This is a genomic window from Lactonifactor longoviformis DSM 17459, assembly GCF_900129135.1.
GTDB classification, from domain to species: domain Bacteria; phylum Bacillota; class Clostridia; order Lachnospirales; family Lachnospiraceae; genus Lactonifactor; species Lactonifactor longoviformis.
In genome coordinates this window covers 1-57671 of the sequence record NZ_FQVI01000021.1, presented here as the reverse complement: position 1 = coordinate 57671, position 57671 = coordinate 1, and the positions used below count along the sequence as shown (strand labels likewise).

Below are 57671 nucleotides of genomic sequence, written 5' to 3'. Positions count from 1 at the left end.
CCGGGATGGAGGAATCTGAATTGGAAGTTCTTGAAGATGTACAGCAGGATAAGGTACTAACCACCTATAGGTGCAGTGAATACCCGGTTGGAAGTGTGACAGTGACCAGAGAATCCTATGATCAGGTGAAAGAACAGGAAGAACAGGAGGCTATTGAGAAAGAACAACAGGAGGAACAGAAGAGAATACAGAAGGAACAAAATAAAAAGAAAGAACATACGCAAAATATAATGAAGCTGATAATACTGGTTCTGTGCGGATTAATAGTATTTACTGTTTTGATGGTGGTTATTCGGCTGATTCTGAACAGAAAGAAATAAAAAAGGCGAAGCAGTGCTTCGTCTTTTTTATCTTGCCGGATACTCCGGCACTCGGTTACGGTACAAAACTTCTTCCCCCGCGGTATTTTTGATCGTCATTTTGTGGAAAATTTCTTTTGTTCGCTTATCAACTGCTTCCCGCGTATCCCCGGTTATATAATACCGGGCCACGTAGGGGCGGGGATTTTCTGGGGATATACGTTCCCCTTCCTTGTAGAAAAGGATAGAATTTTCAATATCTTCCTCTTTGGAAAGACTGACTGCCTCACTTTCATCCATAATGTCAGTTTCCCTACCATGAAAATATAAGACAGCACTGCAGCGGGAGAACCAGGGGGAGTGCGCAGACAAGTCTCTTCTAAGAGAAGGTTCGTCATAGACATAGTCTAAGAGAAGCTTCTCAATGGATAGACCACTGCTGTATTCTACTAATTCATGCTCATAGCCGAAAAATCGTCCGGCGATCTCACAGACCTGAACCGGCTCACCAGGTCTCCAGAAAAACTGCATAGAGAGAGCCCCCTCTTTTTGCTGAGTATAGGACGCAACCTTCTGAAGGATAGTACTCGCTTCAGCATATACATCTTCCATTAAGCGGGAGGGATATACGTTGCGGGTGCTGATTGGGATTCTGCCGGGTTCTATCTCTGTTTTTTCCCGGTCTGCAATGCTGAGTACATGTACTTTTCCATCCAATACCCAGGACATCATATTAAATTCGTAGCCCGGATTGTATTCTTCAATTAGAATTTCTTTGATTTCAGAAGTTTTACATATATCATGGAAATACCGGCGGATTTCCTCCGGCTGATTCAATACGTAGATCCCCCTGGAACCATATTTATCTACAGGTTTTGCAACCACAGGAAATTGTATATCCTCTAAATCATGAAGCTGGAAATCCGGTCTTAGATTTCGATAGCTGGGAGTACTGATTTTCAGCTGTGTTAGCATATCTTTCATAATAATTTTGTTCCGGTAATAATCCAGTTTATCAGGGGTTAGATAACATTTTAGTTCTGCTTTGGCAGCAATTTTTACCATACACTCAAAAAGGCGATCGGAAAATGAAGTGATTATCCCGTCTATCTTTTCCTTTTTGCAGATAACTGCTATCTCATCTGTCTTTTCTACATTAATATGATATGCGCGATCTGCAAATGCCTTAGCGGGCCCATTCTCATTTGCATCGCACACGACGGTAAAGAAACCCCGCTCTTTTGCCATACGGGTAATAAGCACGAATTCAGTCAGGGATCCTAATATTAGCAGCCGATGTCTCATTTTTCTCTCTCCAAATCTTTGATTGCAGCAAATAATCTTTCAGCCACTGCATCCATATCCCGTGGGCTATATCTTTGATCACAGGGAAGGGGAAGGATATTAGATGCATAGTCATATTCAACACTTTCAGCTGCTGCGTGCTGAATTACGTTATTCCAATAGGTTGGAAGGTAAAGCTTACAGGAGGCAGTTAATTTTCTAAGCTCTATGCCCTTAGGATAATAAAAGGGATAAGTAAAAGGTCCTCTGGGCATCTGAAAAGGCAGTGGATTCCTGTCCCCAAGATATTTATCCAGACGACGGTAGTTAATTTCCCGCCGTTCTATGATGCGCTCATAATCAATGCCTTTCAATAAGTTCTGAGTAAGACGGGACATTAACTTCGGAGACTCCTGCTGAAAAGAGGATGCATTGTTTAACATTGTGCTATAGTAGGAGGCGGCATCTTTTTCATATCGTCCCAGAAGATGTTCCATGCGGCTGCCGGACAGATCCTGGGATAGGGGAAGTACTGGGGATGCGTCTGTAGACAGATAAGCTCCGTCAGGAAGCCCAAAGAATTTTCGGCAGGAGTATATAGTATCTACCCCGGGAAGGGGGCGTTGGAAAAATGCATGAGTATGATCAACGATAATATGCTTGTATTTCTTCTTATAATATAGAATAGATTTATCTGTTAGCTGACCATAGTAATTCACCAGATAAAGGTAAGCTCCGGACTCCAGGGCATCCGGTACCTGAGGGATTAAATTTCTGTCTATATGATAATATTCTATGGCTATTCCCTCTTGTCTGCAGGACTCTATTACAGAATCACACAGGAAATAGGGAAGTATAAGCTTTTTGCATCCCCTAAGCCGGCATAGGTACAGCAGGGCTGTCCTGCCCAAATTCAGGCGATACATGTCTTTATAATATTCTTCCCCGGCCAGCTCTTCTAATTCAAGGTATCCACCAATTTCCTTCATAGTACCATTATAATTCCTTCCTTCGCTCAATATAGTTAGGCATTTTTCTTGATTCATTAAGGATATTCATGAGATATTGCCCAATAACACCGATGCCAAGCAAAGATAGTCCGGAATAAGCTACCAGTAAAAGCACGAGAGTCGTAAAGCCTTCTACGGATACGCCGTACACGAAGTATCGGACGAGATAGAAAATACCGAGAAGTATACTTGCAAAGAAACTGATGATTCCAATATCACGTACTATGATCAGGGGCAGTGCGGAATGAGTGGTAATATCGTAAATCAAATCCCGCATGAGCCTTCGGAAGGTATAACCGCTCTTTCCGTACTTTCTCTCGTCGTGATGAACTGTAACATTGATAATCCGATTGGATGTCTGCACTAAAAGATTACCTATCTGAGGCAGTCTTACATTCATCTGCAGGATGGCATCTACAATAAATTTCCGCATCAGCCGAAAGCTGGTGATTTCCAGGTTCGGATCCTTGTTAAGCATTTTAGAGGTTGCGTACACAGACACGCGGGTACCGAGACGGCGGATAACGTTATGCTTTCTTCCCTCATATTTAGCAATAATGACATCAACGTCAGAGCGTTCCTTAATCACGGCTGCCAGTTTCGGTATCTCTTCCGGCGGGTGCTGAAGATCATCGTCCATAGTGATAACATAATCTCCTGTTGCGTAGTGAAAGCCACATAGCAATGCGGGATGCTGACCAAAATTCTTAGCCATCTGTATAATTTTAACCCGGTGATCTTTCTGGTGAAGCATCTGCATTTTGTCATAAGAATTATCTCTGGAGCTGTCGTCTACCAGAATTAATTCAAAGGGTTCTTTCATTGTTTCATCGAAAACTTTGCGGAGACGCCCGTAAAGCTCGTCCAGTGTATGCTCAGAATTATATACTGGTACAACGACCGAATATAAACTCATAATAGCCTCCTTTTTATATAGCTTGATAAAGACATTTTAAAACATTATACGACTTTTTGGAGATGGGGTCAATGCTAAAAGATCAGAGCAAGGTTGCTGAAAGTATAAAAGAATGTTATAATCACAGGTATGCCCATGCTTTTAGGCGACATCTTTCGATACCTAAAAGTATCAATGGAGGAACATATGGAAAGAATTAAAAAATATATATTGCTGCATTTAAATATCTTGTTATTTTCTTTTACCAGTATTTTTTCAAAGCTGGCATCAATAGAATATAATAATAACGGTATCTATGGTTGGAAATTATATTTATTTTTGTTTTTAATGGTGTTAAATTGTTTTATCTATGCAATTGCGTGGCAGAAGGTAATTAAAAGATTTGATTTGTCTACTGCATATGCCAATAGAAGTGTATATCTGATCTGGTCTCAGCTCTGGGCGGTGTTCATTTTTCATGAAAGTCTTTCGGTACATAATATAGTTGGAATATGTGTAGTATTCATTGGAGTATTGGTGGTGCAGAGATATGAATAGATTATTTATGCTTTTAATGTTTGGGTGCACTTTTTTTTCGGCAATCTCTCAGGTACTGTTGAAACAGAGTGCGAACAGAACTTACAAACATCCTATATTTGAATATTTAAATTGGCGGGTAGTGGTTGCATACGGTATATTTTTTGCGGTTTTGCTTACAAATACATATGCATATACACAGGTTGAAATGAAATATGGACCTGTGATAGATGCATTTACCTATGTATTTGTTTTATTGCTGTCGGTCGGGGTGCTGAAAGAAAAGATAAACAGAGGAAAATTAGTTGGAAATCTAATAATAATTGCAGGTATTGTGATTTACACATTACCTTAGTGATAGTGAACGGGATTCTTTGATAAAGTAAATCACGATAAGTTAATTCAAATTCTTAGAGAGCAAGTGAATGACAGCACCACATTAAACCTGATTAGGAAATATCTGAAAGCAGGAGTAATGGAGAAAGGGCTGGAAGAAGCAACAAGGACTGGCGTGCCACAGGGAGGACCGCTTTCAGTTATACTTTCTAATGTGTATCTTGATAAATTAGACAAGGAACTGGAGCAAAGAGGACTTCGATTTACAAGGTACGCAGATGATACAATGATATTCACAAAAAGTGAAATGGCAGCCAACAGAGTAATGAAATCCATCACAGACTGGATAGAGAGAAAACTGTTCCTAAAAGTAAATGCCACAAAAACCAAAGTAGTCAGACCTACAAGGAGTAAATATCTCGGAATCACATTTCTGAAAAATGGTGGCGAATCGAAAGTAAAACCTACCGCGGAAAAGAAAAAGAAGTTAAAACAGAAATTAAGTGAATGCCTCAAAAGAAATAAAGCTGTTGCACGACCGCTTGCAGAAACAATAAAGCGAGTGAATGAAATAGTCAGAGGCTGGATTAATTACTTTAGAATAGGAATGATGAAACAGTTTATGGAAGAGTTTGGGGCATGGCTTAGGCACAAGATAAGAGTGATTGTGATAAAACAATGGAAAACGCCCAAGACAATATATAGAAACCTAAGCTATCTCAATCAAAAGAATAAGAATGGATTTGACCACGAAGCTATATATAAAGTAGCAAATACAAGGCTTGGTTGGTACAGACAAAGCGGAATGAATGTAGTGAATTTCATTATAAGTCCGGATATGCTTGAAAATAAAATAAAGGACGGAGCTGGTTTGCTCAATCCTTTAAATTATTATCTAAGAAATGTTGGAATATAAGTTGTAGAGCCGTATACGAGACCCGTATGTACGGTTCAATGAGAGGGAGATAACTTTTGCGGATTTCTCTACTCTATTGGCTAATCGGGATTTAGGAGTGTAACTTGGACATCGGCTCAGGGGCATTTAAGACGGCAGGTGTGGGTGGCAGAGGGACGGTGAAAGGAATCCTGCGGCAACGGGCTGTCTGGTTCGGACAGGAGGAAGGACTGGGTTCCGGGGACACCTCCGTCGCGAAGAGAGTCTAAGACAAAACCGGAATCCCCGCAGGAGCACCGTCCGTCAGCGACGCTCTGCTCGCCGACTCTATACCTCTGAAATCAAGGCATATAAACTATCATTTATCTAAAATAATTTAAAATAGTCTCTACTATATATTCTATCGTGTCCGGTGTCAATCCATAATACATAGGAAGACGCATCAACCGTTCACTTTCTTTTGTCGTATAGTTATCTGTCCCATGGAATCGGCCAAATCTCTTGCCAGCCGGAGAAGAATGCAGCGGTACATAGTGAAACACGCTTAAGATACCTTTTTCCCGGAGGTATGAAATTAGTTGACTTCTGGAGTCTAAATCAGGGAGTTTTATATAATACATATGTGCATTATGCTCTGCGTTTTCTGGAATATATGGCAATTCTATATAACCTTTCTGCATAAGTGGGCGAAGTCCTTCATGGTAGAAATTAAAGGATGCCATACGATCCTTTTGTATAATATCCACTGCCTCCAGTTGTGCCCATAGGTATGCGGCATTCATATCGCTTGGCAGATAAGAAGAACCGTAGTCCATCCAGGTATATTTATCAATCTGTCCCCTAAAAAATTTACTTCGATTGGTTCCCTTTTCTCTTAAAATTTCTGCTTTTTCCTGATAAGAGTTATCTTGAAAAACAATAGCTCCGCCTTCTCCCATACTCAGATTTTTGGTCTCATGAAAACTATAACATCCAAAATCGCCTATTGTCCCAAGAGAGACCCCTTTATAGGTAGAGCCAAACCCCTGGGCTGCATCTTCAATTACTATGAGCTTATAGCGGGAGGCAATACTCATAATAGTGTCCATCTCGCAAGAGACGCCAGCATAATGGACAGGAACAATAGCCTTTGTTTTAGGTGTTATAGCATCCTCTATTAAAGTTTCGTCTATGTTTAAAGTGTCTGGGCGGATATCAACAAATACTATTTTGGCTCCTCTTTGAACAAAGGCATCTGCGGTAGATACAAAAGTATAAGAAGGCATTATAACTTCGTCCCCCTCTTTAACATCTGCCAACACCGCCGCCATTTCCAATGCATGTGTACATGAGGTTGTCAAAAACGCTTGATTTACATGAAAATTTTTTTTGATCCAATTGCTGCATTTACCTGTGAATGGCCCGTCGCCGCAAAGTTTCTTATTTTTTATAGCCATCTTTATATATTCGATTTCAGTTCCCACATAAGGTGGGATGTTAAAGTCGATCATAATGTTCCTCCTTAAACTTATTGAAACATAGTTAAAAATACATTTGTATATGTACGTATTACAGTTATAAATAAAATAATTGCATAGACATTAGTGATAATCCAAACCCGTTCTGCCTTGACAAAATAGTCCAATATTTTTTTTAAGCCTACCATGGTAAAATACATCAGGGGAATTATCATCGGCATGACATATCGTCCCTGAGCCTGATAATCCGAAGCATAGGCATAGTATATAGTTAACAGCACTGGTATTACCATAGCTATAGCTAAAATAATATTGAGTACATTTCTTTTTATCCACTGCTTATTTTTATAAGGCTGAAATAATTTTACAAAACTTAATAATACGCCTAATCCTCCTGCAGCTATTAAATAGATATATCGATCATAAGTTCGTACGCCAAGATAGCGTTCCATATATCCGAAACAACCGATAAAACTAAACTTGGTTGTTTCAATCCAACCACCTTTATTAAACAGCATGCCGATAATTGAATATCCGCCAGATTTATATGTAACCCTATTAGAAGGCTTAAAGGCGTCAGCGGCATATAATTCTGAATATTTTTTGCTGGTAGACATGCCCAAGATATCTCCATCATAAATAATATAACTTCTCACAAACCACCATCCGGCTAAAAGAAGTGCAATTCCGGCAATCAACAGCCCCCTTTTTAGCATAAAGGAGTAATTTAACTTTTTTTCACCCATACATAATGTGGAGATGAGAAAAAGGAAAATACTGCACAAAATATATCCATAAGCATTATAATAGGAAAGGGAACATAGTGCAAGTCCAACGGCCAAGCCGATACAGCTCTTTTTATTCCAATTTGTTTCCAGCCCCAGGATCCACATATAAATAATAATAGCTGAGGAAGTTACAGCCATTGCATCAGTATTTACATAAGAAGATAAGTATGCCATCTGAGGAAGCAGTGTAATAAGAACAATAAATAATCCCCGGTAAGCAATAGGGAGCAGCTTTTTAGATATTTTTATTACAAAGTAAGCAGTTATCACTCCCCAAAAGACACTCACCGTACGTGCAGCCATTAGTAATGCGAAAGGTGCGGTAGTAAAAAAACTGGTTATCTTCATAAATAGTGCCGAGAAGATATAGGATAGTATTGGATTAAAAGCATAGGAAATCCCCCAATTTTCATCCCGTATCTCAGGATCGCCACCGTGAGGAAGTGCACCGTGCTCGTATATGTACTGTGGTATGTCGTATCGCATCTTTTCATCTGGTGCAGAGTTAAAAGGCTGATGATAGGCCCACATAAAATAAAAAACAAAAAGAAATGCCAAGAAAGCAATTTCCAATAACCGGCATATTCTTTTCTTCTGTTCATCATTAAAATTTTGTAACATAAACTTCTCCTTTAAAAAAATGTCTTTTAGTAGTATAACACTTCTGGCTTTAAAAAGTATTAAGAAAAATTAAATTTCTCTCAAAAATAAAGACATTGATTGTAATTGCTTGTATGCTAGGTTATAATGTGTAATAATTATGAAATAAAGTTGAAAAGAAATGGTTAAATATGGATTATGAAAGTAAGGGTGTTAGGTAATAAAGTGATTAGTAGAAAAAGCAGAATGATAAGTTTTATATTAGGCTTGGTTGTTATCTTGACTGGATATTCTCAAGAGATCCGTGCAGAGGAAACGTCTGATATTGACAATTCCAAAATACATTTTATAGCAATTCCTGCATGGAATGATGCAATATTATTAGAAAGCAACGGGCGATTTGGTATGATAGACTCCGGGGAGGACACTGCCTATCCTGATGGCTCAGATCCCCGATATCCTATTCGATCCGGAACAATAATGTATAACCAGGGATATGAGGAACAAGTTATTGAGTATTTGCGCTCAGTGGGAGTGAACGAAAACAATTTTGAGTTTTATTTAGGGACGCACCCTCACAGCGACCATATTGGTTCAGCTTCTTATATTATTAAAGAATTTAAGCCGGAACGTGTATATATGATGGAGTATAAAGATGAGTATATTTCCAGTCCAAGCAATTTGTGGGATAATCTGTATGTTTATGACCGGCTGATCGAAGCAGCGAAAGAAGCTGGATCTGTTTTGATCCAGAATTTTGATAAAAATGCTCCGATCACGCCTGCTCAAGAGGCAGAGTCTAGTACAATAGGGGATGAAGGGCAGAACTTACAAAACGAGGTTTCTTATCAATACATGTCTCCGGAGGAGATTCATGAAGAATTTGGTGTTGATCCCTTAGCAGATTCAGATCCACAGGCACCTGATACAATTGAGGATAGAGGGGTACCTGTGTCTAAGAGTGCAGATCCGAATCAGACGACATTGGAAAAGGATCCCAAAACCACAGGAAATCCCAATTTTACACTTGGTGATATGCAGCTGGAGGTTGTAAATTATTCCGATGATTATAAAATCACACCGAAACCTGATGCAAACTATTTTTCTTTGGGAGTGAAGGTTAGTGTAAATGCCCATACTGCATTTTTAGGCGGCGACATCGGAAATTATGATGGGGATGAACTGAAATTGATTCCCTATATTGGTGAGGTTGATATTTTAAAATTGGGGCATCATGGCTACTCTAGTTCTAATACACCCGAATATTTGTATGCGCTAAATCCAGACTATTTAGTACAGACAGGGTATTATTCAACATTGACGGTTTCAGCTGAGAGGATGGAGTCTATCCGTCATCTTGCAGAAAACAATGGAACCAGGTTATATAGTGTAGCAAACATGGTAAGCAGTTATGATGCTGTAATATTTGACTTGAGTGGTCAAGAAATAACAACTAATGTTTCGGAGGACGAGGTTTACTTCTGGGAGTGTAACGGCAGCCCTTACTATACTTGCTATAGGGATGGTTACCAATTTCCGTACCAAGGTTTTGTATCCTTGAATGGTAACGAGTATTATTTTGATAATTCACCTAATGCAGTGATTTCAGCTTGGGTTAGGGATAGCGAAAGCGGCTTTTGGTATTTAATGGATGACAAAGGGCATAAAAGGACAGGGTGGATAATTGAAAAGAATAATAAGTATTATTTAGATAAAGATGGAATAATGCAGACAGGCTGGACGTTAATTGACAATAATTGGTATTATTTTAATGCGAGTGGGCAAATGCAGACAGGCTGGGTAGCTGGAAATTACTTTGACACAGATGGAACATGGGTTCCTAATCCTGTTCAAGAGAAGTGGATAGAGGAACCAGGCGGATGGAAGTATCAATTGGTAAACGGTAAATACGTTACAAATGGTTGGAAAAAGATAAATAATAAAACTTATTATTTTAATGAATCAGGATACATGGCCAGTGGGTGGAAGTATATTGACAATAGTTGGTATTATTTTGGGGCATATCATGACGGAGCGATGAAGATAGGCTGGATTGATGTAAATGGCATATGGTATTATATGAACAACGATGGAAAAATGGCAACTGGTTGGAAAAAGCTTTTTAATAAATGGTATTATCTAAGAGCAAATGGTTCCATGAGTACTAAATGGGAATTTATCAAAGGGAATTGGTACTATTTTCAGGAAGATGGATCAATGATAACTGGATGGTTCCAGGAGAATAATATATGGTATTATTTGCGGAGCAATGGCGACATGGCAACCGGATGGGAGCGTATAAACGGAGAATGGTATTTCTTACGAAATAGTGGTGCTATGGCAACAGGATGGATTTATGACAAAGATAGATGGTATTATCTGAAGAATAGTGGTGCTATGACTGTAGGATGGATGCAGTCAGGCGGTGGCTGGTATTATATGTGGAACAGCGGTGCTATGGCAACGGGATGGAGCAGTATAAATGGAGAATGGTATTTCTTTCAGGATAGCGGCTTAATGAAAACTGGATGGCTCAATAAAAATGGACAATGGTACTATCTGAAAAATTATGGCGCTATGGCAATCGGTTGGCTGCAAATTGATAGGGACTGGTATTACTTTAGGCGGCAGGGAGATATGGCTACAGGCTGGGTCGGTGATTATTATCTAGACAGCAGCGGTAAATGGATCCCGGGTAAGCGGCGTTAGAAAGGAGTAATTGGTGAATAGTAAGACCAAAAAAAGTTTTCTATATCTTATATTGACTATAGTTTTGCTGTTTGGCAGTACAGAAAACGTATCAGCGGAAAAGCTAAAAACTTGGGTAAAAACTACAGATGGATGGATGTTAAAGCAGAAGAATGGAGAATTCGTAAAAGATAACTGGGGGGATATATATGGGAGATGGTACCATTTTGATTCCGATGGAATTATGCAGTTGGGATGGTTCCAGGACAAAGATGGTAAGGTGTATTTATTGACAGAGGCCGGAATGGGAATGAACTGGACCTACTATGAAGATAATTGGTATTTTATGGACGAAAAGGGATTAATAAAAACAGGCTGGATATATGATGATAATGCTTGGTTCTATTTGGACAAAACCGGAAAGATGGTCAATGGGTGGGTATACTACAAGAAAAATTGGTACTATCTTAAAAAGTATGGAAATATGGCTTGTGATGAAACTATTTTTCTTTTGGGAAAAGAATATTTATTTGATGAAGATGGTGCATGGATTAGATAATGTTGTTTTTTAAAACATAATGTATTATAATAGCAAAAGATTATGAAAGGCTGTGGAATAAATATGCAGGAGATATATGAAGTATCAGAGATACAGCAAATAGCACTGGATATACTGCTGTATGTTGATGCTGTTTGTGAGAGGAATCATCTGTACTATTTTATGTCGGATGGCACACTTCTGGGTGCAGTAAGGCATAAAGGTTTTATCCCGTGGGACGATGATATTGATATCTGGATGCCCAGAGATGATTACAATAAGATAGTTGATATTATAAATAATGACCAGCATTCTCCCTATCAGGTAATCAATAGAAAGAATAAAGACAATTATATCTACTCATTTGCAAAAGTTGTAGATACTAGGACTTGTCTGCTGGAAACCGATTTGGACGTGCAATGTATGATGGGGATATATATTGATATATTTCCTTACGACGGATTGCCCGGCAAAGGGCCTGGGGATAAAAAATATCAGCGCCATCTGAAAAAGTGTCTATTTTTAGACAGACAAAGAGCTCCTTCTTTCCGAAAGTTTTCTACGTTTCATAGGAGATTTGCAGAAGGAAAACCGAGAAGATATATTACTTTTTTCGTTAGAAAGATGGTTGGAAGTAAAAATATTCTGAGACTGCAGGATTATTACAGCAGCAAATATGCGGTAGATGGTGCGTTATATGTTGGGTGCCTGGAAGGAACCTATCGCGAAGAGGTGATGATGCCTGCATGGGTAGTCTCAAAAAGGGTTAAATTAGAATTTGAGGGGCATATGTTACAGGCCCCTGTAGGTTATGATGAATTCCTTAGAAGGGAATATGGGGATTACATGACGCTGCCTCCCATGGCTGAACGGACATCTCACCATAATTTTAAAGCTTGGTGGCGTAATAAAATTGAAGGTCTAAACGAATGAAAGAGCTAATTAGATTTCTAAAAGCATCTGGTATTTACTTTATTGGTACTGTTTTAATAAAATTGGTTTCATTTTTAATGCTGCCAATATATACAAAATATATCTCCCCGGAAGACATGGGAACTTATGATCTTGCCTCTGCGTATATTACGTTTCTCTGCTCTGTACTCTATCTGGATATTTGGGCAGGGATTATGCGTTTTATGTTTGAACATGATACGAGAGAAAAGAAAAAGAAGCCTATAAATAGTGGGTTTGCTATTTTCTTGTTATCAACTGCTGTGTACACGGCTATTATAATTGGTGTAGGGTGTGTCGCTCATATTCCATATTTGTTTTACATTTATTTATTTGGCTTATTAATGAACACACAAATTTTATTTGGATACTTAGCAAGAGGCTTTGGTAAGAATGTACTCTATGCATCCTCAGGTCTTATCGGCACCTTAGTCACAACAGTTAGCAATATTATACTGATTGTTGTGTTTAAAATGAATTATAGTGCCATGTTTATATCAGGATGTATTGGCTATATGGTGAATATTGCTATCGTAGGCTATGGCATACGTGCTCATGAATTAATATCAGTTAAGAAGTTTGACTATGGCATATTTAAGCAAATGTTCAGATTTTCTATTCCTTTATGTATGAACTCAGTAGCTTATTGGTTTTTAACAAGTTATAATCGAGTTGCTATTTCAAATATTTTGGGAAAGGAAGCTAACGGGCTTTACGCTGTAGCAACAAGATTTGGATCGGTTATTAATCTCTTTACATCGTGTTTTAATATGGCGTGGCAGGAAATTTCCTATTCCAAGGAGGCGACTTCGGATAGCGATAACAGTAATTTTTATTCTGTTGCAATTAACTCTTTTATACAGTTTTTAGGGATGGGATTGATTTTGCTGGTTCCGGTTGTGTTTTTTGTTTTCCCTATCATGATCGATGACTCCTACAATGAAGCAAAAAATATGGTGCCCATATATTTATTGGCTACCATAGCCTCATCTACTAGTTCGTTTTTGGGCAATATATTTAGTGCCATCAAAAAGAATGATATATTATTTTTTACAACTGTAGTGGGAAGCATTGTTAATGTAATATGTGTGCACTTGTTGCTGCCTGTTTTAGGTGTTCAGGGAGCAAGTATAGCCTTATTTTTAGGATTTTTAATAAATGTAATTATTCGTATTCGGATCTTATCAAAAGAGATTCGGGTCAAAATGGACATGAGGTTTATAGGTATGTTTACCATTTTGACCGCAGGTGTTACTTTTGTTTATATAAAACTATCGTATATAGGAAATCTGGTAGCGTTTGCAGTTGGTGTTTTTGCCACAATTTATGTTTTTAGAGATGTTATTGGGAAAGTGTATCTGCAGATTAAAGTAAAACTAAGGAAAAAGTAGGAAGTTAGAATGAAAAGGACAGACTTTGAACAATACAAAAGAATATTAAGAACCGCAGCTATTGCAATCATTATTCTACTGGAGGCGTTGATTTTTAAATATGTGTGGAGCCATTACTATAGTAAGGGTTTATGGATTGAACCCTTTTATGCGAAAGGCAATACATATATTGTTTTAGTATATGTAATCTTTTTATTAATGTTCATGTATGTGTATGGGGGGCTGAAAGTAGGGATATTAAAAAAGACTAATTTAGTGTATTCCCAGGCCCTTTCTGGACTCTGTGCAAATGTGGTGATGTATTTCCAGATTGTTCTTCTTTCCAGAGCACTGGTTACCTTTGTGCCCATTTTGGTCATGACTTTAATTGAGATATTGGTAATTGCGGTATTTGCGCCTGTTTTTGAGTTTGTCTATGCCAGAATTTTCCCTCCAAGACAGCTGCTGCTGATTTACGATACTTATGCAGCTGATGATCTATTTATGAAAATGAATACCAGAAGAGATAAATATAGGATAGCTAAAAAGATTAATATAAAAGTCGGAAATGAGAAGATTTTTGAAGAGATTTTGAAATATGATGGTGTGGTAGTCTACGATGTCCATGCTGCCCTGAGAAATAAAATTTTGAAGTTTTGTTATGCTAATTCTAAAAGAATTTATATGACACCTAAAATTTCAGATATTATAATCCGCAGTTCAGAGACTCTCCATATTTTTGATACGCCTTTATTATTAGCCAGAAATTATGGTCTTACTTTTGAGCAGCGTTTGGCCAAAAGATTTGTGGATATTGCAGTGTCGGCTGTTATGCTCCTAATCACATCACCTATTATGCTTGTGGCTGCCATAGCAATTAAAGGTTATGACAGAGGACCTGCATTATTTAAACAAAATAGACTTACCATTGACGGTAAGGTTTTTTCTATTTATAAATTTAGAAGTATGATAGTCAACGCTGAAAAGGATGGGGTTGCTCGTTTGGCTAGTGAAAATGACAGCAGAATCACACCCATTGGTAAGCTAATAAGAAAAACAAGAGTAGATGAACTGCCTCAGCTTATCAATGTTTTAAAAGGTGAAATGAGTTTGGTTGGGCCTCGTCCTGAACGTCCGGAAATAGCGGAGGAATATGAAAAAATAATTCCTGAGTTCAGTTATCGGCTAAAGGTAAAAGCAGGTCTCACTGGTTATGCCCAGTTATATGGAAAATATAATACCACTGCCTATGATAAATTGAAATTAGATTTGATGTATATTCAGAGCTACTCCATTATATTAGACTTTAAGCTACTGATTATGACATTCAAAATTTTATTTATGAAAGAAAGTACAGAAGGGGTAGAGGCGGATCAGATTACAGCTATTAAAAAAGAAGGGGATAAAACCGATTTCACGGAATAGGGGAGATGAAAAGTTTATGATTGAGAATTACTCTGTTCTAATGTCTGTATATAAAAAAGAAAAACCGGAGTTTTTGAAGGAAAGTATAGATAGCATATTAAATCAGACTCGTAAAACCGATGATTTTTGTTTGGTGTGCGATGGGCCTTTAACGGAAGGATTGTATAAGATCGTTGATGATTATACAACTAGGTATCCCGATATTTTTCATGTTATTTACCTGGAGAAGAATCTTGGGCTTGGAAAAGCATTGAATATTGGAATTGGTGAGTGCCGCAATAGTGTCATAGCTCGGATGGATTCAGATGATATCGCCTTTGCGGAACGGTGTGAAAGGCAGTTGAACCTAATCCAGAAGGGCTATGATGTGATCAGCGGCACAGTAATCGAATTTGAGGGGGATACTGCAAATCAGATAAGTCAGCGGAAACTTCCTGAAAACGATGCGCAGATTAGAAAATTTGCCAAAAAAAGGAACCCATTTAACCATCCGTGTGTGATGTATAAAAAAGAAGCAGTAGAAGCAGCCGGAGGGTATCTTCACTGCTTATGGTTTGAGGATTATTATCTTTGGGTGAGGATGATTATGAATGGTGCAAAGTGTTATAACATACAATCCCCAATATTATATATGCGTGCCGGTGAGGATTTGTATCAACGGAGAGGCGGTACTGATTATTTGAAAGCGATGGTAAGTTTTAAGTGGAAATTAAGAGAAATGGGGTTTTATTCTTGGATAGATTTCCTGTATTCAATGGGGGGCCATTTTATTGTTTGCATTATGCCCAATTCATTGCGAAGTAAAGTTTATAAACGATTTCTAAGAAAGTAAGGGATATTACATGATAAGTATTATTGTACCTGCCTACAATGCAGAGAAAACGGTGAAAAAGGCGGTAGAAAGTGCTATTCACCAGACGTATAAAGAGCTTGAGATTATTATTGTTGATGATGGAAGCAAAGATAATACGCGCAAAATTTTAGAACAGATGGCAGGCAGCGATACTCGAATCAAGCTGATTAAAAAAGATCAGAATGAGGGACTTAGTGCAGCCAGAAATTCTGGGATGTCTTGTGCTTCTGGTGATTATCTGACCTTTCTCGATGCAGATGATTGGATTGATGTTGAACACATCGAGAAGTTATTAGAAGCCGATAAAGAAAGACATAGTGATTTAATTATCGGTGGCTATACACATGAGACGATGAATGAAACACGCACAGAGGCAATTGTAAAAAGAGAAGTAAAGGTTGACGCTAAATATATTGACCGGCGCAAAGAAATTTTAAAAAGTGCGGTCTATTTTGACAGTAAGAAGGTATTTGCCTATACATGTATTAAGTTATATAAAACTAATATAATTAATGATAACAATCTGCAGTTCGAGAAGTGTCCTTTGATCGAGGACTTTTTATTTAATGTTAAATACTGGAACTATATAACAAGTTTGTCCAGCAGCGACAATACCGGTTATCATTATGTGAAAGCAACTTCAGAGGCATTAACCCAAAGGTTTTTGCCGAACTATTTTGAATTAATTAATGTCCGTTTGGATGCGATGCGTTCCCTCTTGCAGCAGAATAATTTATACGTGGGGAATGTGCGTACTATGGTGGCAAATGTGCATATAAAACATTGTATAGCAGCTATGGTGAGAAATAATGCTGAGGCGGCAGGATTTTCTATAAAAGAAATTTATAGGGAGAATAAACGTATCCTCAAGCATGAAAATTCAGTAGAAGCTGCCAAATATGCAAAAGGGTCCACAATTCAAGAGAGGGTGTGTAACTTGATTTTTAAAACGAAGTGCGCCAGCTTGAATTCATTTTTTGCTTATATTGTATGTAAGATGCAAAATAGTAAAGGAGCTGTTTTTGATAAGTTGAAATAATAAGAGATGTCTGGAGAACGAAGCAATATGAACAATTTTAAATATTTTTTAATCTGCTGTATACGGCAGATACTTAAACTTTTTTGGCTGCGGAAGGTCAATGATCGTGAAGTGGTTTTTTGCTCATATGCGGGCAGGAATATTTCATGTAATCCAATGTATATCTGCCGTTATATGCTCCAGAACTTAGATGGTGCATATAAATATATTTGGATAGTAAATGATAGAGCAGATGTGTATATTCCGGAGGCAATGAAAGGAAAAATAGAATTGATAACGTCTAAAAGCTTTGCTTATTTTAAATATATCCTTTCTGCCAAACTTGTAATTTATAATATGGGGCTTCCGTGCGGAAGTTTATTGCCTAAAAGAGCTTCCCAAACTTATGTTAACACATGGCATGGAGGCGGAGCCTATAAACGTGCAGGAAAGGATGCTTCTATAAATGAATTGCAGGACAAGATAGACAGATATGGCGGCAGTATTATTGATTTTTTCTTGTCTTCAAACAAAAAGTTTTCAGATATTATGTCCTCTGCGCAACAAGTAAAAAGGGAAAAGTTTTTAGAAGTTGGAATGCCCAGAAATGATAAACTGGTGAATGGGAATTTAACAGAGTTGAATAAGAAAATTAGAGAATATTATAATTTAGGCTGCCGTGATAAAATCGTACTGTTTGCTCCGACATATCGGGGGGATTTTAATACAGCTTCTTTTAATATGGAGTTGGATTATGTAAGACTAAAGGCAGCCCTCCAAAAAAGGTTTGGCGGAAATTGGATAGTGATGGAAAGAATGCACCATGCAGTACAGGGTAGGGAGCACACAGGTGTTATTAATGCAGGTGACTATCCGGATATGCAGGAACTTTTAGCTGCTATAGATGTACTTATTACTGATTTTTCTTCTAGTATGTGGGACTATGCCTTGACAAAAAAAGCAGGCTTTCTCTTTACTCCTGACATAGAAGCTTATAAAGAGGAAAGAAACTTTTATACACCGGTGGAGACTTGGCCGTATCCTGCAGCAAAATCAATGGAAGAATTAACAGATTGCATCCAATCATTTGATGAAAGCAGAAATATAGAAAAGATCGAGAAACATTTTCATCAGCTTGGAAATTGTGAAACTGGCGAAGCATCATTTAGATTACTGAGAAAATTAGGTTATATAAAATAGAGAGGGAAATAATGATTAATAAATTAAAGGGGTATGTAAAAGAACCATTTTATGCATTACTATTTATGTTGCTAGTTGTTTATGTCGGTGCCCCTCCATTTTTGAGAGAGTACACCGGGGTGTTTAGAAAGCTGGCTCTTGTATGGGCCTGTATTTTGTTAGCAGTATATTTTTGCAAAAACTATAGGAATTATTTAAACAAATATTCAGGACTTCTATTTTTACTTTGTGTGTCATATGGAATAACGATTTTAGTTAATTATCATAATAAGTTATCCAGTAATATTTTTAGTTATGCGTATTTCCTAGTGACTTTGCTGCTGTTTTTTAACGTTTTTCAGCACAGAGATAAAATAACTTCCAAAAAGTATATTAGTATTTTTATGAAGTTAAATGTCTTCGCTACATTTGTCTTTGCAGTAATAGCATTAGTAATGTTTTGCTTTAATATTGTAGGATTTTATGAGACCGACACAGGGATTCAACATTATGGACTGTATGAGAATAGGTTGTGGGGGTTATTTAATCCCAATATTGGGGGCATGAATGCCTTAATTGCTATAGCGTTTTCCTTATTTTTATATAAGGAGAATAAAAAGAAATTTTATGTGGTAAGTATAGTAATAGAATATATTTATCTTATATTAACACAGTCCAGAAGTGCGTTATTATCTTTTTTTGCATTTATAATTATATTTATAGTTTTTGTACTTATAGGTAAAGAAAAATTTTTTGTGAAGGGTAAAAAGCCGTTTTTATTGAATATCGGTAAGCTGGTTTGTATCGTTGCTATATTGCTGGTGAGTGTACCTATAGTTAAAAACGTTGTAGTAATTATCCCTAACACTTATATTGCATTAAATAGTTCTGATAGCCAAAAGCAAAAAGAGGAAGATGTAAGAGTCAAACTTGCAAGAATTGAAAATTTTGAAGAAGATAATGCAGATAATTTAAGTAACGGGAGAATAGGTATTTGGAAGGCCGGTGTTAAAGTATGGAAGACATCTCCGATATTTGGAGTTGGATTACATAACGTGTATGAAGATGTAAAGGGATATCTCGATAAAGGCACAGCCCAGGCAGTGAGAAATGGGAGTATGCATAATGTGTACATTACGACTCTGGTTTCATCGGGGGTTATGGGTGCAGCAGTGTTTTTGGTATTCCTGGTTATAGTAGTCTGGAGTTTTATAAAATACCTTTTTACTGGACAGAATACTGAAAAGAAAATTCTTATGGGGTTGATATTTGCACTTATGCTGGGAGATTGTTTGGAATCCAGAATTATTTTTTCAACCTCTAATATATGCTTTATTTTTTGGACTATTTGTGGCTACTTGATTTTTTATGAAGGTGAAGAACATGTATCAGTATGATTATTTATTAGTAGGGAGTGGTTTATATTCCGGCGTTTTTGCCTATCTGGCTGCACAAAAAGGGAAAAGATGTCTTGTGTTAGAGAAAAGAACTGAAATAGGCGGAAACTTACGTTGTAGAACTTTGGAACAAATTCCTATACATGAATATGGGGCACATATATTTCATACGAACAATAAAAAAGTGTGGGATTTTATTTGTGATTTAGTTGAGATACGGCCGTTTATTAATTCTCCAGTTGCAAATTATAAAGGAGAAATTTATAATCTGCCTTTTAATATGAATACATTCAGCAAAATGTGGGGAATAACCAAACCAGAGGAAGCAAAAGAAATTATAAGCAAACAGTGTTCCAAATTTCAGGGAATACCTGAAAATCTGGAACAACAGGCATTACAACTGGTGGGAGAGGATATTTACGAAAAATTAATCAAAGGATACACAGAAAAACAATGGGGAAGAGACTGTAAAGAACTTCCTTCATTTATTATTAAAAGAATACCAGTGCGTTATACTTATAATAATAATTATTTTAATGACATTTATCAGGGAATTCCTTATGGCGGATATAACCAATTAATGACTCGGCTTTTTGAAAAAGCCGATGTGTTATGTAATATAGATTTTAATAAGGACAGGAAGAGATGGAAGGGCAAAGCTGAAAATATTATTTATACAGGAATGATTGATGCTTATTTTGATTTCTGCTATGGAGAATTGGAATACAGAAGTTTGAGATTCGAGAGCAGCGAGGAATCTGTTAATAATTACCAAGGGGTGGCGGTTATGAATTTTACTGATAAGGACACTCCTTTTACACGTGTGATTGAGCATAAGCATTTTGAGGGCACCAGACTTTTAGACATTCCGAAGACAATCATTACGAGAGAATATCCTACAAAGTGGAAATCAGGAATGGAACCCTACTATCCGGTGAATGATGAGAAAAATAGTATTTTGTATGAACGGTATCAAGAGCTGGCGAAAGGGGAAAGCAGGCTTTATTTTGGCGGCAGATTGGGAGAGTACAAGTATTTTGATATGGATAAAACGATAGAAACGGCAATGGAATTAGCAGAGAATATATTATAATTATAAGGAGAAAGATGAATGAAAGAGTGTGTAAGTATAATAATACCTGCATACAATGCCGAAGCCGTAATCACTGCGTGCATAAAAAGTGTACAAGCACAGACATACAAAGATTTGGATATTATAATTGTTGATGATGGCTCTAAGGATCATACTGCACAACAGTGTAAAAAAATGGCTGAAGAAGACAAAAGGATCAAGGTAATTACTAAGCCAAATGGCGGTGTGTCGTCAGCTCGTAATTATGGCCTGCGTATGGCTAAAGGAAAATATATTATGTTCGTCGATTCTGATGACGTGGTGAAAGAGACTTTCTGTGAGAGAATGGTTGAGAAAATGGAGGCTACGGAAAGTGAGCTGGTAGTATGTGGGTATGAGAGCAAGGGCAATGGAGAGACTAGTTATCAGTTCCCCTTGGGGACTGAGGAACAAAAGATCAGCACATATGAAGAAAAGCTAAAATCTATATTTGTAAATGGCTGTTTTGCATCCCCGTGGAATAAGTTATATAGGAGATCTAAGATTGCGTATTTTTTTAATGAAGAGAAGGCCCAAGGGGAGGACCTGGAATTCAATATTAGATATATGATGTCAACAAAAAGTGTTGAATGTGTAAATGAATGCCTTTATATATATAAAATAGAATCTTCAGTATCATTAAGTAAGAGTACCTATATGTTAGAAATGGCCTTAGGCAACGATATGAAAAGCATCGAAAAGTTTATGATAGATAAAAAAGTGGATTTTCCAAATGTCACTAATTACTACTATAAAAATTTATCTCATCAAGTTTCGAAATTTATAGAAAGCGATCTTGTTAAAGACTACAAAATGTTCCGCGGTATTTTTAGAACAATGGAAAATGAAGGCGGTTACTATGAGATTGCAAAAAATAAAAAAAGTTTTGGGATATACTTCTGGTTATTGCGGTTAACACTTAGACTGAAAAGTGCTTTTGGGTGCTATACACTTATAAAATTTAAAATATGGTTAATCCATATACTGAGGAGATAAGGATGGATTTAATTACAGTAATTGTACCGGTTTATAATACAGAAAAATACCTTGAAAAATGTCTGGACTCAATTATTAATCAAACCTATCAGGAGCTGGATATTATATTAGTCGATGATGGATCAAGTGATAATAGTGGAAAAATATGTGATGCATATGCTGATAAGGATAACAGAATAAGGGTATTCCACCAGCCTAACAAAGGTGTCAGTGCCGCACGCAACAAAGGTATGGATGAAGCGAGAGGCAAATATATTGCTTCCGTGGACAGCGACGACTACGTTGATTTGGACATGATAGAGTATTTATATACAAATATTCAAAAGTATGATGCGGACGTAGCTACTTGCAGTAAATATCAGATATTTGCTAACCGCTCAGAGGAAAATGACAAAAAAGGGGAAGTATACGTATGTGATGCTGAAGAAACTTTTAGGCGTATGCTTTTGAATGATGGTGTTGGCTTTTCTATGAGTGATAAAATGGTAAAGCGTGATTTGATAGAAGGATTACGCTATGAAGAAGGAAAGATACATGAGGATTGCTTTTTTATCGCTTTGTGGATAGAAAAAGTTAATAAAGTGGTTATTAGTACAGTCGATAAATACCACTATATTCATAGGGCAGGAAGTATTACTACTAAATTTAAGAAAGAAAATATGTATCTGATAGAGGCTAACTATGTATTTAAACATATTGTGGATACATATTTTCCTAGATTAGACAAAGAAATGTTTTTTAGGTTAGCATGGACCCATGCGCAGCTATTAGATCTGCTTTTTTTGGATGGGAATTTCGAGGGAGGGCCGGAGTATCAGGTGTTAGTCCGATTTTTTAGAAGAAATATATTAAAAATAATAAGGAACCCTTATATTTCTTCAAAGAGAAAAATAGCTATGGCCATATTCCAAGTAAGTATTCCATTATATAAAAAATTGTCTTTAAGACAGTGGGAAAAAAGTCAGTGGGTTAATTAGTGCAGGAGACTATAGAGAATGATTGTGTTAAAAAGTGTGTTTTTGGTGGTTTGCATATTTTTTGTTTCTTATATAACGGGGGTGTTTTTGGTTTCTGTGGCACCTGCATACAATAGCAAAAAAAATCTTTTATATAAGGTGATGTTAGGATTTATTGGATGCATGGCAGCTTTTCAAATTATATCCATACCTTTGATTTTTTTACAGATGGATTTTCGTTTTCTGTATTATTTATTTGCAGGATGTTTACTGCTTATTGTGGTGTATTCCGTTTTTAGAAATAAAGAGGCTATATTATCTGATATTAAATATTTAGGAGCAAATCTTAAAGCTAGTAATTGGTACTATATCCCAGCAATTATTGTTATCCTGCTTCAAATATTTGTACTCACGGCCTACATGCACATAGACGATGATGATGCCTTTTATGTTGCTACAGCTACTACAACGCTGGAAACAAATACAATGTATCAATATAACTCCTATACAGGAGAACTCCTGGAGGCATTTCCTTATCGTTATGTATTGTCGCCTTTTCCTGTTCTGCTTGCCGCTGTCAGCAAGTTTTCCCATATTCATCCAACGATAGTAGCACATACAGTTTTCCCTGTTGTATTTATTTTCCTTAGTTACATCGTATATTATTTGTTTTCTAAGATGCTGTTTAAAAACAAAAAACTTGAGCAAGGTATATGTTTATTTTTGCTCACAATGCTCAATATGTATGGCTACTATTCTGTATACACATCCTCCACATTTTTATTGATAAGGATCTGGCAGGGCAAGGCTGTACTTGCGGCGTGTATTTTGCCTGCTATTTTTCTATTTTGTATGGAGTCGTGGAAGGCAGAATTCAAGTTTACTTGGAGACTTTTGATAATCGGGTGTCTGGCTGCAAGTCTATGTTCCTCTATGGGAATTATATTATCAGTTATAATGATAGGGTGTGTAGGAATTGCAGGGGCAATATATTATAGAAACATCCGAATCTTAATTCGATGCGGTCTTTGCTGTATTCCAGGTTTTGTGTTGAGTACTATTTATTTGTTCATTAAATTGAAAGGAATTTAATATGCATGAAATCATTCAACATATAAAAAGTTCATTTTTAATGTATAAGGGAGAGGGTTGCATTTTTTACCTTTTTCTTATCTCTTTGCTTTTGCTTATAATTATGAGAAAAGGCAGGCGAAGGGAGAAAGATTTTTTTCTACTTTATTCTATTGGAATACTTATAATATATGCATGTCCGTTGACCGCAAAAATTATAATGGATTATTGCATTGGCAGAGATGTATATTGGCGTATGTTTTGGCTCTTACCTATAGTTTTGGTGATTGCGTATGTATTTACCCTTATTTTCTCCCAAATCAAACAAAGTTTTCTGAAAGGGATTTGGATAGTAGTGGCTGTTGTTTTAATCGGTATATGTGGAAACTCAATGTATCATAATGAGCTTTTTAAAAATACCACAAATTATTATAAACTCCCACAAGAAGTGATCGAGATTTGTGATATTGTTTTGGATGACGCAGAGGGCGGCTATATAAAAATGGTAGTACCTAACTCATTGACCAGTTATATTAGACAATATAATGGCAGCATTAAATTGGCATATGGAAGGGAAACAGAAAAAGATGGTCAAGTTGATACACCGGAAGCCGGTATACTGTATGACGTAATGAATAATAGTTTTGAGGATCCAGCTGCGTTGGCAGAAAGCAGTAAAATGGTTAAGTGCAACTATATTGTATTGAGAAGAACCAGCACTATTTCAGAGAGTATCTCGGATTATTCGTTTGAATATCTAAATGAAACTGAAAACTATATTATATTCAGAGAAACAGAAATATAAACAGTGAGGTGAAGATAAATGAAAAATGTAGGCATTATATTTGCCGGGGGTATAGGCAGGAGAATGAACAGCAAAGCGCTGCCGAAACAGTTTTTGAAACTTCATGAAAAGGAAATCATTATCTATACGCTGGAGCATTTTGAAAACCATGCAGAAATCGATGGCATTGTGATTGCCTGCGTTGAAGAATGGATACCCTTTCTGGAAAGGTTGATTAAGAGGTATGATATTCACAAAGTTGCAGCCGTTGTTCCTGGGGGTAAAACAGGTCAGGAATCAATATATAATGCTTTGTGTGCTGCAAAAATTAATTATGGTGAAGATGCTGTAGTACTGGTGCATGATGGGGTAAGACCCTTGATAGATAGTAAAACAATAACAGATTCTATTAAGTGTGTGCATGAAAACGGTTCAGCTATTACTATTGCTCCTGCTAATGAGACAATAGTTAGTGTTGATAGGGACTCTAAAATTACTAATATTGTTGATCGTAATAGCTGTGCTGTTGCCAGGGCACCACAAAGCTTTTATTTGGGAGAACTGCTTAATGCCCATAAACGTGCAATCAGTGAAAAGCAGGATGCATTTATAGATTCAGCATCTTTAATGCGCTATTATGGTCATAGCCTTACTAGTATTGTTGGACCTGTAGAAAATATTAAAATTACAACTCCTATGGATTTTTATACGTTTAGGGCGTTATCAGAAGCGAAGGAAAGTGCACAGTTATTTGGTGTATAAAGAGGGCTATAATTTATGAAGCATCTGGAATTAGAGGACAAAGTATTATATGAAGATTTGTGCTGGTGTGTTGAAAAAATATTGCCAATGACCGAACTGTATGGAACTACTGTGTTTGTTACCGGCGGAACAGGTTTGATTGGGTCTCTGTTTATAAAGACACTTTTGTTGGCAAATAATCTGCACAACACGAATATACAGGTGATAGCAGGGGTTAGAAGCAAGGAAAAGGCATGTAGTGTTTTTAAAGATTTTTTACCAAATAATAATTTACTTATAAAGGAAGTCGATTTATGCAGTGAAATAGTTATAGAAGAGGAGCTGGATTATGTATTGCATACAGCCAGTATAACATCCTCAAAGTATTTTATTACTAATCCTGCAGAAACTCTCGATTTGGCATATATAGGAACAAGAAATGTTTTGGAGCTGGCCAGAAAGAAGAAGGTGCGTTCTGCTGTTTATTTATCGTCAATGGAAGTATACGGCAGAAATGATAATGAAAAAGAAAAAGTAGAAGAAGACGATTTAGGATATATTGATATCTTGAGTGTTAGAAGCAGTTACTCAGAGGGAAAAAGGATAGCAGAGTGTCTGTGTGCCTGCTATCATAAAGAGTACCATGTTCCAATAAAAATTGCCCGTTTGGCTCAAACCTTTGGTGCAGGTATCGGGAAGAGTGAAAACCGAGTATTTGCTCAGTTTGCTAGAAGTGTAATTAATGGCAAAGATATAGTATTGCATACCTCAGGAGAATCATGGGGGAATTATTGCTATACTAGGGACTGTCTTTATGGACTTATTATTTTAATGCTTAAGGGCAAGAGCGGTCAGTCATATAATTTGACCAATGAAAAATCTTGTATCTCCATTAAAAACATGGCGGAGTTAGTTGCAGGTAAGTTTGGCAATGGTAAATCAAAGGTTATTTTTGATATACCTAATGATTCTATGACATATGGTTATGCGCCTGAGACACATGTACATTTAAGTGCTGAAAAGATGAATGAATTAGGATGGTGTGCAGAGATAGACCTGGAGGAAGCATATCAGAGAATGATTTCCAGTTTAATCATAGCAGAAAAGCAAAAAGAAATATAATATCTCAGCATCATCATTTATACTAGTTTTAGGTAAGATGTCAGTTCACAATTGTGAATACCGTCAGGCAGCGGAGGGCTTTGCCACAAGGAGACATAGAATCTTTTTTTAGTATGTTTCGGGACAGTTTTTCGTATCTTTAGTAGTGCATATATAAAGTTACTTGGTATTTAGTGGATAATTTCCTATTATAAAGGGAAATATCTTAAGTAAAATGTAATTATGCGTAAAGCTAAAACGAATGACTATCTACAGGAGGAATATCCCATTATGAAACAGAAAACTTCAAAAAAGATTCTGTGGCACAGCCTTGCCTTCATGGCCTTCTCCACAGTCTGGAGCTTCGGCAATGTGATCAACGGCTTCGCGGAGTACGGAGGCCTGAAGGCAATCGTCTCATGGCTGCTGATCTTCATTATTTATTTTATCCCCTATGCACTGATGGTTGGAGAGCTGGGTTCTGCCTTTAAATTCTCCAGCGGAGGGGTAAGCTCCTGGATATGGGAGACTATTGGTCCTAAAATGGCATATTATGCCGGATGGACGTACTGGATTGTCCATATGCCTTATATTTCTCAAAAACCCAGTGCCGCCCTGATTGCAGGAAGCTGGGCACTGTTTCAGGACAACCGGGCAAGTCAAATGAATACATTAGTCCTCCAGGGCATCTGCCTTGGTGTTTTTTTATTTGCCATGTATATTGCCTCAAAAGGGATCCGAATTTTGAAGACACTGGCAACCCTTGCCGGAACTGCCATGTTTGTAATGTCTCTGCTGTATATACTGCTTATGATGGCAGCCCCCCTTATTACAGATGCGTCGCTTGTGAATATACACTGGGATTGGGACACATTTCTTCCTGCATTTGATATGAAATTTTTTACGGGATTGTCCATATTAGTATTTGCGGTTGGGGGATGCGAGAAAATTTCCCCTTATGTAAACAAAATGAAGGATCCCTCCAGAGATTTTTCCAAAGGTATGATAGCTTTGGCTGTTATGGTGGCAGTCTGTGCAATTCTAGGAACCATTGCTATGGGAATGATGTTTGATTCCCGCCATATCCCGGATGATCTGATGACCAACGGCGCGTATTATGCATTTCAGAAGCTTGGAGGTTATTACCATGCAGGGAACTTTTTTGTGATTTTTTATGCGCTTACAAATCTAATCGGTCAATTCTCCGTTATGGTGTTATCCATTGATGCCCCCTTAAGAATGCTTTTAGGAAGTGCGGACGACGAGTTTATTCCTAAAAAAATGTTTGTTCAAAATGCAAATGGGGCATATACAAATGGACATAAATTGGTTATGATTATTGTGGCAGTTTTAATTATTGTGCCTGCACTGGGGATTGGCAGCGTGGATGTACTGATTCGCTGGCTGATAAAGGTTAACTCTGTCTGTATGCCCCTTAGGTACCTTTGGGTATTTGTGGGATACATTGCCCTGAAAAAGTCGCAGGAGGATTTTCCCGCTGAGTACCGCTTTGTAAAAAGTAAGACGTTGGGAATTCTGCTGGGCGGATGGTGCTTTTTATTTACTGCCGCGGCCTGCGTGGGAGGGATCTATTCAGAGGATTCCTTTCAACTGGTATTAAATATTGTTACCCCCTTCCTTTTGGTGGGTCTGGGCTTTGTTATGCCGTATCTGGCGAAAAGGGAGCGGTTATAATTTTTGATGGAAAAGGAGAGGATAGAAATGACAGAAAAAAATTGTGAGTACCGCAGAACTGCGGAGGAACTCCTGGAGTTTATAGGGAAGAGTCCCACATGTTTTCACGTAGTAAAAAATATGAAAGAGGTTTTGCATACAGAAGGGTATGAGGAACTTTTGGAGAGTGAGTCCTGGGAACTGAAGGAGGGGGGGAAGTATTATGTGGCTAGAAATGAATCCTCCCTGATTGCCTTCAGAATTCCCCGCAGAAACTATATAGGGTACCAGATTATGGCAAGCCACAGCGATTCCCCTACTTTTAAAATCAAAGAGAATCCGGAGATGGAGGCGGAAAAACACTATACGAAGCTGAATGTAGAAAAATACGGCGGGATGCTCTGTGCTCCCTGGTTTGACCGTCCTCTGTCCATTGCGGGACGGATTTTGGTGAATGAAGGGGGAGAGATTGCAACCAGATTAGTAAATGTAGAAAGGGATCTGGTGATGATCCCCAATCTTGCAATTCATATGAACAGAGAAGTAAACGACGGATACAAGTATAATCCACAGACAGATATGCTTCCTGTACTGGGGGATGAGACTGCAAATGGGAGTCTGATGAAGATAATTGCAGATGCCGCAGAAGTTAGCGAAGAGGATATACTGGGACACGATCTCTTTTTGTACAACAGAGTGAAGGGCACTTTCTGGGGCGCCGGGGAGGAGTATATCTCAAGCGGGAGGCTGGACGATCTGGAATGTGCATTTTCGTCCTTCCGGGGGTTTCTGACTGCGGAAGATGGGGAGAGTGTTCCGGTACACTGTGTACTGGACAATGAGGAAGTAGGAAGCGGGACAAAGCAGGGTGCGGCGTCTACCTTTTTAAAGGACACACTGATGCGAATTAATAGGAGTCTGGGCAGAAGTGAAGAACAATACTATATGGCTCTAGCGTCAAGTTTTATGCTCTCTGCAGACAATGCTCACGGAGTGCATCCAAATCATGGAGATAAAGCGGATCCTGTTAATCGGCCGTATTTAAACGGAGGAATTGTACTCAAGTATAATGCAAACCAAAAATATACCACAGATGGGGTGGCAACTGCCGTATTCAAGACACTCTGCAAAGAGATAGATGTCCCCTGTCAGGTATTTACTAACCGCTCCGATATCGCAGGAGGCTCAACCCTTGGAAATATAGCAAACAATCAAACTGCTATGAACACTGTAGATATTGGTTTGGCTCAATTGGCAATGCACTCTCCGTATGAGACTGGAGGAGTGAAGGATGCATTCTATTTAGTTAAGGTGGCCAGAGAGTTTTTTGGCCTAAGTATTGTTCAGCAAGGGGCTGGGAGATTTTGCATTAGGAGGTAGAGAATAACACAGAAGATGACAGGGATGCCTGTTGAGTAATCCCTGCCATCTGGCTGTTAAAGCGATCGAGAACGCAGGTACCAGAAAATTATAAATTATCGATAGTTCTAAATGTCTCCATCAGATTTTATTGTTTACTTTAGATATATCGTATTGGGTGCGGTTGCATAATAATAAATTTCAGCTGACATATTTGCCATAAGATCCCGTTTTTCAGGTGTATTATATGTGCCGCCATTGGTATTATTCATAAGCCAGTCTGGGGCATCAAAGAAAGCTGCTTTCGGCTGGGTGAGCTTATAAAACTCTTCGCTTAATCCTCCGTTTCCATGGTGTCCCATCTGTATGTAATCTGTTTTGAGCTGAGAACCATACGCTGCGATAATTTCGTCACTCATAACAGCGCCCACATCGGAACAGAAAAGCATGCTTTCCTCTTTTCCATTGATCTTGAACATGAGTGATCCATCGTTGCACAGATCATTGGTTACCTGATCTACATGGTCATCGTATGCGCTGAATACATTTACAGTTAGACCAAGCAAAGAAAAGCTGTCACCGGTATGAAGATATTTCAGGCTGTCAGTTCCTTTCGTCAAATCCAAGAAGGTTTTATAGGTGTTAATATCATCCCATTCCTGGGCCTTTTTTTCATACGCTTGGTAATCCAGAGCAATCGTATAGATTTCTTTAATAGTAATTCCCTGTGGGTTGGCGTAGACTTGGTTAAAGGCGCCTATATGATCTGGATGAGGGTGGGTAAGAATCCAGGCATCAACGGAATTTCCTTTTTCTGCAATTGCCTCTCTTACATTTTCTTCATTATCAGTCCATCCGCCGTCAACTACTACAAGTCCTCCTGCAGAAGACTCGATGGTATAAAACATTTGGTTTTTTCCGTCATTGTCTCCATATTGTGTGATGGTCCAAGTTGTGTGAGAAGATTGAAATCTTCTGTAACTGGCGAACATAACAGCACATATAAGTATAAGACAGATTATGAATCCAATATACTTTTTCTTCATTTGTAGTACCTTCCTTTCAGTAATATTTTAATACATGTTTTGTAAAATGGCCAGAAAAAGATAATCAAAGGTACTATCTGCATAAAATATAAAATCTTGAAACATAGCACGGTAAATGCTATAATAATAAGCAGTGTGCAATTTTAAACGAGAATTTACGGAGGAAATTAAACCAATGAAAACATATGTAGTTACTGGGGGAGCAGGCTTTATCGGTTCTAACTATATCCATTATATGTTAAAAAAATATGATGATGCGATCCGAATTATAAATGTAGACAAGCTGACATATGCCGGCAACCTGGAGAACTTAAAGGATGTTGAAGACAGGGATAATTATACATTTATAAAAGCAGACATCTGCGACAGTGAGGCGATCAACAGAATTTTTGAGGAGAATGATGTTGACAGGGTGGTTCATTTCGCGGCGGAAAGCCATGTGGACAGAAGTATTAAAAATCCGGATGTCTTTGTAAAAACAAACGTGCTGGGGACATTGGTAATGCTCAATGCTGCCAAGGCCGCCTGGGAACTTCCCGATGGTTCATATAAAGAGGATAAGCGTTTTCTGCATGTATCCACTGACGAGGTATACGGTTCACTGGAGAATGAGGATGAGTTTTTCTATGAGACAACGCCCTACGATCCGCACAGCCCATACTCTGCAAGTAAAGCATCCTCAGACATGCTGGTGAAATCTTATATGGATACCTATAAATTTCCGGCTAATATCACAAACTGCAGCAATAACTACGGGCCCTACCAGTTCCCGGAAAAGCTGATTCCTCTTATCATCAATAATGCTCTTCACGGCAAAAAACTGCCGGTCTACGGGGACGGAAAAAATGTCCGTGACTGGCTTTATGTAGAGGACCATGCGAAAGGAATAGACATGGTGCAGGAAAAGGGGAGGCTTTTTGAGACATATAATATCGGGGGACACAACGAAAAGCAGAACATTGAAATTATTCATATTATTCTGGATACGCTCCAGGATATGCTGCCGGAGGGAGATCCCAGGAAGAAGCTGGTGAGTAAAGAACTGATAACCTATGTGGAAGACCGGAAGGGCCATGACAGAAGGTATGCCATCGCACCGGATAAGATAAAGGAAGAGATTGGCTGGTATCCTGAGACTAAGTTCGAGGACGGAATACGTCTGACGATTCAGTGGTTCTTTGAACATGAAGACTGGATGAAACGTGTTACCAGCGGGGACTACCAGAAGTATTATGAGGAAATGTATCAATAAATAACAGGGCAGTTGGCTCGTCACGGCATCTTCTGACGGGTCAATTGTTGTGTTTAAAAACAAGATTACAGGAGGTATTTATAAAGTGAAAGGTATTATATTAGCCGGAGGTTCCGGTACCAGGCTGTATCCTTTAACAAAAGCAATCTCTAAGCAGATTATGCCTGTTTATGATAAACCCATGATTTACTATCCCCTGTCCACGCTAATGCTGGCCGGTATCCGGGAGATTCTGATAATCTCCACACCAAGAGATCTTCCGGTATTCGAAGAGCTGTTTGGGACGGGAGAACAGCTGGGGCTGCATATGTCATACGCAGTTCAGGAGTCTCCCAGGGGACTTGCAGACGCCTTTCTTGTAGGGGAGAAATTTATCGGATCAGACAATGTGGCACTGGTTCTGGGGGATAACATTTTTTACGGCCAGAGTTTTTCCAAAGTGCTTCAGCAGGCTGCGGGGCGTGAAAAGGGTGCAACCATCTTCGGCTATTATGTCAGAGACCCCCGGGAATATGGGGTTGTAGAATTTGATGAAAGCGGCAGGGCTCTTTCTATTGAGGAAAAGCCGGAGCATCCAAAGTCCAACTATGCAGTTCCAGGACTCTATTTTTATGATAACGATGTAGTTGAGATTGCGAAAAATGTGAAGCCTTCAGCCAGGGGCGAGATCGAAATTACCAGTGTTAACAATGAATATCTGAGGAGAGGTACCCTGCAGGTAGAGACTCTGGGAAGGGGATTTGCATGGCTGGATACAGGGAATCATGACTCTCTTTTGGATGCCGCGGATTTTGTTTCGGCGTTTCAGAAACGTCAGGGGCTCTACATCTCCTGTATAGAGGAAATTGCATATAAACGCGGGTTTATTAACCGGGAGCAGCTGATTCATCTGGCGCAGCCGCTTTTAAAGACTGCATATGGTCAGTATCTGATGGAAGTGGCGGAAGGCCTGTAGCGTTATTTCGGGAAGAAACACCGGGTAGTTTGGTTTGACAATAATTGATAAAACGAGGTTAACGAAAGATGGGAAAAATAAAAGTAACAACCTGTGAAATTGAGGGGCTGAGAGTGATCGAACCTGCGGTTTTCGGGGATGAACGCGGTTATTTTATGGAAACCTATAACTATAATGATTTCAAAGAAGCCGGAATTGATATGCCCTTTGTACAGGATAATCAGTCCTGTTCCAAAAAGGGGGTTCTTAGGGGGCTTCACTTTCAGATTCATTATCCACAGGATAAGATTGTTCGGGTAGTCAGAGGTGAGGTATACGATGTGGCTGTGGATTTGCGGAAAGGCTCTCCCACGTTCGGAAAGTGGCATGGGGAACTCCTCTCGGCAGAGAATAAAAAGCTGTTTTTTATTCCGAAAGACTTTGCCCATGGCTTTCTGGTGCTCTCTGAGGTTGCAGAGTTCGCTTACAAATGTACAGATTTTTATCATCCCAACGACGAAGGGGGGATTATCTGGAACGATCCCCAAATAGGGATTGCGTGGCCGATTCCGGAGGGAATGGAATTAACTATTTCTGAAAAGGACCAAACATGGGGCGGATTACAGGATTTTGAGAAATAGGTAAGGAGAAAATTACATGAACATGTTTAGAGAACTGTTGGCGAACAGGAAACTCATATGGAAACTTGCAAAAAATGATTTCAAAACCAAATACTCCGGTTCATATTTTGGAATCTTCTGGGCTTTTGTTCAGCCAATTGTTACCGTATTAATCTATGTCTTTGTATTCCAGGTAGGGTTTAAGGCGCAGCCGACAGATACAGGATATCCGTATGTACTGCAGCTGGTATCAGGCATTATCCCCTGGTTTTTCTTCTCAGAGGCGCTGTTAAGTGCTACGAACTGTCTGTTGGAATATAGTTATCTTGTGAAAAAAGTAGTGTTTAAAATCAGTATCCTGCCTATTGTTAAAGTGTTATCTGCAATATTTGTGCATATCTTTTTTATTTGCTTTGGCGTGCTGCTGTTTGTCATTATGGGGAAGATACCGCCGATACAGTTTGTCCAGATTGTTTATTATATGTTCTGTACGCTGTGCCTGGCCATCGGTCTGAGCTTTTTTACCTGTGCCATCGTGCCATTTTTCAGAGATTTTTATCAAATGGTAAGCATTGCACTGCAGATTGGGATGTGGCTTTGCCCTATTATGTATGATATATCTTTAATCCCAACTAAGATACAGTTTTTTTTGAAGCTGAACCCTGTGTATTATATTGTGCAGGGATACCGTGACTCCTATATGAATGGAATCTGGTTCTGGCACCATGGGACTATGGGAATTTATTTCTGGGTAGTAACCATTTTGTTCGGGATTCTGGGATTCAAAACCTTTAAAAAGCTGAGGGTTCACTTCTCAGATGTCTTATAGGAGGAAACATGAAAAATATTGCAGTAGAAATAAAGAATGTTAGAAAAGTATATAAGCTCTTTGACAAACCTACGGATCGGTTGAGAGAGTCCCTGTCTTTTACCCACAAAAACTATCACAGGGATCACTTTGCTCTGGAGGATATTTCATTGACGGTTCATGAGGGAGAATGTGTGGGAATCATCGGTACCAATGGTTCTGGTAAATCTACCCTTCTGAAGATTGTCACAGGTGTTCTCAATCCTACGGAGGGGAGTGTGACCGTAAATGGAAAAATCAGTGCCTTGCTGGAGCTGGGAGCCGGATTCAACATGGAATACACCGGAATTGAAAACATCTATCTGAACGGAACGATGATGGGCTTCTCAGAGGCGGATATGGATAAGAAGATAGACGACATCATAGACTTTGCAGAAATTGGAGATTTTATTCAGCAGCCGGTGAAAACTTATTCCAGCGGTATGTTTGCCCGTCTGGCCTTCGCTGTGGCTATTAATGTAGAGCCAGATATTTTGATTGTGGATGAGGCGTTGAGTGTGGGGGATATCTTCTTCCAGGCGAAATGTTACCGAAAATTCAATGAGTTTAAAGAAAAAGGCAAAACAATTGTGTTTGTGTCCCATGATCTAAACAGTGTTCTGAAATACTGTGACAGAAGTCTTCTGATTCACCACGGCAAACAGATTGCTGTGGGCAAATCATCGGAGGTTATCGATATTTATAAAAAAATTTTGGCGAACCAGTACGATGAGAACGGGCCTGTGGAGCCTTCACAGGAAGTAAGCGCCGCTGAGAATAAGCCCGAGGAAATCTGGAAGGAAAAGCTGGTCACCAATCCTCAGGTGATAGACTATGGGGAGAAAAAAGCAGAAATTGTAGACTTTGCCATTGTTGATGAAAAAGGGATGATCACATCCACCATAGACAAAGGAAGCAGATGCAAGATTAAAATGAAAGTGTTTTTCCACGATACTGTTCAAAATCCTATCTTTGCCATTACCATAAAGGACAGGAAGGGGACAGAGATTACCGGGACAAATACTGCATTAGAGGATAATAACCTGTCAACAGGCAAAAAAGGAACTACGGCTACAGCGGTATTTGAACAGAGAATTGACCTTCAGGGAGGACAGTATCTGATCTCCTTCGGGTGCACAGGATATGAGCTGGACAGCCTTGTTGTGTATAATCGTTTGTATGATGCCTGCTTTTTGGAGGTATTCTCTGCCAAAAATACCATTGGCTACTATGACATGAATTCCAGCGTTACCTATGAAAAATAAAACAGGATGGATACAAAATGGGTGAGAAAATAGGAAAAGTAAAGATGAACCTGGATTACTATGGAGGGGAAGACCTCTATAGTGACGGTGAGGTGGAGGAGCAGCTTCTTAAGATTGTTAAGAGCCACAGGGAAGAAGAATTTCCTGAGATCATCATGAAGGAGAAATCATGGCCGATTCTGTACCATTTGTCTAAGCAAAGGCAAAATATTATTGAGTGGTATCCTTTTGAACCTGAGGCTGCGGTATTTGAAGTGGGCGCAGGCTGCGGGGCGATCACCGGGGCGCTTACAAGAGCAGTGAAGAAAGTAGTCGCCAATGATCTGTCTAACAGAAGAAGTATGATCAACGCTTACCGGAACCAAAATGCAGGGAACCTGGAGATTATGGTGGGGAATTTTAATGAGGTCTCCGCACATACAGAGGAGAAATTTGATTATGTAACCCTTATCGGTGTGTTTGAGTATGCAGAAAGCTACATGGGCACCTGCAGTCCCTATGACGATTTCCTTACGAAGATTAGAGGCCTCCTGAAGGCAGAAGGCACAGTCATTATAGCAATTGAGAATAAGCTTGGGCTGAAGTATTTTGCAGGCTGTCCGGAAGATCACGTGGGACGGCCTTTCGAGGGGCTGGAAGGATACCCCAACACTAGCGGAGTGAAAACCTTCAGCAAGAAGGAACTTTCAGAACTCTTAGAGGGCAATGGATTTCATGAGGTTCAATTTTATTACCCGTATCCCGACTACAAACTTCCTACCACCATCTACTCAGATTCGTATCTTCCCAAGGATGGAGAGCTGGTGAATAACCAGAGAAATTTTGATACGGATCGTATTGTGCTGTTTGATGAGACAAGAGCGTTTGATTCAATCATAAAGGCTGGTCTGTTTCCGGAATTTTCCAATTCCTTTTTGGTGACCGCCCAAAAAAGGGGGGAACAGGATGCGTAAAGTAGTATTTGCTAAATTTTCCAAAGAGCGCAGAGAAGAATATCAGATTATGACTCAGGTTATAGAGGGTAATCCAAGAAGGCTGCTGAAAAAGGCTGCATCTCCAAAGGCCGTGGGACATATTCAGAAGCTGGAGGCTTCCTGCAGGATCCTCCTGGAAGAATATAAGGATAATAAAGAAGTTATTATCTGTCCATGCAGTCTGGTTGAGGAAGGCACTGCAGAATTCTCGTACATTGAGGGAGAAAGCATGGAGGAACGTCTGGAAAAGTGTATCAATCAACAGGATTGGGAAGGGCTTCTGGAGGAGATAAGGCTTCTGGAAAGAATTGTCTCTGGTGTCAGGCATGCCGGAGAGTTTGTGAGGACAGATTCTTTTGATGCTATATTTGGAGAGGTTCGGCTGCCGGAGGGGATGAGAGCCGGTGCTGTCTCTAATGTAGATATCATTCCCACGAACCTAATTTTTAGAAACCAATATTACATGATTGACTATGAATGGGTTTTTGATTTTCCTGTACCTTTCTCTTTCATTTTGTTCCGTGCACTGTTCCACAGTGTGGAGATCAGCAAGCTGCCCCGGGAGATGATAGATAAAGTTTATGATACCGTGCATATTTCAGAGGAAGAACGAAGGCTGTATTTGGAAATGGAGATTTCACTCCAGCGTTATATCACAGGGGAATACACAGTCCTGGGGGAACTGTATCGGCGAATGGATCGTCAGTGCTATATGCTGCGGGAACTGGATACTCAGAATGTATTCACCAGAGTACGTCTGACAGCAGAGAAGGAGACGCCCGGGGAAGCGAAGGAACTGTTCAATTACAGGACCAAGGACAAGGAGATTTCACTCAACATTCCGCTTCAGAATACGGGCATTCAGAGGCTGTTCTTGTACCCGGAGGAGAAAAGCTGTATCCTGGAACTCACAGAGGTGGCTGCCCGGACCGGGGAGGACTGGACTCCAATTTCCCTGGAACAGCATAACGGTGCCCTGGTCAGAGAAAACTGCATCTATTTCCTGGACAAACCTTTTATGATTATTGAGAATGAGGACTATGATGAAGTGGGAGTGAAATACCGTATAATCTTCAAAACTGCGGAGGATGCTAAGAGAATGTCGGAACTGGTGCTAAATATCCGTCATTTGCAGGATAAAATCAAAAAGATGGAGAATACCAAGGTCTGGAAGGCATACAGAAAATATAAGGATATGAGAGAAAAGTAATTGGAGGCTATTATGGATGTAACTATTGTAATCCCCACGAAAAACGGAGGAGAACTGCTGGACAGGGTACTGGCGGCAGTATTTTCACAAAAAACCCAATATACCTATGAGGTTATATGTGTGGATTCCGGCTCTAAGGATAACACGCTGGACATCATAAGGAAATATGACTGTAAGCTGTACCAGATTCCTCCCTCTGAGTTCGGTCATGGAAAAACAAGAAATTACGGTGCCTTCAAGGGAACGGGAACCTATATTATTTTTCTTACGCAGGATGCTCTCCCGGCTGCGGAAACCTGGCTTCAGAATTTTATCGACGCTATGAAGCTGGATTCGGATATTGTAGGGGGCTTTGGGATTCACTATCCGTACGAGGACTGTAATATTTTTGAAAAAAGAGATCTGGACGGACATTTTAAGGGATTCGGGCTTGACAATACTATATACTTTCTGGAGGATCCAAAACGGTATAAAGAGGAGGAGGCCTACCGACACAAATTGGCGTTTTTTTCAGATAACAATTCCTGTGTCAGGAGAGATATCTTTGAAAAGTATCCCTATGAAGATGTGAATTTTGCCGAGGATCAGCTCTGGGCAATTAAAATGATTGAGTTGGGTTATAAAAAGGTGTATTGTCCGTTTGCACCGGTATACCATTCCCATAACTATCCTATAGGGACGTATTTTTCCAGATATTATGATGAGTATAAAGGGCTGTATGAACTGCACAGATATAAACTGGTAGAGAAGTGGTATCACCTTCCCCGATATACATGGAATCATATACGGGGAGATTACCATTATCTTAAGTCAATTACACTGCCCAGGAAAGAGAAAGTAAAATGGCTGATTTATTCCATTAGGAAAAATCACTGCAGATATTTTGGAGGATATCTGGCAGGGCGTTATGCAGACTGGTCGCCGAAAAAGCAGCAGAGGATAGACCGGCTGATTTCGCAGCAGTATAAACAGATACATGCGTAAGGGAGTTTGAGTATGAGAATAAAGAGAGGTAAAAAATGGGAAGAGTAGTCAGATTTACAAAAAGAGCCTGCAGCTTTTTAAAACGCAAAGGGATCCGGGGGATCATTGACAAGATTAATGAGGAAGAGATGGAACCTCCTAAGATTGAGACCATTGAATTCTACCGGTATATTATGGACCGCACGGAGATCCCCTTTTCAAAGGAAGCGTACGAGTCACACAAGATGGAGGAAACATACCTTTTAAACTGGGTGATCCCGGAGATGGGGGTTGGATCCGGGGGACATACTACTATATTTCGGTTTGTTTCTAATCTTGAAAATATGGGATTTCACAGCAGGATTTATCTGCACAAATCTCCGAATTTTAAAGACAATGAGAGTCTGAAAGAATTCCTGCGAAAGTATTTCCCTATTCTGGATGAGCGGGTAGAAACCTATTACGATGTATCTCTGGCGGAATATGCACATGCGACCATTGCGACATCATGGAGCACCGCTTATTTTGTCAGGAATTTTAATAATACAATCTCTAAATTCTATTTTGTCCAGGACTTTGAACCATATTTTTATGCCCATGGATCCGAATATGAATTTGCGGAGAATACTTATAAGATGGGATTCCGGGGAATCACGGCAGGGGACTGGCTGAGGGACAAGCTGAGAGAGGAATATCAGATGGAGACCGGAAGCTTTCATTTTTCCTATGAAAAGAAGTTTTATTATCCCAGAGAGCGGACAGACAGTGTGCAGAGAGTGTTTTTCTATGCACGGCCTGTGACGCCCCGCCGGGACTTTGAATTGGGCCTACTGGCACTGGACGAGCTTTGCAGACGAATGCCAGAGGTAGAAGTGATCTTTGCGGGGTGGGATATCAGCAATTACAACATTCCCTTTAAACATCAGAATAAGGGGATTCTGGATATGAATGGATTGGCAGAGTGCTATGCCCAAAGTGACTTATGCCTTGTAATATCCAATACAAATCTCTCTCTGGTTCCCCTTGAAGTTATGGCCTGCAATTCTGTTGCCGTATGCTCTAAGGGAGCCAACAGCTCCTGGATGGTAACGGAGGAAAATGCTGTTTTGGTTGACTACGATCCCAATGAAATTGCGGATACCCTGGAATATTATCTCACCCACGAGGAGGAGATGGAGAAGTACAGGAAAAAGGGGCTTGCCTATGTAAAGGATACCTCCTGGCTGAAGGAAGCAGAGAAGGTCCGTGATATGCTGAAAAACTGGATCCGGGAGGATGAAGCAAAACTGATGGAAAGCGGGAAATAGATATGGAAAAGCTGCAGCGCATTCTGGAGTACGGAAAAACCTATGGTGTCAGAGAAATGATGAATAAGTCTGCAGAATTTCTCACAGGCAGGAGGATTGCCTATGAAAAGTGGTTCCAGATGCACCGGGCATCCTCCAGGGAACTGGAACTGCAGAGGAAAGAACATTGGGAAGATGCTCCTCTGGTAAGCATCATTGTGCCTGCATACTGCACACCGGCCCTTTTCTTTCGCCAAATGACAGATTCAGTTATAGCCCAAAGCTATGAAAACTGGGAGCTATGCATTGCTGACGGGAGCGGAAAGGACAAAACAGAATTGGAAGACCTGGTAGAGAATGCATATGCCGGGGAGAAAAGAATCCGTTACAGACTTTTGGAGGAAAACCTGGGGATCTCCGGAAACAGCAATGCAGCCCTTGCAATGGCTTCCGGAGATATCATTGCATTGCTGGATCACGACGATGTGCTGGCGCCGGAAGCACTCTATGAGATAGTAAAGGCTTATAAGGAAAATCCCGGAGCAGAAATTGTATATACGGATGAGGATAAGGTGGATATGGAGCTTGTGACTCATTACCAGCCGCATTTCAAGCCGGACTTCAATCTGGATTATCTGAGAACGAATAATTACATCTGCCATCTGTTTACGGTCAGAAAAGAGACGGCAGAGACGGCTGGCGGTTTTCGAAAGGAGTATGACGGGGCACAGGATTACGACTTTATTCTGAGGTGCACGGAGGTAGCAGCAGAGATTGTGCACATACCTAAAATATTATACTACTGGAGAATGCATCCAGGTTCCGTTGCCGGGAATCCGGAAAGTAAGGCGTATGCCTACGAGGCCGGAAGAAGGGCGGTGGAATCCCATTTGAACCGTCTCAGCATAGAGGCACAGGTGGAGCACGCAGGCCACTGGGGGCTTTACCGTACCCGCTACGCGCTGACCGGCACACCGCTGGTTTCCATTATCATTGCACCGGTTACTTCTGAGACTAAGGCAGAGGCGTGCAGAAAAAAAATTCAAAGTCGCACGTCATACACCAATTATGAGATCGTGACCCTGGGTGAGGCTGCCAGGGGAGAGTATCTGGTGTTTTTCAGTGAGGATATCACCGTACTGAATGACGGGTGGCTGGAAGAGATGCTCTCTAACTGCCAGAGACCGGAGGTTGGTGCAGTGGGGGGAAAACTATTTTTTCCGGATCAAAGGGTATATTCCGCAGGGATTCTGCTGGGAGTCAAGGGACTGGGTGCCCATGCATTTTCCGGGCTTCCAAAGGAGGAACTGGGATACTGTGCAAGAGCGGTAATGCAGCAGGATGTGAGTGCGGTTTCCTCAGAGTTTATGATGGTAAAAAAAGAGGTATACGATATAGTAAGCCAGAATCAGGAACATCTCTTTACAGACAGAGGTCTGGCCAATCTGGATTTTTGCCTGAAGGTGAAACAGGCGGGATATCTGATTGTGTATCTGCCTATGGCAGAGGCTTGTACAGAACGATCTCCGTCTAAGCAAAAGGAGAAAGCTGTGGTTGAGACATCGTGTAATCCAAAAGAAGTGGACAAGTTCTGTGAAATATGGAAGAGTGAGCTTAAGAGAGGGGATCCCTGTTATAATCCTAACCTGACGAAAAAGAGATGTGATTTTTCTTTGGGATAGTGTGAGAAGAAGAAAGGCGGGTAGCAAATATGAAAGTTTTAGTGACAGGAGCAAAGGGCCAGTTGGGTACTGATGTTATGAATGAGCTGGCAAAAAGAGGATATGAGGGCATCGGGGTAGACGTAGAGGAGATGGATATCACAGATCCTGAGGCTGTGGAAACAGTTATTTCAGAGTCTGGGGCAGATACTGTGGTACACTGTGCCGCCTACACGGCAGTTGATGCGGCTGAGGACAATGAAGAGCTTTGCCGGAAAGTAAATGCCTTCGGGACAGAAAATATTGCAAAGGTATGCAAAAAACTGGATGCAAAGATGGTATACATCAGCACAGACTATGTGTTTGACGGAGAAGGGGAACGGCCCTGGGAACCGGATGATCCCAGGCAGCCTCTGAATATCTATGGACAGACAAAATATGAAGGGGAACTGGCAGTAGAAAACAATGTGGAGAAATTTTTTATTGTCCGTATTGCGTGGGTGTTCGGCGTAAATGGGAAGAATTTTATAAAGACGATGCTGAATCTGGCAAAATCACATGATGAGCTGAATGTGGTAAATGATCAGATAGGATCTCCCACGTACACATATGATCTGTCGAGACTGCTGGTAGATATGATAGAGACAGATAACTATGGCTTTTATCATGCGACAAATGAAGGTCTATGTACCTGGTATGAATTTGCAAGTGAAATCTTCCGTCAGGCAGGAGTTAAAGTTAAGGTGAATCCTGTGGACAGTTCTCAGTTTCCGGCAAAGGCAAAGCGTCCTCATAACAGCAGGATGAGTAAAGAAAAGCTTACGGCAAACGGATTTCAGCGCCTGCCGGCATGGCAGGATGCGCTGTCCCGCTATCTGGATATTATTCTGGAGCGTTGACGGAGGTTACAGTTACGAAAGAAAAATGAGGCACCGGAAATACCGGCAGCCTCATTTTAATTTTCGTTTTTATTCTCTTCCGGATTTCTGTATAGATCCCGTATGATGAAGAGAGGTGCTTTGTTGATGCTGAGAAAAACACGTCCGATATATTCTCCCAGCAGCCCCAGCATAATCATAAGCAGACCACCGATTACCAGCAGTACACACATCAGGGAGGCCCATCCCACAATTGGCTCTGGATGGAAGAATTGGCTAATCACAATGTAGAGTGCCCCCAGGAATCCAAGGCAGGAGAAAACACCGCCAGCAATGCTGGCCAGGCGCAGAGGCTTAATGGAAAAGGAAGTAAATCCATTCAGCCAGAGCATGACAAGTTTTCCGAGGGTAAAGGTTGTGGTACCGAATTCCCGTTCCTTATGGTCAATATAGACATTGGCGATTTTATCTGTGGAACGGAGAATTAATCCCCAGATATAGGGGAAACCGCTGTCATACTTCAGTATCTGGTCTACCACAAAATGGGTCATGATAAAGTAACTGCATAAAGTCAGTTCTTTTGGTTTGTTCAGCAGGCAGGTGGCCATGCGATCGTTCAGACGGCTGCCCCAGTTTTTAAAACGGCTGTGTTTCTTCACATGGTATTTGCCAAAAACCACATCGTATCCTTCCTGGATCTTTTCCAGAAGCTTGTGAGCTTCCATAGGGGGATTCTGGCCGTCGTCATCCAGGGAAATGATGTAGTCCCCGGTACACAGGGAGTAGCCCGCCATCAGTGCGGCATCTTGTCCAAAATTTCGGGACAGATTTGCAGCGATTATCTGGGGATGTTTATGGGCAAGCTCCTGGATGACGGAAAAGGTATTGTCTTTGGAACCGTCATTTACCAGTATAATTTCGTAATTATAGTCATCCGCGGGGAATGCCTGAAAAATCCCTTCTACCACATGACCGACAGACAGCTCTGAGTAGTAGCAGGGAATTACAAATGAAAGTTTTTTATCATATTTCAAGGGAATTGCCTCCTCTTTCTCTAATCCTTGCAGGGGTTATTATAGCATAGGAAAAAATGGAAAGAAAGGGGCAAGAGAGGAAGCTTAAAGATTTTTAAGAAAGATTTAATTAAATTTTAGACACAGTATGATATGATAAGGAGCGGGTATTTAGGGAGAAAATTAAAATAAGGAGTATAATTTATGAAAGAGTATCTGTTGAAAAATGAGGGGAGAAACTTAAACAGGTTTTTTATTGCTTTTGTATTTGTGTTTGTGCTCATGTGGGCATTTATTATACCGTACAATAATGCACCGGATGAGTATATGCGATATGAGATTCCGCATTTTATTTATAAATATGGAGCTCTGCCTCACGGAGGAGATCCCAGGATCCGGGACCCCTACTGGGGAGTTTCCTATGGCTTTTTTCCTATCTTATCGTATATTTTTTCTGCGGGATTTATGAAGATTGTGAGCTTTTTTTCTGCCAGTGATTTTGCTCTGGTTATGGCGGCCAGGATACCAAGTGTACTGTTTACTACAGGAACGGCAGTTTTTGCCGTAAAAATCGGAAAGAAATTATTTCCGGAATCAGGAAGCTGGCTTTATATTGCACTCTGCATGCTTCTGCCGGAGGCTGTATTTGTGGGGGCATATGTTAATAATGATGCTATGGCTATCTTCTCCACAGCCTTTATCGTATACATGTGGATAAGGGGAATTGAGACCAAATGGGACTATAAATACTGTGCTGGCCTTGCTGTGGGTATGTCATTTTGTATACTTTCTTATTACAATGCCTATGGTTATCTTCTAAGCAGTGCTTTTATTTTTGCCTGTTCTATGTTACTATGTCAGGAGAAAAAGTGGCAGTGGAGTCCTTTTTTGAGGAAGGGCCTGTTTATTCTGGGGATCGTGTTTCTGCTGACCGGATGGTGGTTTATCCGCAATTATATAATTTATGACGGGGATTTTCTGGGCCTGAAGACAAATAACTACTATGGTGATTTGTACGCCATTCCCCAGTACAAGCCGAGCCTGAATCCTAACCCGCATCATACCGGTATAGGGCTGGGGGGAATGCTCTTTGGTCAGCAGTGGCTGCACAAGGTGTTTCAGAGTTTTGTAGGGGTGTTTGGATATATGGATGTCTATCTGCCCCAGGGTATATATGCTGTTTATCTTGTTATATTTACCGGAGGAGCTTTGGGATGTCTGATTCGTCTGAAAAGGCTTTTTACAATCAGAAAAAACAGAGAATGGGTCATGGAGGGCTTTTTCCACATTGGGATGCTGGCGGCCATAGGCATCACCAATTTTCTAAACCTTTATCATTCTTACTTTGTAGATTTCCAGCCCCAGGGAAGGTATAGTCTGCCAATGCTGATTCCATTTATGTTTTATGTAGTATATGGAATTAAGACCTTGGCACAAATAATGATAAAAGATGGGAAAAAGCAAAAAGCTGTCTATGGACTCCTTGTTGTGTTTGTTGCAGCTGTAGCTTTGTATAGCTTCTTTGGTGTTATATTCCCTAAATACGGGTTTGTACATTTTACGTAATCTAAAAGGAGAACAACAGTGAAAAAAATATCACCCATACAGATTATAGTACTGCAGCTGGCGGTTATCATTTATACATTTGAGACCGTGGCTGCAAAGTTTGCCTCAGGCTATCCCTTTTTGTCCTGGGGATTTATCCTGTGTTATGGGATCCAGATGGGCGTTCTGGGAATATATGCTGTCGTTTGGCAGCAGGTGATAAAGCGTGTGGAACTATCTGTGGCCTATGCCAACAGAGCGTTTGCAATATTCTGGTCCATGCTGTGGGCAGTTTTATTTTTTAAGGAAACCGTAACTCTTCGCAATTTACTGGGCGTTGGGATTATATTTGCAGGGATAATGGTGGTGAATACAGATGACAGTGAATAATTATTATTTATTTCTGGTGGCAGCGGTGGTAGTGGCCGCCTTTTCTCAAGTGCTGCTGAAGAAAAGTGCCGGGAAGGTCTACCCTTCGATTATACGAGAGTATCTTAATATCCATGTAATTGCCGGGTATGCACTGATGATTCTATCTACTTTACTTACCATTGCTGCGTACAAAAAAGTAGACTTTAAGAATGGGCCTGTGGTTGAGTCTTTGGGATTTATATTTGTAATGGTACTCAGCTGGGTGTTCTTTCAGGAGAAGATCACGAAGAGAAAACTATTGGGGAATCTTTTGATTTTGGTGGGAATTGTAGTCTTTTACTCCTGAGATTATGCATGGAATCTTGCAAAAGCCTCTGGATAATGCTAGAATACTGTATCAAGTACACAAATGTCTGCTCCTGGCAGGCGATATATAAGGAAAAACATTATGAGTGAAAATAATAATATGCCTTTGGGAGGAATAGAGTGGAGCAGAGTATTGAAAAAGCTCTCTCCTTATACTATCCAAAAGGGGCTGAGATATCTGAAGCATTACGGATTAAAGGAATTCTGGGTTCGGCTCAGCGAGCGGTTTGAACCTGAGGAAATTCCTTACGGGCCCTGGTACGAACAGTACATACCAGGAAAAGAGGAACTGGAGCTGCAAAAGAGTAGACATTGGAATAAGAAATATAAAATTAGTGTGGTAGTGCCGGCGTACCGTACGCCGGAGCTTTTTCTGCGCCAGATGCTGGATTCTCTGTTGGATCAGACCTATGATAATTGGGAGCTGTGTATAGCTGACGGCAGCCCGGAGGATAAAGGTATGGAAGAGATTCTGGAGGAATATGCAGATAAAGATTCCAGGATTCATTTTCAGAAACTGGAGAAGAACCTGGGAATTGCAGAAAATACGAACGCGGCTTTTGCTATGGCTTCCGGTGATTTTGTGGGGTTGCTGGATCACGATGACCTTCTGGCGCCCAATGCCCTATATGAGATTGCTGCCGCTCTGGAACGAGATGAAATGACAGATGCTGTCTATACAGACGAGGATAAAGTCACTGCAGAGCTGGACGAGCATTTCCAGCCCCATTTTAAACCTGATTTTAACCTTGACCTGCTGCGCTCCAATAATTATATCTGTCATTTTTTTGTGGTGAGAAAAAAACTGGTGGAACAGGCAGGGGGATTCCGCAGAGAGTTCGATGGGGCTCAGGACTATGACTTCATATTCCGCTGTGTGGAGAAGGCCCGGAAAGTGGCACATGTACCGGAGATACTCTATCACTGGAGAACACACAAAGCATCAACGGCAGATAATCCTGCCAGTAAAATGTATGCTTTTGATGCAGGAAAAAGGGCAATTGAAGCCCACCTGGACCGGATGGGAGTGAAGGGAAGGGTAAGCCATACCAAGGACCTGGGGTTTTACCGGGTAGAGTATCCGGTTGACGGAGAGCCTTTGGTGTCTGTGATTATCCCCAATAAAGATGAGAAAGAATCATTAAAGAAATGTCTCGATTCAGTAATGGAACTAACATCTTACTCCAATTACGAGATCTTGATAATAGAGAATAACAGTACTTCGCCGGAGATATTTCAGTATTATGAGGAACTGAAAACGAATGAGAAGATACGTGTCATTGTCTGGGAGGGTGAATTTAATTATTCTGCAATTAATAATTATGCGGTTTCCTATGCGAATGGGGAATATCTGCTGTTTCTGAATAATGATATTACAGTGATTAATCCCAGGTGGATGGAAGAATTGCTGGGCCACTGCCAGAGAAAGGAAGTGGGTGCTGTGGGGGCGAAGCTGTATTATCCGGATGACACCATTCAGCATGCGGGCTGTGTCATTGGGATGGGCGGTATTGCCGGCCATATGTTTGTAAACATGCCCAGAAGCAGGACCGGATATCTCCACAAAGCCTCCGTTCAGCAGGATATGAGTGCGGTGACGGCAGCCTGCATGATGATGAAGAAACACGTGTTTGCTCAGGTGGGCGGCTTTTCCGAAGAACTGAAGGTTGCTTTTAACGATATAGATCTCTGCCTGAAAGTAAGACAGGCAGAATATTTGATTGTTTATAATCCTTATGCGGAACTGTATCATTATGAATCAAAAAGCAGGGGGATTGAAGACAACAAAGAAAAAGTACGAAGATTTCAAAGAGAAATAGAATATATCCGCTGTCATTGGGAAGAGATATTAAAAGAGGGAGATCCCTGCTACAATAAAAATCTATCTCTGACGAAATGGAATTATTCTTTGAAGCCAATAGAACGTCTGAAGCATCAGATGAGATAGAAGAGGTAGTATTATGAAGGAAGTATCCGTCGTGATACCTAATTTTAATGGAATTGCATATATGAGAGACTGTCTGGAGGCGCTGAAGGCTCAGCGCTTTACCAACTTTGAGGTAATCGTTGTCGACAATGGATCTTCTGATGGGAGCCGTGAGCTTGTCCAGCAGGAATATCCGGAGGTAAAGCTGATCGCGCTTTCTGAGAATTTTGGGTTCTGCAGGGCTGTAAATGAGGGGATATATGCATCCAGCGCCCCATATGTGCTTCTGCTGAACAACGATACAAAAGCGGAAAAGGATTTTGTGGGGAATTTACTGAACAGCATCCGTAAAAGTCCAAAAAGATTTTCCTGTCAGGGTAAGATGGTGCAGATGCACGATCCCTCAAGGATAGATGATGCGGGGAATTACTACTGTGCTCTGGGGTGGGCATTTGCCAGGGGGAAAGGGAAGCTTCAGGAAATGTATCAGCGTGAGGAAAAGATATTTGCCGCCTGCGGCGGAGCTTCTATCTACCGGAAAAGTATTATGAAAGAAATCGGATATTTTGACGAGGAACACTTTGCGTATCTTGAAGATATAGATATCGGGTATCGGGCCAGAATCTATGGATATGAGAATATCTTTACTCCGGATGCTGTTGTACATCATGTGGGAAGCGGAACCAGCGGCTCCAGATATAATTTGTTTAAGGTACGCTATTCCTCCAGAAATAATATCTACCTGATTTATAAGAATATGCCTCTCCTTCAAATTCTATGGAATCTTCCGCTGCTTCTGGCCGGATTTCTGGCGAAAGAGATATTTTTTGCGGAGAAAGGTTTTGCAAGAGAATATGCAGCCGGGATTGTCAATGGTTTTAGAATCAGCGCAAAGGAAAAAAAGGTAAAATTTTCCGGAAAACATTTGATAAATTATCTGAGAATCCAGTGGGAACTGTATCTTAATATAGTAAGAAGACTGATGCGCTGACAGGACAAGGAGAAAGGAACGTGACGATATGCTGGAATATATGAATAAAAACAGAAAAGTATTTGCAGGAGCATTTCTTTTCTCTCTGGTTTGTTTTGGTTTTATGCTGACACATCATACAATAACCATTGATGAAGAAACGTGGATTCTGGCGGACGGGTCTTCTCTTCTCTGGCTCCTTCAGGGGAGGTTCAGCACCCAAATTTTCAACTGGCTGTTTACACAGAATGGTAATTATGCACCGTTTTTGTGGGACTTTCTGTCGATTGTTCTCTGGAATCTTTCGGGCATTATCTACGCCTACAGTCTTCTGGGAAAGGATTCAGGGGATAAGAGACTGCCTCTTTTCTTTTTCTGTTCGTACTATTCTTCCCTGCCCTTCGTGGTAGGAGAGATTCTTTCATTTTCCATGTTTAATCTGCAGGTTTGTGTGGCTATGGTTTTTACCGCACTTGCTTTCTGGCGGTCTGTTTGCCTGCTAAAGGGCAGCGGAAAGAAGGAAATTCCCGTCATTTTGCTTCTCTTGATCTTTGCGTTTGGGGTTTATCAGGCTCTTATCTGTGTGTATGTTACAGCCGTTGTGGGCTACTGCCTTCTAAACTTTATGGATGGGCGGGAGCGGCTTGGCAGAGAGATTGGGGTATGTGCCTCTCTGTGCATTGGAAGCATTATCATATATTACCTGATTAATATGGGTGTTGTCTTCCTGACCGGAACCGCAGATTACCTGGAGGAAAATTATGTGGGATGGCTGGATGAGGGCGGTCCTCTGAGGGCCCTGTTTATGGCATTTGCTAATATAGCGCGTGTTTCCTTCGGCATTCCAGTGGGAGAAGTAAAAATATACGGTGGAGTGGTTCTCTGTGCGGTGACAGCAGCCTTTGTACTCTTTTCCGTCTGGAGATTCTTTGCGGAAAAAGGGGGAAGAAGAAAAGCAGGGATTCTGTTTTTTACGGCAGCTCTTACGGCAGCTCCGTTCATCCTGTACCTGGTACTGGGGACTTATAAAACCCACGGAAGACACCTTCTTGCACTTCCTTTGGCAGGAGGGATAGAAATCTGGCTGATTCTCTCTGCCATAAAGCGCAGCGCAGCCAAAAAAACAGCGGTTGTTGTTCTTTCCTATCTGCTGTTTTTAAATGCCCGAAACATGAATCTTTTGTTTTACTATGGGAGTATCGGATATGAGCATGATCGGACTGTTGCCAACCAGTTGATGTACGATATAAAAAAGGGGGGCATGGATTATCATAAGAAACCGGTGGTTTTTGTGGGAATGGAAGATTATGATTCTGTTCCAATAGAAACATCTGATACTATCGGAGGCTCTGTCTTTGCATGGGATGACGGCAATATTGCCAGGATGGCTGATTTTTTGGCTACCGAGGGTTACCGGATTATGAAACCTACGCCAGAACAGATCAAAATCTCTCTGGATCAGATGGAGGGAATGAGGGAATGGCCTATGGAAAATAGTATCCGGGAGACTGACGAGACAATTATTGTTTATTTTTCCCAGCCCACCGGGAAGTGGTTTTTGACGAACAATGTTGAATAAGGAAAGACTTAAGAAAATATTTAGTTGCCCTTTGTATGGTTTTATTGTATAGTATTAATGATTAAGATGAAATAGAAGGTGGTAACCATTGATTAAAGACAATCAAAAGCATTTTAACCGCTTGCATGTAGTGATTGATGCTTTTGTAATTGCTGTGTCTTACTGGCTGGCATGGTTTATCAAGTTTGAAAGTCCCTTTTTTCAGAATTCGGTAAAGACATTATCGTTTGAACGTTACATGGCAGCTTTGGTTGTCATCGTTCCGGGATATTTGATATTATATTATGCATTTAACCTGTATACCCCCAAACGGGTGCAGGGAAGGCGGCTGGAAGTCAGCAATATCGTTAAGGCGAATACCATTGGTTTGTTTCTGCTGATTGTCGGACTTTATCTGATGCGGGAAATTAATTTTTCACGTACTATGCTCTTTATTTTTTACGGCATCAATATTGTGGCTGAGACAATTGTGCGCAATGCTATACGGTTTATTCTCCGTGACATGCGCCGGCGGGGGCTGAATCAAAAGCACATTTTGCTGGTGGGGTACAGCAGAGCGGCAGAAGAGTATATCGACCGTATCATTCAGAATCCTCAGTGGGGATATAAGGTTCGGGGTATTCTGGATGACAGTGTAGAGGCCGGGACCGAATACAAAGGGATTAAAGTCATTGGGAGAATTGAGAATCTTCTGGTAATTCTTCCGGCAAACCGTTTGGATGAAATTGCGATTACCCTGGGTCTAAGTGAATACTTCCGGCTGGAGGAGATTGTTTCTCTCTGCGAAAAGTCCGGCGTTCATACAAAGTTTATCCCAGATTATAATAATATTATTCCTACAAAACCATATACGGAAGATATTTTAGGACTTCCGGTAATTAATATTCGCTATGTTCCATTGTCCAATACCTTTAATGCTATGGTAAAGCGTCTGATGGACATTGCAGGTTCCATTGTTGCAATTGTATTATTTTCACCTGTTATGCTCTTTACGGTGATTATGATAAAAATCACCTCTCCGGGTCCATTGATCTTTAAGCAGGAGAGGGTTGGCCTTCACAACAGAAACTTCTGGATGTATAAATTCCGCTCTATGGATGTGCAGCCGGATGCAGAAGAAAAAAAGGCCTGGACAGTTAAGGATGACCCAAGAGTTACAAACTTCGGCAAGCTGATGCGGAAAACAAGCATTGATGAGCTGCCGCAGCTGTTTAATATTTTAAAAGGGGATATGAGCCTTGTGGGGCCCAGACCGGAACGTCCGTTTTTTGTAGAGAAGTTCAGGGAAGAAATCCCAAGATATATGATTAAACATCAGGTGCGGCCCGGGCTTACCGGATGGGCACAGGTGAATGGATACAGGGGGAACACATCCATTCGCAAAAGAATTGAATATGATTTATATTACATTGAGAATTGGACCATTGGTCTTGACATCAAAATTTTGTTTTTAACCATATTCAAAGGATTTGTAAACAAAAACGCTTATTAGGTTAAGGGGATTGAAAATGGCTAAGAAAAAACTGAATAAGGCCAGCAAGGCCTACAAAAGACGAAAGAGAAGAAGAATATTATTTGGTATTGAATTGCTTATTCTGCTGGTGCTGATCAGTGCACTGTTTGTGTATGCCAAATTAAATCAGCAGCTGGACAAAATCGATACTAAGACCCTTGATATGGAAAAGGTAGAGATTAATGAGGAGGTTGTGCAGAATGAGAAGCTTACCGGCTATATGAATATTGCACTGTTCGGACTTGACTCCCGTGACGGGAACCTGGAAAAGGGGAACAGTGATACTATGATTATCGCCAGTATCAATAATGACACCAAAGAAGTACGGCTTATTTCTCTTTACCGTGATACGTACCTCAATGTGGGAGACGACACTTATACAAAATGTAATGCTGCCTATGCTTACGGAGGACCGGAGCAGGCGATTTCCATGATGAATACGAATCTGGATCTGGATATCACCCAATATGTATCTGTAAATTTTGACTCCCTAATTGAAGTCATAGATATGTTAGGGGGAATTGAAATTGAAGTTGACGATCAGGAGTATGTCCATCTGAATAATTACTGTGTGGAGCTGAAGGAAATTACCGGAAAAGACTATGAGAAGCTCCCGGGGCCGGGGACTTATAATATGACAGGAATCCAGGCAACTGCCTATGCAAGAATCCGTTATACATCCGGCAATGATTTTACCAGGACAGAGCGACAGAGAGAGGTTATTTCTAAGATTGTGGACAAAGCAAAAACTGCAGGGGTACCTACTCTAATGAAAATTATGGATAAGGTGTTCCCTATGATTTCTACTAACCTGCAGAAAAATGAAATTATCGACATGGGTATGTCCATGCTGTCCTACCAGATTACAGAGACGGCAGGCTTCCCGTTTGAACACACGGAGAAAAAGGTAAAGAAGCAAGATTGTGTAATACCGGATAATCTGGAGACCAATGTAGTACAGCTGCATCAGTTCCTGTTTGCAGATGAAGCCTATGCACCTTCCGATACTATTCATAAGAGAAGCAAGTATACGGTTGAACTGACAGGAATCGGTAAAAACAAATCCGTTGACAGCAGCAGTGACGAGAGCAGTGAAGAATAGAAAATGATCAGTTATAACAGTGACCCGGGTAAACACCCGGGTCACTGTTATAACGTCAGGAAGGAGAAGAAAAGGATGGAAGAGAGGAAGAAAGGCAGAAAAACAGTGGATGTAGTGATTCCTGTTTACAAAGCCGGGGATGAATTTGTAAAGCTGCTTCATGGGCTGGCGAAACAAAGCTATCCCATAGAAAAAATTGTAATCATGAATACAGGGAAGGAATATTGGAAGGAATCCTGGGAGAGGGAGGTTCCTAATATGGAAGTACACCATATCGAAAAGTCCGAATTTGATCATGGAGGAACCAGGGATGAAGCTGTAGGGTATTGCTGCCAGGAAGACATCGTCCTTTTTATGACCCAGGATGCGGTACCCGCAGATACACATTTGGTAGAGAACCTGACAGAAGCCTTTGAAAATGAAAAGGTAAAAGCTGCCTATGCACGTCAGCTGCCGAACAGCGACTGCCGGATAATAGAGCGGTATACCCGCTCCTTTAATTATCCGAAAACCAGCCGTATAAAAAGCTTAGAGGATTTGCCTGAATTGGGGATTAAGACATTTTTCTGCTCTAATGTATGTGCTGCTTATGACCGTCTTGCGTATGAGAAGCTGGGCGGGTTTCCCCTGCACACAATATTTAATGAAGATATGATTTATGCGGGCCATCTGATTCATAAAGGGTATGCCATTGCGTATACGGCCAAGGCCAGAGTCTATCATTCCCACAACTATGGGAATATCCAGCAGCTGAAGAGAAACTTTGATCTTGCTGTTTCCCAGGTAACTCATCCGGAGGTTTTCGCAAATATAAAGTCGGAGAATGAGGGGATACGCCTTGTAAAGAGAACAGCGGCCTATCTGTGTGCCATACACAAGCCATGGCTGCTTCCCTATCTGTTCTTAAACAGTGGATTTAAGTTTCTGGGATACCGTCTGGGGAAGGCCTACCGCAGGCTGCCCAAATGGCTGATCCGTATATGCACCATGAATAAGGAATACTGGACATTTAAAATGTAATCTGGTATGATAAGCCTGTTATTGTAAAAGGACAAAAAACAAGTACGATTGTACAAACAGGTGGAGGTTAAAAGTATGTGTGGAATTGTAGGATATATTGGCGAACAGCAGGCTGCTCCCATTCTGCTGGATGGACTTTCAAAGTTGGAATACAGAGGATATGACTCCGCGGGGATTGCTGTCTACAATGGAACCGATATTGAGATGGTAAAATCCATGGGCAGGTTAAAGGTTCTGGATGAACTGACACATGGAGGAAGCACACTCCCCGGTACGGCAGGGATCGGGCATACCCGGTGGGCTACTCACGGATCACCTTCGGATATTAATGCCCACCCCCACTTTAACAGAGACGGCAGTATTGTTGTAGTACACAACGGAATTATAGAAAATTATCTGAAGCTAAGAAAAAAGCTGGAAAATAAAGGCTATGAATTTGTGTCAGAGACCGATACAGAGGTAATTGCCCATCTGCTGGACTACTACTATAAAGGAGATCCCCTGGAGGCAATTGTAAAGATCATGCACCGGATGGAGGGCTCTTATGCACTGGGGATTATGTTTCAGGAGCATCCTAAGCAGGTATACGCGGTGCGAAAGGACAGTCCTCTTATTGTAGGTAAAAGCCAGGTGGGAAATTTTATCGCTTCTGATGTTCCTGCTGTCTTAAAATATACAAGAAGTGTATATTTTATTGAGAACGAAGAAATTGTCCGCATGACCAATGACAGTGTGGAGTTTTTTAATGTGGATGAAGAAGTTCTGGAAAAGACGCCTACCACCATTGAGTGGGATATTAGTGCTGCTGAGAAGGGCGGCTATGAATTTTTTATGCTTAAGGAGATGTATGAGCAGCCGAAAGCAGTGACAGATACCTTAAGCCCGCGTCTGAAGGACGGTGATATTGTCATTGAAGAACTGGGGATGACAGACGAAGAGATCCGGGCGATAAAGAAAATATATATTATAGCCTGCGGTTCCGCTTATCACACAGGAGTAACAGCTAAGTATGTGTTTGAAGGGCTGGCCAGGATTCCCGTAGAGGTCGATCTGGCATCGGAATTCCGGTACAGGAACCCTATCTTCGAACCGAATACCCTTGCTGTCATTGTGAGCCAGTCCGGGGAGACAGCGGATTCTCTGGCCGCTCTCAGGGAGGCAAAATCTCATGGAATTAAAGTGCTGGGCATTGTAAATGTGGTGGGAAGTTCTATCGCCAGGGAAGCTGATAATGTCATGTATACCTGGGCAGGCCCTGAGATTGCGGTTGCCACAACAAAAGCATACAGCACACAGCTGATTGCCCACTATCTGCTGGCAATGAAGTTTGCAAAGGTAAGAGGCGAGATCTCGGAAGAAGTATTCCAGGAGATGATAGAAGATCTGAAGCGGCTTCCTGCACAGATTGAGCTTCTGCTGGCGAATAAGGAGAGAATACAGAGATTTGCCAACAGATATCTGGCTACAGAGCATGTGTTCTTTATCGGCAGGGGCATAGACTATGCTATCTCTATGGAGGGATCTTTAAAGCTGAAGGAGATCTCCTATATCCATTCAGAGGCGTACGCGGCAGGAGAATTAAAGCATGGCACCATCTCTCTGATTGAGGAGGGGACCCTGGTGAGCGCGGTTCTTACCCAGGAAGAGCTTTACAAGAAAACCTTAAGCAACGTGCAGGAAGTAAAAACCAGAGGGGCTTTTGTACTGGCTGTTACAAACGCCGGTAATATTGAAATTGAAAAAAGTGCTGACTATGTGATCTACCTTCCCAAGACAAACAAATATTTTGCTAATTCTCTTGCAATTATACCTCTTCAGCTTTTTTCATATTATGTATCTTTGGGCAAAGGCCTTGATGTAGATAAGCCCAGAAACCTGGCAAAATCGGTCACTGTTGAATAGAAAATAAAGAAATTTCCCCTTTCATGATTTCTTCAACGTTCTATCACAATTTAGACACAAATGGTTGTTAGACTAAAGCCATAAGATAAAGAAAGATAAATAAAAACGTTGAAGATAGAAGGGAGCATGATTATTATGAATGAAGAGTGGAACAGAGATAATTCATTAAACAATTTACCGGAAGGCACAGAGCATCCCGGGGAAGAGAATCAAAAGGAAGATACTATCCGCAGTTCGGAGTCACAGATTAATTTTACTATGAGAGACAGCAGCGGGGAGGAAGAAGCAAGACAGACCTCCGCCTCAGAAAAGGAGGATGCCGGAGAACAAAAAACCCAGTATCACTCCTACCATATTTCAAATCCTGTCCCCCCTCAGGAGCCCCCCAAGAAAAGGAAAAAGGCCGTTTCCTCAGGAGGATGGGGAAAGAAATTTGCCGTATGCGTTAGCTTTGCCGTAGTATTTGGGCTCGTGGCCGGTGTTAGTTTTCAGGCAGTCAATGCGGTAGGCAACAGTCTGAACGGTACAAAAGAAAAGGAACAGGTCAAGATTGGAACCACAGATCCGGTTGGAACCTCTGACAGTTCAGTGATTAATACCTCCGCGGCAGACACATCCGCAGCGGGATCTTCCGTAAAAGAAGTTGCTAAAAATGTAATGCCATCCCTGGTAGCTATCACGAATATCAGTGTCCAGGAAGTTCCGAATTATTTTGGTTTTGGCAGCCAGCAATATGAGGGTAAGAGCAGTGGGTCAGGAATTATTGTAGGGCAGAACGACTCAGAACTACTGATAGCTACCAATAACCACGTAGTAGACGGAGCCACAACCCTTACAGTCTGCTTTACCGGGCAGGAGGATGCGGCTGCTGCAGAATCTGACAGTCAGTCAGCTTCTTCCAGCGAACAGGATCCCAATGCAGTGGAGGCTCAGATAAAAGGTACCGATCCAGATAACGATCTGGCTGTAATTGCGGTAAAATTAGCAGATATCCCGGAAGACGTTAAAAGTCAGATTAAAATTGCTAAATTAGGAGACTCTGATGCCCTTGAGGTAGGTGACCAGGTAGTTGCTATCGGCAATGCCCTCGGATACGGACAGTCTGTAACATCCGGATATGTCAGTGCTCTGAACCGGGAAGTAAGCGTTGAAAATGTTACAAGCAGATTGATTCAGACAGACGCAGCTATCAACCCAGGCAACAGCGGCGGTGCGCTCCTGAACATGAAGGGTGAGGTTATCGGTATTAACTCCGTTAAATTTGCATCCAGTGAAGTAGAAGGCATGGGGTATGCAATCCCCATTACAACAGCGGAACCTATCTTAAATGAACTGATGAATCAGGAGACAAAATATAAAGTGACAGATGAGAATAAGCAGTCTTATCTGGGAATTAGCTGTAAAAATGTAGATTCGCAGATTACAGAGATGTATAATATGCCTCAGGGAGCCTTCGTATCAGAAGTTACCTCAGGAGGTCCTGCAGAGGCAGCGGGGATTAAGAAAGGCGACATTATCACAAAGATCGAAGGAACCAGTGTCTCTTCAGCAGATGCCCTCATTGAGCAGCTGGAATATTATGAGGCAGGAAAGACTGTGGATGTGACGGTTGCACGTGCGGAAAACGGAGAATACAAAGAGCAGACTCTTTCTGTAACCTTAGGAAACAAGAGTGATATGCCCTCCAATGTACAGCAGAAACAGTAATAAATGACTACAGAATAGGATAAGGGAACCGCAGGCTATTTGTCGGCCTGCAGTTCCTTTTTCATGTGCGCCCGGCGGCGCACGTTTCTAACCGGTGCAAGTCCGGAATCCGCCCGGTGGTGGGAAGGATATAGCCGAAGGCAAGGGTGTCCATTGTGAGGTGGAATCCGAAGGAAGCCGGATATGGGGAACATACGAACCCATGGGCAAATCTCTGGTCTGACGAACAGAAACCACATAAGAGGCTATGCATGAGGATAAGGCTGCATGACAAGTCGAAGTCCAATAACTACCCGGAATCATGTATGGTAGATGTGGCAGATGGATGGAGAGAAAGAAACGTGTGGTACCTGGGGAGGTCTGCACGACACGCCCTGAAAGGGGTAACCATTATGGAGAGATAATG

The 57671-nt window shown here is 40.7% G+C and carries 53 protein-coding genes and 1 pseudogene (1 of these 54 running past the window's edge); 47 read left to right on the top strand and 7 right to left on the bottom strand.

Translation table 11 applies throughout. The features are described from left to right. Positions 1–320, top strand: the final stretch of a protein-coding gene (locus tag BUA56_RS16490; protein WP_072853713.1) for a serine hydrolase. Its footprint begins 1060 nt before the window's first position; only the last 320 of its 1380 coding nucleotides appear in the window; its start codon lies beyond the left edge, outside the window; the stop codon is at positions 318–320. A 27-nt stretch (positions 321–347) separates the two neighbouring features. On the opposite strand, the gene BUA56_RS16485 is transcribed toward BUA56_RS16490, so the two are convergent. From BUA56_RS16485 to BUA56_RS16475, 3 genes are read right to left on the bottom strand one after another with little or no spacing between them, the layout of a single operon-like run. Beyond that, positions 348–1604: an ATP-grasp domain-containing protein gene (locus BUA56_RS16485; RefSeq protein ID WP_072853711.1), complete on the bottom strand. Its 1257-nt coding sequence runs from the start codon at positions 1602–1604 to the stop codon at positions 348–350. Then, positions 1601–2572, bottom strand: coding sequence for a hypothetical protein (locus tag BUA56_RS16480; RefSeq protein WP_072853709.1), 972 nt, complete (start codon positions 2570–2572; stop codon positions 1601–1603). The genes BUA56_RS16485 and BUA56_RS16480 overlap by 4 nt, the downstream gene beginning before the upstream one ends. 7 nt (positions 2573–2579) lie before the next feature. Continuing rightward, the gene (locus BUA56_RS16475) at positions 2580–3509 is read right to left on the bottom strand and encodes a glycosyltransferase family 2 protein (protein WP_072853707.1); all 930 of its coding nucleotides are present in this window, start codon (positions 3507–3509) and stop codon (positions 2580–2582) included. A 186-nt stretch (positions 3510–3695) separates the two neighbouring features. Here BUA56_RS16475 and BUA56_RS16470 point away from each other — a divergent pair, with 186 nt between their 5' ends. The 5 genes and pseudogenes from BUA56_RS16470 (at position 3696) to BUA56_RS23035 (ending at position 5525) form a co-directional block, all read left to right on the top strand. Further along, positions 3696–4046 carry an EamA family transporter gene (locus tag BUA56_RS16470; RefSeq protein ID WP_072853705.1) on the top strand — a complete coding sequence of 117 codons (351 nt, stop codon included), beginning with the start codon at positions 3696–3698 and terminating at the stop codon, positions 4044–4046. Beyond that, positions 4039–4380 (top strand): EamA family transporter, encoded by a 342-nt coding sequence (locus BUA56_RS22655; RefSeq protein ID WP_084068036.1) that lies wholly within the window; start codon positions 4039–4041, stop codon positions 4378–4380. Before BUA56_RS16470 ends, BUA56_RS22655 begins: the two co-directional genes overlap by 8 nt. A 24-nt stretch (positions 4381–4404) precedes the next feature. Next, positions 4405–4782, top strand: a pseudogene (locus BUA56_RS23905) (reverse transcriptase domain-containing protein); the annotation flags it as partial. A 3-nt stretch (positions 4783–4785) separates the two neighbouring features. After that, complete coding sequence (locus BUA56_RS23900) at positions 4786–5277, top strand: group II intron maturase-specific domain-containing protein (protein ID WP_278320870.1); 492 nt, start codon at positions 4786–4788, stop codon at positions 5275–5277. Between the two features lie 104 nt (positions 5278–5381). Next, complete coding sequence (locus BUA56_RS23035) at positions 5382–5525, top strand: hypothetical protein (RefSeq protein WP_158641016.1); 144 nt, start codon at positions 5382–5384, stop codon at positions 5523–5525. A 93-nt stretch (positions 5526–5618) separates the two neighbouring features. Here the strand turns inward: BUA56_RS23035 and rffA are convergent, their stop codons facing one another. Next, positions 5619–6746 (bottom strand): dTDP-4-amino-4,6-dideoxygalactose transaminase, encoded by a 1128-nt coding sequence (gene rffA, locus BUA56_RS16460; RefSeq protein WP_072853703.1) that lies wholly within the window; start codon positions 6744–6746, stop codon positions 5619–5621. A gap of 17 nt (positions 6747–6763) precedes the next feature. Continuing rightward, a complete protein-coding gene (locus BUA56_RS16455; RefSeq protein WP_072853700.1) occupies positions 6764–8122 on the bottom strand; it encodes a hypothetical protein in 1359 nt (452 codons plus the stop codon). A gap of 177 nt (positions 8123–8299) precedes the next feature. On the opposite strand from BUA56_RS16455, the gene BUA56_RS23895 reads away from it, so the two are divergent. From BUA56_RS23895 to BUA56_RS16365, 18 genes are all read left to right on the top strand, one after another. Then, positions 8300–10810 carry an MBL fold metallo-hydrolase gene (locus BUA56_RS23895; RefSeq protein WP_084068034.1) on the top strand — a complete coding sequence of 837 codons (2511 nt, stop codon included), beginning with the start codon at positions 8300–8302 and terminating at the stop codon, positions 10808–10810. 13 nt (positions 10811–10823) lie between these two features. Further along, a complete protein-coding gene (locus BUA56_RS16445) occupies positions 10824–11348 on the top strand; it encodes a hypothetical protein (protein ID WP_072853696.1) in 525 nt (174 codons plus the stop codon). Positions 11349–11411: 63 nt separating this feature from the next. Further along, the gene (locus BUA56_RS16440) at positions 11412–12260 is read left to right on the top strand and encodes a LicD family protein (protein ID WP_072853743.1); all 849 of its coding nucleotides are present in this window, start codon (positions 11412–11414) and stop codon (positions 12258–12260) included. Then, positions 12257–13669 carry a lipopolysaccharide biosynthesis protein gene (locus BUA56_RS16435; protein WP_072853694.1) on the top strand — a complete coding sequence of 471 codons (1413 nt, stop codon included), beginning with the start codon at positions 12257–12259 and terminating at the stop codon, positions 13667–13669. Before BUA56_RS16440 ends, BUA56_RS16435 begins: the two co-directional genes overlap by 4 nt. A 9-nt stretch (positions 13670–13678) precedes the next feature. Further along, positions 13679–15073, top strand: a complete 1395-nt coding sequence (locus tag BUA56_RS16430; protein ID WP_072853692.1) for a sugar transferase — start codon at positions 13679–13681, stop codon at positions 15071–15073. A gap of 16 nt (positions 15074–15089) precedes the next feature. Next, positions 15090–15905: a glycosyltransferase gene (locus BUA56_RS16425; RefSeq protein ID WP_072853690.1), complete on the top strand. Its 816-nt coding sequence runs from the start codon at positions 15090–15092 to the stop codon at positions 15903–15905. Between the two features lie 10 nt (positions 15906–15915). Then, positions 15916–16965, top strand: a complete 1050-nt coding sequence (locus BUA56_RS16420; protein WP_072853688.1) for a glycosyltransferase family 2 protein — start codon at positions 15916–15918, stop codon at positions 16963–16965. 6 nt (positions 16966–16971) lie between these two features. Continuing rightward, positions 16972–18144, top strand: coding sequence for a CDP-glycerol glycerophosphotransferase family protein (locus BUA56_RS16415; protein WP_084068031.1), 1173 nt, complete (start codon positions 16972–16974; stop codon positions 18142–18144). Positions 18145–18155: 11 nt separating this feature from the next. After that, positions 18156–19520, top strand: coding sequence for an O-antigen ligase family protein (locus BUA56_RS16410; RefSeq protein WP_072853684.1), 1365 nt, complete (start codon positions 18156–18158; stop codon positions 19518–19520). Beyond that, positions 19507–20613, top strand: a complete 1107-nt coding sequence (glf, locus tag BUA56_RS16405; protein WP_072853682.1) for a UDP-galactopyranose mutase — start codon at positions 19507–19509, stop codon at positions 20611–20613. Before BUA56_RS16410 ends, glf begins: the two co-directional genes overlap by 14 nt. Before the next feature lie 18 nt (positions 20614–20631). Further along, positions 20632–21627: a glycosyltransferase family 2 protein gene (locus tag BUA56_RS16400; RefSeq protein ID WP_072853680.1), complete on the top strand. Its 996-nt coding sequence runs from the start codon at positions 20632–20634 to the stop codon at positions 21625–21627. Positions 21628–21629: 2 nt separating this feature from the next. Then, positions 21630–22604 carry a glycosyltransferase family 2 protein gene (locus tag BUA56_RS16395; protein WP_072853678.1) on the top strand — a complete coding sequence of 325 codons (975 nt, stop codon included), beginning with the start codon at positions 21630–21632 and terminating at the stop codon, positions 22602–22604. An 18-nt stretch (positions 22605–22622) separates the two neighbouring features. Continuing rightward, entirely contained in the window at positions 22623–23675 is a 1053-nt protein-coding gene (locus BUA56_RS16390; protein ID WP_072853677.1) for a DUF6077 domain-containing protein, read from the top strand. A 1-nt stretch (position 23676) separates the two neighbouring features. Further along, on the top strand, positions 23677–24459 hold the full coding sequence (locus BUA56_RS16385; protein ID WP_072853675.1) for a hypothetical protein: 783 nt from the start codon (positions 23677–23679) through the stop codon (positions 24457–24459). Positions 24460–24477: 18 nt separating this feature from the next. Then, positions 24478–25200 carry an IspD/TarI family cytidylyltransferase gene (locus tag BUA56_RS16380; RefSeq protein WP_072853673.1) on the top strand — a complete coding sequence of 241 codons (723 nt, stop codon included), beginning with the start codon at positions 24478–24480 and terminating at the stop codon, positions 25198–25200. A gap of 15 nt (positions 25201–25215) precedes the next feature. Next, complete coding sequence (locus BUA56_RS16375; protein ID WP_072853671.1) at positions 25216–26301, top strand: NAD-dependent epimerase/dehydratase family protein; 1086 nt, start codon at positions 25216–25218, stop codon at positions 26299–26301. Positions 26302–26571: 270 nt separating this feature from the next. After that, on the top strand, positions 26572–27975 hold the full coding sequence (locus BUA56_RS16370; RefSeq protein ID WP_072853669.1) for an APC family permease: 1404 nt from the start codon (positions 26572–26574) through the stop codon (positions 27973–27975). Between the two features lie 27 nt (positions 27976–28002). Next, on the top strand, positions 28003–29334 hold the full coding sequence (locus tag BUA56_RS16365) for a M18 family aminopeptidase (RefSeq protein ID WP_139249500.1): 1332 nt from the start codon (positions 28003–28005) through the stop codon (positions 29332–29334). A gap of 134 nt (positions 29335–29468) precedes the next feature. Here the strand turns inward: BUA56_RS16365 and BUA56_RS16360 are convergent, their stop codons facing one another. After that, positions 29469–30359 (bottom strand): ComEC/Rec2 family competence protein, encoded by an 891-nt coding sequence (locus tag BUA56_RS16360; protein ID WP_072853665.1) that lies wholly within the window; start codon positions 30357–30359, stop codon positions 29469–29471. Between the two features lie 175 nt (positions 30360–30534). Between BUA56_RS16360 and rfbB the strand changes: the two genes are divergently transcribed. The 11 genes from rfbB to rfbD all read left to right on the top strand — a co-directional run bounded on the left by rfbB (position 30535) and on the right by rfbD (position 42270). Continuing rightward, positions 30535–31611, top strand: a complete 1077-nt coding sequence (rfbB, locus tag BUA56_RS16355; protein WP_072853663.1) for a dTDP-glucose 4,6-dehydratase — start codon at positions 30535–30537, stop codon at positions 31609–31611. Between the two features lie 85 nt (positions 31612–31696). Next, positions 31697–32566 carry a glucose-1-phosphate thymidylyltransferase RfbA gene (rfbA, locus tag BUA56_RS16350; protein ID WP_072853662.1) on the top strand — a complete coding sequence of 290 codons (870 nt, stop codon included), beginning with the start codon at positions 31697–31699 and terminating at the stop codon, positions 32564–32566. A gap of 68 nt (positions 32567–32634) precedes the next feature. Next, entirely contained in the window at positions 32635–33186 is a 552-nt protein-coding gene (rfbC, locus tag BUA56_RS16345) for a dTDP-4-dehydrorhamnose 3,5-epimerase (protein ID WP_072853660.1), read from the top strand. A gap of 16 nt (positions 33187–33202) precedes the next feature. Next, positions 33203–33994: an ABC transporter permease gene (locus BUA56_RS16340; protein WP_072853658.1), complete on the top strand. Its 792-nt coding sequence runs from the start codon at positions 33203–33205 to the stop codon at positions 33992–33994. An 8-nt stretch (positions 33995–34002) separates the two neighbouring features. Continuing rightward, positions 34003–35277, top strand: a complete 1275-nt coding sequence (locus tag BUA56_RS16335) for an ABC transporter ATP-binding protein (protein WP_072853656.1) — start codon at positions 34003–34005, stop codon at positions 35275–35277. A gap of 17 nt (positions 35278–35294) precedes the next feature. Continuing rightward, a complete protein-coding gene (locus tag BUA56_RS16330) occupies positions 35295–36230 on the top strand; it encodes a class I SAM-dependent methyltransferase (RefSeq protein ID WP_072853654.1) in 936 nt (311 codons plus the stop codon). Further along, positions 36223–37461 (top strand): hypothetical protein, encoded by a 1239-nt coding sequence (locus BUA56_RS16325; RefSeq protein WP_072853652.1) that lies wholly within the window; start codon positions 36223–36225, stop codon positions 37459–37461. The genes BUA56_RS16330 and BUA56_RS16325 overlap by 8 nt, the downstream gene beginning before the upstream one ends. Before the next feature lie 12 nt (positions 37462–37473). Next, on the top strand, positions 37474–38445 hold the full coding sequence (locus BUA56_RS16320) for a glycosyltransferase family 2 protein (protein WP_072853650.1): 972 nt from the start codon (positions 37474–37476) through the stop codon (positions 38443–38445). 35 nt (positions 38446–38480) lie between these two features. Continuing rightward, complete coding sequence (locus BUA56_RS16315) at positions 38481–39731, top strand: glycosyltransferase family 4 protein (RefSeq protein WP_072853649.1); 1251 nt, start codon at positions 38481–38483, stop codon at positions 39729–39731. Between the two features lie 2 nt (positions 39732–39733). Then, positions 39734–41392, top strand: a complete 1659-nt coding sequence (locus BUA56_RS16310; RefSeq protein WP_084068027.1) for a glycosyltransferase family 2 protein — start codon at positions 39734–39736, stop codon at positions 41390–41392. A 29-nt stretch (positions 41393–41421) separates the two neighbouring features. Next, positions 41422–42270 carry a dTDP-4-dehydrorhamnose reductase gene (gene rfbD, locus BUA56_RS16305; protein WP_072853645.1) on the top strand — a complete coding sequence of 283 codons (849 nt, stop codon included), beginning with the start codon at positions 41422–41424 and terminating at the stop codon, positions 42268–42270. Positions 42271–42326: 56 nt separating this feature from the next. On the opposite strand, the gene BUA56_RS16300 is transcribed toward rfbD, so the two are convergent. Beyond that, entirely contained in the window at positions 42327–43283 is a 957-nt protein-coding gene (locus BUA56_RS16300; protein WP_072853643.1) for a glycosyltransferase family 2 protein, read from the bottom strand. Between the two features lie 183 nt (positions 43284–43466). On the opposite strand from BUA56_RS16300, the gene BUA56_RS16295 reads away from it, so the two are divergent. The 12 genes from BUA56_RS16295 (at position 43467) to BUA56_RS23030 (ending at position 57669) form a co-directional block, all read left to right on the top strand. Continuing rightward, on the top strand, positions 43467–44828 hold the full coding sequence (locus tag BUA56_RS16295; RefSeq protein WP_072853641.1) for an ArnT family glycosyltransferase: 1362 nt from the start codon (positions 43467–43469) through the stop codon (positions 44826–44828). An 18-nt stretch (positions 44829–44846) separates the two neighbouring features. Beyond that, positions 44847–45197: an EamA family transporter gene (locus BUA56_RS16290; RefSeq protein WP_072853639.1), complete on the top strand. Its 351-nt coding sequence runs from the start codon at positions 44847–44849 to the stop codon at positions 45195–45197. Beyond that, on the top strand, positions 45184–45525 hold the full coding sequence (locus BUA56_RS16285; RefSeq protein ID WP_084068026.1) for an EamA family transporter: 342 nt from the start codon (positions 45184–45186) through the stop codon (positions 45523–45525). The genes BUA56_RS16290 and BUA56_RS16285 overlap by 14 nt, the downstream gene beginning before the upstream one ends. Before the next feature lie 102 nt (positions 45526–45627). Further along, positions 45628–47493, top strand: coding sequence for a glycosyltransferase family 2 protein (locus BUA56_RS16280; protein ID WP_072853637.1), 1866 nt, complete (start codon positions 45628–45630; stop codon positions 47491–47493). A 13-nt stretch (positions 47494–47506) separates the two neighbouring features. Continuing rightward, positions 47507–48463 carry a glycosyltransferase family 2 protein gene (locus tag BUA56_RS16275; protein ID WP_072853635.1) on the top strand — a complete coding sequence of 319 codons (957 nt, stop codon included), beginning with the start codon at positions 47507–47509 and terminating at the stop codon, positions 48461–48463. Between the two features lie 40 nt (positions 48464–48503). Next, complete coding sequence (locus BUA56_RS16270) at positions 48504–50021, top strand: glucosyltransferase domain-containing protein (RefSeq protein WP_242946781.1); 1518 nt, start codon at positions 48504–48506, stop codon at positions 50019–50021. An 88-nt stretch (positions 50022–50109) separates the two neighbouring features. Continuing rightward, complete coding sequence (locus BUA56_RS16265) at positions 50110–51513, top strand: undecaprenyl-phosphate glucose phosphotransferase (protein WP_072853631.1); 1404 nt, start codon at positions 50110–50112, stop codon at positions 51511–51513. Positions 51514–51529: 16 nt separating this feature from the next. Beyond that, the gene (locus BUA56_RS16260; RefSeq protein WP_072853629.1) at positions 51530–52636 is read left to right on the top strand and encodes an LCP family protein; all 1107 of its coding nucleotides are present in this window, start codon (positions 51530–51532) and stop codon (positions 52634–52636) included. 75 nt (positions 52637–52711) lie between these two features. Further along, entirely contained in the window at positions 52712–53656 is a 945-nt protein-coding gene (locus BUA56_RS16255; RefSeq protein WP_072853627.1) for a glycosyltransferase family 2 protein, read from the top strand. Between the two features lie 75 nt (positions 53657–53731). Beyond that, a complete protein-coding gene (glmS, locus tag BUA56_RS16250; protein ID WP_072853625.1) occupies positions 53732–55558 on the top strand; it encodes a glutamine--fructose-6-phosphate transaminase (isomerizing) in 1827 nt (608 codons plus the stop codon). A gap of 135 nt (positions 55559–55693) precedes the next feature. After that, entirely contained in the window at positions 55694–57265 is a 1572-nt protein-coding gene (locus BUA56_RS16245) for a S1C family serine protease (RefSeq protein ID WP_072853739.1), read from the top strand. 251 nt (positions 57266–57516) lie between these two features. Then, entirely contained in the window at positions 57517–57669 is a 153-nt protein-coding gene (locus tag BUA56_RS23030; protein ID WP_072853737.1) for an arginase, read from the top strand. Positions 57670–57671: the final 2 nt, after the last annotated feature.

What these genes read in the sequence shown, in the direction of transcription:
- BUA56_RS16485 (WP_072853711.1), bottom strand. Translation starts at nt 1,604, where the DNA reads ATGAGACATCGGCTGCTAATATTAGGATCCCTGACTGAATTCGTGCTT.
- BUA56_RS16480 (WP_072853709.1), bottom strand. Translation starts at nt 2,572, where the DNA reads ATGAAGGAAATTGGTGGATACCTTGAATTAGAAGAGCTGGCCGGGGAA.
- BUA56_RS16475 (WP_072853707.1), bottom strand. Translation starts at nt 3,509, where the DNA reads ATGAGTTTATATTCGGTCGTTGTACCAGTATATAATTCTGAGCATACA.
- BUA56_RS16470 (WP_072853705.1), top strand. Translation starts at nt 3,696, where the DNA reads ATGGAAAGAATTAAAAAATATATATTGCTGCATTTAAATATCTTGTTA.
- BUA56_RS22655 (WP_084068036.1), top strand. Translation starts at nt 4,039, where the DNA reads ATGAATAGATTATTTATGCTTTTAATGTTTGGGTGCACTTTTTTTTCG.
- rffA (WP_072853703.1), bottom strand. Translation starts at nt 6,746, where the DNA reads ATGATCGACTTTAACATCCCACCTTATGTGGGAACTGAAATCGAATAT.
- BUA56_RS16455 (WP_072853700.1), bottom strand. Translation starts at nt 8,122, where the DNA reads ATGTTACAAAATTTTAATGATGAACAGAAGAAAAGAATATGCCGGTTA.
- BUA56_RS23895 (WP_084068034.1), top strand. Translation starts at nt 8,300, where the DNA reads ATGAAAGTAAGGGTGTTAGGTAATAAAGTGATTAGTAGAAAAAGCAGA.
- BUA56_RS16440 (WP_072853743.1), top strand. Translation starts at nt 11,412, where the DNA reads ATGCAGGAGATATATGAAGTATCAGAGATACAGCAAATAGCACTGGAT.
- BUA56_RS16435 (WP_072853694.1), top strand. Translation starts at nt 12,257, where the DNA reads ATGAAAGAGCTAATTAGATTTCTAAAAGCATCTGGTATTTACTTTATT.
- BUA56_RS16430 (WP_072853692.1), top strand. Translation starts at nt 13,679, where the DNA reads ATGAAAAGGACAGACTTTGAACAATACAAAAGAATATTAAGAACCGCA.
- BUA56_RS16425 (WP_072853690.1), top strand. Translation starts at nt 15,090, where the DNA reads ATGATTGAGAATTACTCTGTTCTAATGTCTGTATATAAAAAAGAAAAA.
- BUA56_RS16420 (WP_072853688.1), top strand. Translation starts at nt 15,916, where the DNA reads ATGATAAGTATTATTGTACCTGCCTACAATGCAGAGAAAACGGTGAAA.
- BUA56_RS16415 (WP_084068031.1), top strand. Translation starts at nt 16,972, where the DNA reads ATGTCTGGAGAACGAAGCAATATGAACAATTTTAAATATTTTTTAATC.
- BUA56_RS16410 (WP_072853684.1), top strand. Translation starts at nt 18,156, where the DNA reads ATGATTAATAAATTAAAGGGGTATGTAAAAGAACCATTTTATGCATTA.
- glf (WP_072853682.1), top strand. Translation starts at nt 19,507, where the DNA reads ATGTATCAGTATGATTATTTATTAGTAGGGAGTGGTTTATATTCCGGC.
- BUA56_RS16400 (WP_072853680.1), top strand. Translation starts at nt 20,632, where the DNA reads ATGAAAGAGTGTGTAAGTATAATAATACCTGCATACAATGCCGAAGCC.
- BUA56_RS16395 (WP_072853678.1), top strand. Translation starts at nt 21,630, where the DNA reads ATGGATTTAATTACAGTAATTGTACCGGTTTATAATACAGAAAAATAC.
- BUA56_RS16390 (WP_072853677.1), top strand. Translation starts at nt 22,623, where the DNA reads ATGATTGTGTTAAAAAGTGTGTTTTTGGTGGTTTGCATATTTTTTGTT.
- BUA56_RS16385 (WP_072853675.1), top strand. Translation starts at nt 23,677, where the DNA reads ATGCATGAAATCATTCAACATATAAAAAGTTCATTTTTAATGTATAAG.
- BUA56_RS16380 (WP_072853673.1), top strand. Translation starts at nt 24,478, where the DNA reads ATGAAAAATGTAGGCATTATATTTGCCGGGGGTATAGGCAGGAGAATG.
- BUA56_RS16375 (WP_072853671.1), top strand. Translation starts at nt 25,216, where the DNA reads ATGAAGCATCTGGAATTAGAGGACAAAGTATTATATGAAGATTTGTGC.
- BUA56_RS16370 (WP_072853669.1), top strand. Translation starts at nt 26,572, where the DNA reads ATGAAACAGAAAACTTCAAAAAAGATTCTGTGGCACAGCCTTGCCTTC.
- BUA56_RS16365 (WP_139249500.1), top strand. Translation starts at nt 28,003, where the DNA reads ATGACAGAAAAAAATTGTGAGTACCGCAGAACTGCGGAGGAACTCCTG.
- BUA56_RS16360 (WP_072853665.1), bottom strand. Translation starts at nt 30,359, where the DNA reads ATGAAGAAAAAGTATATTGGATTCATAATCTGTCTTATACTTATATGT.
- rfbB (WP_072853663.1), top strand. Translation starts at nt 30,535, where the DNA reads ATGAAAACATATGTAGTTACTGGGGGAGCAGGCTTTATCGGTTCTAAC.
- rfbC (WP_072853660.1), top strand. Translation starts at nt 32,635, where the DNA reads ATGGGAAAAATAAAAGTAACAACCTGTGAAATTGAGGGGCTGAGAGTG.
- BUA56_RS16340 (WP_072853658.1), top strand. Translation starts at nt 33,203, where the DNA reads ATGAACATGTTTAGAGAACTGTTGGCGAACAGGAAACTCATATGGAAA.
- BUA56_RS16335 (WP_072853656.1), top strand. Translation starts at nt 34,003, where the DNA reads ATGAAAAATATTGCAGTAGAAATAAAGAATGTTAGAAAAGTATATAAG.
- BUA56_RS16330 (WP_072853654.1), top strand. Translation starts at nt 35,295, where the DNA reads ATGGGTGAGAAAATAGGAAAAGTAAAGATGAACCTGGATTACTATGGA.
- BUA56_RS16325 (WP_072853652.1), top strand. Translation starts at nt 36,223, where the DNA reads ATGCGTAAAGTAGTATTTGCTAAATTTTCCAAAGAGCGCAGAGAAGAA.
- BUA56_RS16320 (WP_072853650.1), top strand. Translation starts at nt 37,474, where the DNA reads ATGGATGTAACTATTGTAATCCCCACGAAAAACGGAGGAGAACTGCTG.
- BUA56_RS16315 (WP_072853649.1), top strand. Translation starts at nt 38,481, where the DNA reads ATGGGAAGAGTAGTCAGATTTACAAAAAGAGCCTGCAGCTTTTTAAAA.
- BUA56_RS16310 (WP_084068027.1), top strand. Translation starts at nt 39,734, where the DNA reads ATGGAAAAGCTGCAGCGCATTCTGGAGTACGGAAAAACCTATGGTGTC.
- rfbD (WP_072853645.1), top strand. Translation starts at nt 41,422, where the DNA reads ATGAAAGTTTTAGTGACAGGAGCAAAGGGCCAGTTGGGTACTGATGTT.
- BUA56_RS16295 (WP_072853641.1), top strand. Translation starts at nt 43,467, where the DNA reads ATGAAAGAGTATCTGTTGAAAAATGAGGGGAGAAACTTAAACAGGTTT.
- BUA56_RS16285 (WP_084068026.1), top strand. Translation starts at nt 45,184, where the DNA reads ATGACAGTGAATAATTATTATTTATTTCTGGTGGCAGCGGTGGTAGTG.
- BUA56_RS16280 (WP_072853637.1), top strand. Translation starts at nt 45,628, where the DNA reads ATGAGTGAAAATAATAATATGCCTTTGGGAGGAATAGAGTGGAGCAGA.
- BUA56_RS16275 (WP_072853635.1), top strand. Translation starts at nt 47,507, where the DNA reads ATGAAGGAAGTATCCGTCGTGATACCTAATTTTAATGGAATTGCATAT.
- BUA56_RS16270 (WP_242946781.1), top strand. Translation starts at nt 48,504, where the DNA reads ATGAATAAAAACAGAAAAGTATTTGCAGGAGCATTTCTTTTCTCTCTG.
- BUA56_RS16260 (WP_072853629.1), top strand. Translation starts at nt 51,530, where the DNA reads ATGGCTAAGAAAAAACTGAATAAGGCCAGCAAGGCCTACAAAAGACGA.
- BUA56_RS16255 (WP_072853627.1), top strand. Translation starts at nt 52,712, where the DNA reads ATGGAAGAGAGGAAGAAAGGCAGAAAAACAGTGGATGTAGTGATTCCT.
- glmS (WP_072853625.1), top strand. Translation starts at nt 53,732, where the DNA reads ATGTGTGGAATTGTAGGATATATTGGCGAACAGCAGGCTGCTCCCATT.
- BUA56_RS16245 (WP_072853739.1), top strand. Translation starts at nt 55,694, where the DNA reads ATGAATGAAGAGTGGAACAGAGATAATTCATTAAACAATTTACCGGAA.
- BUA56_RS23030 (WP_072853737.1), top strand. Translation starts at nt 57,517, where the DNA reads ATGAGGATAAGGCTGCATGACAAGTCGAAGTCCAATAACTACCCGGAA.